Raw genomic sequence first — 57087 nt, 5'->3', positions numbered from 1 at the left:
AGCACGGCGTCCGGGTGCGCCTGTTCCACGGCCGGGGCGGTTCCGTAGGGCGCGGCGGCGGGCCCACGTACGACGCCATCATGGCGCAGCCGAACGGTGTCCTCGAGGGAGAAATCAAGTTCACGGAACAGGGCGAGGTCATCTCGGACAAGTACTCCCTGCCGGAGCTTGCACGGGAAAACCTGGAACTGTCCCTCGCCGCCGTGCTGCAGGGGTCTGCGCTGCACCGCACGCCCCGCACCTCGGACGACCAGCGCGAGCGGTTCGGCCATGTCATGGAGACCATCTCCGACGCCGCCTTCGCCCGTTACCGCAGCCTCATCGACCACCCGGACCTGCCCGCGTACTTCCTGGCCTCGACGCCGGTGGAGCAGCTCGGCTCGCTGAACATCGGCTCCAGGCCGTCCAAGCGCCCGGACTCCGGCGCGGGCCTCGGCGGCCTGCGTGCCATCCCGTGGGTGTTCGGCTGGACCCAGTCACGGCAGATCGTGCCGGGCTGGTTCGGCGTGGGCTCCGGGCTGAAGGCGGCACGCGAAGCCGGCAACTCCGCCCAGCTCGTGGAGATGATGCACGGCTGGCACTTCTTCCGCTCGGTGCTGTCCAACGTGGAGATGACCCTCGCCAAGACGGACATGGAGATCGCGGGCTACTATGTGGACACGCTGGTCCCGGACGAGCTGCACCACCTGTTCCGCGCCATCCGCGACGAATACGAGCTCACCGTCTCCGAGATCCAGAACCTGACCGGCGAGAACGTGCTCCTGGACGCCCAGCCGACGCTCAAGCGCTCACTCGAAATCCGCGACCAGTACCTCGACCCGATCAGCTACCTGCAGGTGGAACTGCTCCGCCGCGTGCGCTCCGAGGCCGACAGCATTTCCAAGGGCGAGATCGACGAGCGCCTGCAGCGGGCCATGCTCATCACCGTCAACGGCGTGGCGGCCGGCCTCCGCAACACCGGGTAACCCGCCCGCGTCCTCAGGTTCGGTCGGGTCGATACAGACCCGTCCGCACTCAAAGGTCCTGCCCCACGGCGGGCTGCAATATCGGGGCTTCCGGTACCGGCGAGAGTGACTGGACCGGCTGGTCCGCAGCCGTTATCAGAGGAATGGCCTGGACGGGAGTCATCTCTGCCGGTGTAATCTCGTCCGGACCGGGCGGCGGAACGGCTGGCAATGGCACGGATTCGCTCGGAACGGCCACGGACAACACCCCGTGGCGGACCAGCAACGGAAGCAGGTCCAGGTGCAGGTTCCTGTCGTCCAGGCAGATCCCGCCGCGGTGCAGATCGAAGTGGCCGCGGCAGGTGGGGCAGCAGAGGACGGCTATGCCAGCCGGTCCGGCGGAATTCCGCTGCAGGGTAGCCCCCATCATGGCGCCTGTACAGCGTGGGCAATAGTCGCGGCACGCGAAGATGTCCTGGGCCAGTCGGCAGGCCACCACGGGGTATCCGCGGACCAGGAAACCCGCTACCTCGCCGGATTCGAGCCCCGCGATTTCAGGCACGGGTTCCCAGGTGCCGCCCGGCATGTCATGCCAGGACGGTACGGGTGTACCGGCCGGCGGAGTGTTCTCCCGGATCACCAGCGAGTCCACCGGGATGAGCCCGGAATGTCCGCCCGGTTTTTCTCCTTCGACAATGTCGATCGCTGTGACCTCGGGCGCCGCTTCGCCGATGGCCTCGTGCACGGCGGACCTGAATGGGGCAGCCGATGCGCCCTCGTGGTTGGCGAGCAGCTGCAGTCGCACCACGCCGTCCGGGCTGATGCCCTCCAGTTCCACGTCGAGACCGTGTGAGCCCAGGTAGGGGCGGATTTTTTCCAACGCCCCGGCCACGCGGGCTGCCAGGGAATGGGGATGGGCCCCGTGAAGCAGCAGGAGCCCCGAGACCAGGTCATCGGCTGTCAGGGCGTTTACAGTGGCGGGGTCGAGTTTCCCCTGGTTCTGCAGAATTTGCATGATCCGCCTAAGCGCAGCGCCATAGCGCTCCTCCACTTGCCGGACCGGGTCCTCCTCTCCCTTGTCTCCCGCCCTGTTGGCAGTTTGAGCAGGCATCGTTGCCTCTTTCGTGGCCCATATGGAGCCTGATGTGCTTCTGTCAGTGATCCGGCGGTCCTGCCGGAACAGTCGTGCTGGGTACCCTCAAGGTCTGAATGCGGCCGCCGGCTTCGTTGGCGCGGCCGCACGGTGAAAGCGTCCTTCTATGGCGCCTCCAGGGGTATCAGCCCGGTTCCGCGCCGGTGGAAGGCTTCGCCGTTGCCGCTGGAGGAAAGGGCCGCCCGGCGGGAAAGAGCCGCCCGGTGAGAAAGAGGCAGGGCACAACGCTGGGCAATGTCGGCCGTCGGTTCGCCTGTACGGTTGAGAACGGCGTCCATAAGGCCCTGCGTGCTGGAGAGTTCGTGCATGATCGCACCCCTTCCTGCCAAGATAGGCTCGCCCCAAACAAAACGCAACCATCCGGTTTCCGGCCCGCCGTCCCCGCGCGAACGCACAGTTAAGGCCCCTGTGGAGCCGCGTTTCGGGGCCACAAGTGTACGTTCGCGCCGGGTCCTCGGCGCCCGGCGATAGGCTGGGTGGATGCCGTCCTTCCAGACCAGACTCAAGATCACCGGGCTCAGGCCCGGCAACCCTCCGGAGGCCGTGATGGACACTGCCGTCGAGGCCCTGGGGTCGCGGCACCATGTGGAGGCGCACCAGCTGGAACTGGCCGGCGGCGTGCCGCAGCTGAACCTGCGCTTCCTCGTGGAGCCCACCGAATACAACGGTGAGAACAGCGCCGCCCGGGAATCGGCAGCCGTGATGCGCGACGCCGTCGAACGCGTTGCGCTGACAGGCTCGCTTTCCGTGCTCCGCCGCAGCCGCGGCCGCTGGGCGCCCGTTTAGGGCCTAGGCAGCTGTCCCGGAAGGGCCGTCCGGCTCATCCACGGGGGAGCGGTCGCCGCGCCGGCGCGTGACGATCAGACCCACGACGGCGCCGATCACCAGGCCGACCGCCACACCTATCAGCGAACTCGCCCAGAAGGGCAGCCGCGTGGCGGAGCCCGTGAAGTAGCCGAGGCCAACGAGCCAGGTCGCCCACAGCACGGCCCCCAGCCCGGCACACAGGCTGAAGCCCTGGGTGGAGACGTCTGCGATGCCGGCGGCCGCGGATGTGGCCAGCCGGCCGCCGGGGATGAACCGGGCGCCGATGATGGTGCCGTAGGTCGAGGACCGCCCCGCCTTGGCGATCGCCTCGTGGATGCCGTGGTGGACCTTTCGGCCCCATCTCCAGCGGTCCAGGATATGGCTCAGCCGGCGCTTGAACAGCTGGAACACGACCACGTCGCCGAGCCACGACGCAGTGGCTGACAGGACGCCCACCAGGAAGAGGTTGGCCCGTCCTTCGGCAGACAGCGCACCGCCGGTGATCAGGACCATCTCGGACGGGATGGGCGGAAAAATGGCATCGCCGAGCACGGCCGGAATGATCCAGAAGTAGATCGCGGTGCTCCAGGTGTCCGGGTTGCCGAAGTCCATCTGCACAAAGTACCGCACACGGAACGGGGACGCGCCGGGAAATCGCGGCGGTTCGGCGGCCCCCTACGTTCGGCCCGGTGGCAGTGCCAGACTGGCTGCATGCGGATAGAGATCGTTGAGGGCGACATCACCGGCAGGCCGGTGGACGCTGTGGTGAATGCGGCCAACTCCTCGCTGCTGGGCGGCGGCGGTGTGGACGGCGCGATCCACCGGGCGGCGGGGCCGGAACTGCTGGCGGCCTGCCGCGAGCTCAGGGCAACAACGCTTCAGGACGGGTTGCCGGTGGGTGCGGCCGTGGCCACGCCCGGGTTCGGGCTCCGGGCGCGCTGGGTCATCCACACCGTCGGACCCAACCGGCACGCCGGGCAGACCAATCCTGCGCTGCTGGCGTCATGCTTCAGCGAGAGCCTGCGGATTGCCGAGGAGCTGGGTGTCCGCTCGCTGGCTTTCCCCGCGGTGAGCGCCGGGGTCTATGGCTGGGACGCGCGGCAGGTGGCGCAGATAGCACTCGACACCGTCCGGTCCTACGCCGCACGCCCCGCCGAACACGGCGTGGAGCTGGTGGAGTTCGTGCTCTTCAGTCCGGAAGCCGCGGCGGTGTTCCGGAGCGTCCTTGCGGAAATCTCCTAGCGGACTTCGCCCAGCTGGAGACGGCTGCGGTACTCCACGGGCTTCTTCGTAATCGGGTCCACGAACCGGATGCCGCGTGCCAGCAGCTGGAGCGGCCTGGCGTAGTCGTCCGGCGCCTTGTCCAGCAGCTCCGGGTAGAACGGGTCGTGCAGGATACCCAGGCCCAGCGACGCCATGTGCACGCGGAGCTGGTGGGTTTTCCCGGAATGCGGTTCGAGCCGGTAGTGCCCAAGGCGCCGGGCGCCGCCAAGGCGGGTGCCGCCGTCGAACGTCCGCAGCAGGTCGATGCGCGTCTCCGCGTTCGGTTCGCCGTCGACGACCTCCGCCAGAAGATAGCTGCGGGACTTCGTCATGCGGTTGCGGACCACCACCGGGAATTCGACGGCGGGATGCCCGGCAGCGGGCTCCGCGGCGGACACACACTCGTATTCCTTCTGGACCTGGCGCTTCTCGAAGAGCACCTGGTACTTGCCGCGGGTCTGGGGATTCGTGGAGAGCAGGAGGATGCCCGCCGTCATCCGGTCCAGCCGGTGCATGGGGATCAGGTCCGGGAGGTCCAGCTGGTTCCGCAGCCGGACCAGGGCCGATTCCTGGATGTACGTGCCGCCGGGAGTCGTGGGCAGGAAGTGCGGCTTGTCCACGACGAGGATGTGCTCATCCTGGTGCAGGATGTTCAGCTCCACGGGCAGCCGGGTCTCCGGCGGCAGCGTGCGGTAGTACCAGATGAAGGTGTGGTCCTCGAGCCTGGTGCCGCGGTGCAGGGGAAGGCCGCCCTCGCCCACGATCTCGCCGGCGTCGAACCTGTCCTCAATGCCCTGGGGGTCGATGTGCCCCCAGCGGTGCATCATGTAGTCCATCGCGGTGTCCCAGGGCCCCTCGTCCGGAAGCCGCAGGCGGGTCGCGTTCACGCCGTCGCGCACGGGAAGGGGGGATTGCATCACGGGTCCATTCTATCGGGGCGTCCTCCTGCGCCATTTCGATGGTTCCCTGCTGGCTAGACGTTGCCCGACGTCGAGCCGGCAGGGAACCGTCTGGATGGCCACCGACGGGAAAAAAGTTCTTGACAATAAAATTTGTCGGGGACGATACTTGAAGCATGTTGGACATCGAAGTGATCGAGGATCCGGCCGCCGCCGAGGCGTCGCTGGATCCCATCCGGAGCCGCATCCTCCAGGAGCTGGTGGAGCCCGGCTCGGCCACGCAGCTCGCCGCGAAGGTGGGCCTGCCGCGGCAGAAGGTGAATTACCACCTGAAGGCCCTGGAGCGGCATGGCCTGGTGGAGCTGGTGGAGGAGCGCCGCAAGGGCAACGTCACCGAACGGGTGCTGCGTGCCACGGCGGCGTCGTACCTCATTTCCCCGGCGGCGCTGCAGTCGGTGGCGCCGGATCCGCGCCGTTTCGCGGACCGCTTCTCGGCGTTCTGGCTGCTGGCGCTCGCCGGCCGCCTGGTCCAGGAAATGGGGAAGCTCATCACCGGCGCTGCGGCCGCCCGGCAAAAACTCGCCACGTTCGCGATCGACGGCGAGATCACCTTCCGCACCGCCGCGGACCGGGCTGCCTTCGCCGAAGACCTCGGCGTTGCGGTCACCCGGCTCGTGGACAAGTACCACCACGGCGGTGCCGGCGGACGAAAGCACCGGCTCGTCGTCGCACTCCACCCCGCACTCAAGCCGCAAAACACAGACCCAACCAATGCCATCCCAGCTAAGGAGCAGGACAATGACTGATGACCGGAACTTCGAGATAGTTTTTGATACCGAGCTGCCCGGCACGCCGGAGCGGGTCTGGGAAGCCGTCACCAAGGGCACCGCGGGCTGGATGTTCCCCACTGACCAGTGGCCGGACGTTAAGACGGTGGAGGAGTATCCGCGCCACCTGGTCTCGCGCATGGATGGCCCGGACGGCTGGTTCAACCAGTTGGAGCATGTCCTGGAACCGGTCGACGGCGGCCGGGCCAGGCTGCACTACGTCCACAGCGGCATCTTCGCCGACGACTGGGACCAGCAGTACGACGGCGCCAGCAAGCACACGGAGTTCTACCTGCACACCCTGGGCCAGTACCTGAAGCACTTCGACGGCCTGCCCGTGGTCTTCGACGATATCCAGGGACCCGCCGAATCGCAGACGCCAGACGGCTTTGTGCAGCTCAGGAAGGCGCTGGGCGTGGACAGTGCGTCGCAGGGGGACAGCTTTGATGTGGAGGTCGACGGCGTCGGGCGGCTCACGGGGCAGGTGGACTTCTCGAACGCGAACTTCCTGGGCCTGCGCACCGCGGACACCCTCTACCGCTTCTTCGGCCGGAACGCCTTCGGTGCGCCCGTGGGCATGACCGTCCACGACTTCAGCGGCAGCGGTGATTCGGCAGCGACCGCCGCCGCCTGGGGTGGATTCCTCGGAAGGGTCTACGGGTAGGCCCGACGGATAGCTGCGACGCGCCATTTGACGGATGACGCGCAAATTACCCGGCGCTGCCTGCATTCCCGCGTCGTCAGAAAATCTGCGCGTCGCTAAGCAAGAACCGCGTCGCGGGAGCGAACGCGCGTCAGGCGATGGCGGCGGCGGGGGAGTCCCTGAGGGTGCGGCGCAGCTGCGGGGCGGCGTCCAGCCTGTCCTGCGCAGCCCGCAGTGCCAGGACGGCCGTCTCGAGCTGGTCCGGCGGCAGGGTGAACGGAATGCGGAGAAAGTTCTCAAAAACCCCGCCCACCCCAAACCGCGGCCCTGCGGCGAGGCGGATGCCGAATTCGGGGGCGATGACGGTCAACGCCGTGCTGCTGGGTGACGGCAGCCGGCACCAGACGGCCAGCCCGCCGTCGGGCCTGCCAGCCTCCCACTGCGGCAGGTGGGCGCTGAGCAGATCCAGCAGCGCGGAACGGTTCTCCCGGAGCGCGGCCAGCCGGGCCGGGAGGGGGTCGGCGAGATTCCGCACCAGGTGGGCCGCCGCAAGCTGCTCCACCACGGGACCACCCAGGTCCATCGTGGTCCGGACGGCCGCGAACCGCTGAATCAGGCTTTCCGACGCGCGGATCCAGCCCGTGCGCATCCCCGCCCAGTGGGACTTGCTCAGGGACCCGATGGACACCACGGCCGGGCTGAACGAAGCCAGCGGAGCGGTTGTGCCGCCGTCGAGGTTCAGTGCGCGGAGTGTCTCGTCCACCACCAGGACGGTCCCTGACGCCGCAGCGGCGCGGACCAGCCGGCGTCGCTGTGCATCCGGCATCAGCCGCCCGGTGGGGTTGTGGAAGTCCGGGACCGTGTAGGCCAGCCGGGGCCGCTGCTGCTTCAGGGCGGATTCTGTCGCGTCCAGGTCCCAGCCATTTTCCGGCGCGGGCGGCATGGGCACCGGGACCGTGCGGCAGCCCGTGGCGCGGATGGCGTCCAGGGCGTTCGGATAGGTGGGCTGCTCCACGAGGACCTTGTCCTGCTTTCCCACCAGCGCCCGGAGCACGACGTTGAGCGCATGCTGGGCGCCGGATGTCACCATGATCTGCCCGGCGGTGGTGGGCACGCCGGCATCGGCGTAGTGGGCGGCAATCGCTTCCCGGAGTGCCGGCACGCCCAGGGCGTCGTAGCCGAATCCGGGCAGCAGCGCGGGCAGTTCCGTGAGTGCGGCCGCGAAGGCCTGGTGCACCGCCTCGCCGCTGGCGGGCAGCGATGCGTACGCGAGGTCGATGACGCCGTCGGGAACGGCCAGGCCCGGTGCCCCGGACAGGGCCGCCCGCGAGTCCCGCTCCTGTCCGGCCGTGTAGGCGGTCCGCGGCAGGCACGTGCGGCCGCGGGTGCCCTGGCCGCTGCTCAGGAATCCCTGGTCGCGCAGGCTTGCGTACGCCGCCGTCACCGTGGTGCGGCTGACGGCGAGCGTGGCGGACAGGGTCCGTTCGCTGGGCAGGGCGGTGCCCAGCGGGATGCGCCCGTCCAGGACCAAAAGACGGACGACGTCGGCCAGTTCGCGGTAGGCGGGGGCGTTGCCCCGGTGCCACTGGCCCAGGAGGCGGGCGAGGGCGGTGGGCGTCAGTGATCCGGACATGAGGCCAGTATTTCAAACTGGCCATGGAAAACAAGGCCAGTTCTGCCGGAGGATGGTGCAATGATGATCCGCAGACTTGTACAGCTCTTCACCGGCCTCGCCATGTACGGCATTTCGCTGGCCCTGTTTATCCGGGCCGGACTGGGCCTGGACCCCTGGGACGTGTTCCACCAGGGTGTCGCCGGCAGGACGGGCCTGAGCATCGGCGTGGTGGTCATCATCGTCAGCTTCCTGGTGCTGCTGCTGTGGATTCCGCTCCGCCAGCGGCCGGGCTTCGGCACCCTCTGCAATGCGATCCTCGTGGGCGTCTTCGCCGACGTCGGGCTCGCCCTGATCCCCGCGTTCTCCCACCTCGGTGCCCAGATCGCGCTGCTGGGCGGCGCCGTGGTGCTCAACGGCATCGCCTCGGCCTGCTACATCGGTGCGCGCTTCGGCCCCGGCGCCCGTGACGGGCTCATGACGGGCCTGGCCCGGCGCACCGGCTGGTCCGTACGGTTGTCCCGGACACTGATCGAAGTGGTGGTGCTCGCCGCCGGCTGGCTCCTCGGCGGTTCGGTCGGCGTGGGAACGGTGGTCTATGCGCTGGCGATTGGCCCGCTGGTCCAGCTGCTGCTGCCGTGGTTCATGGTGCCGGCCCGGATTCCGGCCACCGGCGGAGGAGCCGGGGCGGCCGATTCGACGTCCGGGCAGCGCCAGGGCGAGTCCGGCGACCGCGAGTCCGGCGACCACCAGGAGTCCGGCGACCCCCAGGAGTCCGGTGACCCCCAGGAGTCCGGTGACCGCGAGGGCGAGTCCGGGGCGCCGGTGGCTGCCTCCTGACGTTCATCCTTCCCCGCAGCCCGGGCTGTCAGGCTTCGGCGGCGCCCAGCAGTGGCTGGCACTTCGGACAGAAGTAGATGTCGCGTTCTTCCGTGACCCCTGCCGAGCCGCCCCGGTGGCCGCCACTGCCAGGCGCACTCTTGCCCAGCACGCCGTGGCGGATGGGGGTCCGGCAGCGCAGGCACGGCTGGTGCTCGCGCCGGTACACCCAGTACCCCGGCCGGCCGGCCGCCCGGCCCACCGGTGTTCCGCGGGCATTGAGCAGGGTGGTCCGGCGGCCCGGGCCGAGGTTAGCCTCGAGCAGCTGCCTGGCATCGGCAAACATGGCGGGCCAGTCCTTCACCGCGGCAACAGGCGACGCCGGGTGGATGCCGGCAAGGAAGCACACCTCGCAGCGGTAGATGTTGCCGATGCCGGCGAGGTTGCTCTGGTCCAGCAGCGCCACCCCGACCGGCACGTCGGGCTTCGCAGCCACGCGGCGTTCGGCCTCTGCCGGGTCCCAGTCGGGGCCGAGCAGGTCGGGGCCGAGGAAACCCACCGCCCTCTCCTCCTCGCTGGTCTTGATCACCTCGAGCAGGCCCAGGGAAAATCCGACGGCGTCGGCTGCGGCGGTGCGGAGCACGCACCGGGCCGTGAACCCCGGCTTCCGCCACCGGCCGCCCGGCGGGTAGACCTGCCAGCTGCCCTCCATCTTCAGGTGCGAGTGGATGGTCAGCCGTTCCTGGCCCGGGCCCACCAGCCGCATGAGCAGGTGCTTGCCGCGGGGGAGCACCTCCTCCATGGTCCAGCCGGCCAGGTTCAGGGTGGCGAAGCGGGGCACGCGGAAGTCCGACGCGAGAAGCTTCTGGCCGGCGAGGGCAGCATGCAGCTGGTTGGCGGCGCGCCAGACGGAGTCGCCTTCAGGCACGGATCCTCAGCCCCTTCGGCGTGGAATAGGCGCCAGCGGCCGTCAGCGCCGATGCGGTGGGAGTGCCGAGGATGTCGTGGCCATTGACCTTTTCCATGACGAGCTTGTCCATGGCGCCGCGTTTCACGACATCCACGAGGGCAGCAGCCGCGGCGGCAAGGACGGATTCGTCCTCCGTGAACACCAGCAGCGTCTTGCCGCCGCGCTCCACGTACAGCGCCAGAGCGCCATCGACCAAGACCACCAGGGCTCCGGCTTTCCGCCCGGGGCGGTGGCCTGTGCCGGCGTCGGCGTCGGTGGCGGGCCACGGGAGGGCGGCGCCGTAGGGGTTTGCGGGATCCGTTGCCGCCAGGGCCAGCGCCACGGGTTCCGGCTTGGCCAGCTGGGCGTCCTCGGTGTATGAGCGCAGCCGGTCAACGGTTGCGGGCACCGCAAACTGGGCGGCACCGAGATGTTCGATGAAGTAGCCGCGCCGGCAGCGCCCGGCCTCCTCCAGCCGGGCCAGGACCTTGTACACGAGGCCGAATCCGCCCAGGATGTTCTCGGCCATGACCGATCCCCGGGTGACCACGCCGTACCTGTCCAGCAGCAGCTCCGCGGTGGCGCGGGCGTGGACGGTGGGATCGAGTTCGGGCGTCGGAAGCGCTGACCAGCGGCCCGCCGCAAGGGGCGGGGTGGGCGCCGCCCCGCCGGCCGACCCGTACCGACCGCCGGACAGCCCCGGCGAGCCGAGCAGGCCCGTGCCGTGGGACCGTCCGAGCCGGCTGAGGCGGGGCGCCCGGGCCCGCGGCGCGCGGGCCACCTGCCGGTGGGCTGTGTGGCCGCCGGCGATCAGGGCCCGGACCGGCGCAAAAGTGTCCCCTGTGACCCGGCCGGCCCACGCCAGGTCCCAGATAGCGGACACGACGTCCTGGTCGCCAAGGACCGCGTCCATGCCGCCGGCAATATCGGTCAGCTGCCGGAAAAAGTAGCCGCCGCCGTTGGCCTGCAGGTGGTCCAGCAGCCGCTGCTGGGCGTCACCCGGTTCAAAGTCAGGGGCGGGGTTCAGCGTCAGTTCCACCGAGTCCGCCAGGTGCAGGCTGATCCAGCCGTCGTTGCCCGGCAGCGCCCCGGCCCCCGACCACAGGACCTCCCCGGCGGCCATGAGCTCGTCCAGCATGGCCGGCTGATAGTTGGACACGCGGCTGGCGAGCACCAGCGGTTCCCAGGCCGAGGCCGGTATGGGCACGCCGGAAAGCTGGTCCACGGCGGTCACGATGCCGTCCAAGCCGCGCAGCGCCGAATGTCCCCGTCTGCCGCCGGGAGTGCGGACATTTTGCCAGGCCGGAAGGAACCTGCCGTAGGCGGTGATGTCCACGGGTTCCACCTCGGCACGCAGGGCGGCGAGGGAACGGCGGCGGAGCTTGCGGAGGACTTCGGCGTCGCACCATTCACTGCCAGCCAGCGCCACTGCGGCGGATGCGACGGCCGAGGCAGCCGCCGCTTCCGTGACCGGATCAAGGCCTGAGCCGGACTCTGCGCCGGACAGGCCGGCCTCGCCCTCAGCGGCTGCAGGCTCAGCTACGGGGGATTCGGCGTGGGGGCGGAACTCGCCCTCAACCACGCGGCCGTCGGCCGCCAGCCGCTTCAGGGCAGTTCCGACGACGGCGGCACCAAGTCCCAGCCTGGCGGCGGCTTCGGTGGCGGTAAACGGGCCATGGGTGCGGGCATACCGCGACACGAGGTCGCCCAGCGGGTCGGCCACCGGCTCGATGAAGGCAAGGGGGACGCCCATGGGCAGCGGCACGCCGATGGCGTCGCGCAGCCGGGCCGCGTCTTCCACCGCGGCAAAGCGTTCGACGCCGGCAATGGCCACCTTGATGGCCCGGTTAGCCCGCTGGAGCGCGGCGAGATGCCCGGCGGCCTCGGCCAGTGTCGCCTGCGACGGCGGGGCTTCGGCAGGCGTGGTTTCGGCCCGCTCAACCTGAGGCTCGGCCCCGAGAGTCTCGCTTTCGGCGGGCTCAACCAGCAGTTCGGTTTCAACAGTCTGGATTTCGGCAGGCTGAACCGGCGGAGCAAGCCTGGCGGCGACCTCCCCGGCATCCAGCGGGCCGAGCAGGCGGAGGAGATCGGCCACCCCCTCGACGCCGCGGACCTTCCGATCGGGGGCCAGGCGCTGCAGCTCGCGTTCGGTGGCGTCGATGACCCGCGCGTCCAGGAGTTCACGCAGTTCCACCCGGCCCAGGAGTTCATTCAGCAGCGTGGAGTCGAGCGCCAGCGCAGCCGCCCGGCGTTCGGCGAGCGGGGAATCGCCCTCATAGAGGAACTGCGCCACGTAGCCGAACAGCAGGGATTTGGCGAAGGGGGACGGCTGCTGCGTGGTGGTCTGGACAATCCGTAGTTCACGCCGTTCAACCGAGGCGGCGATGTCCTTCAGGGCCGGCAGATCGTACACATCCTGCAGGCATTCCCGGACCGTTTCCAGCACGATCGGGAACGACGGGTATTTCCGGGCGACGTCCAGCAGCTGGGCGGACCGCTGGCGCTGCTGCCACAGCGGCTGCCGCTTGCCGGGTGTCTGCCGCGGCAGCAACAAGGCACGCGCCGCGCACTCGCGGAAGCGGGACGCGAACAGGGCGCTGCCGCCCACCTCGGCGGTGACAATCTGCTCCAGCTCCTCCGGGTCGAACAGGAATAGCTCGGCCCCGGGAGGCTCGTCCTCCATCATGGGCACCCGGAGCACGATGCCGTCGTCTGCGGCCATGGCGGAACCGTCCAGACCGTACCTCTGGTGCAGCCGCTGGCCCACGGCAAGGGCCCAGGGCGCGTGGACCGGCATGCCGAAGGGACTGTGCAGAATGACCCGCCAGTCGCCGAGTTCGTCATGGAAGCGTTCCACCACCAGCGTGGTGTCGCTCGGGACCACCTCGGTGGCCTGCTTCTGCTCGGACAGGTACTGCAGGAGGTTGTTGGCGGCGAAGTCGTCAAGGCCGCTGGCCTTGCAGCGTTCGGTGGCGGGGCCGACGTCGGACCCTGACAGTTCGCGGACGAACGCGCCAAGGGCGCGGCCCAGGTCCACAGGGCGGCCCAGGGAATCGCCCTTCCAGAAGGGCAGTTTGCCGGGCTGGCCGAAGGCCGGCGAGACAAGGACGCGGTCGTGCGTGATGTCTTCGATCTTCCAGCTGGTGGCGCCCAGGGCGAAGATGTCTCCAACGCGGGATTCGTAGACCATCTCCTCGTCGAGCTCGCCGACCCGGCGGCCGCCCTTGGCCGGGGCCGTTCCGGAGCCCTTGCCGTCGCCGGCCCCCGCAGGTGAGGCGGACCCCTCCATCTCCGTGCCGATGATGTAGACACCGAACAGCCCCCGGTCCGGGATGGTGCCGCCGGAGGTAACGGCCAGCCGCTGGGAGCCGGGTCTGCCCTCGATGGTTCCGGCGTTCCGGTCCCAGACGATCCGGGGACGGAGCTCGGCGAACTCATCCGAGGGGTAACGCCCGGCCAGCAGGTCCAGTGTGGCCTCGAAGGCGGACCGGGGAAGCGTGGCGAAGGGGGCGGAACGGCGGACGGTGGAGAACCATTCCTCGACGTCGATGCTCCCGAGCGCCGTGGCGGCAACGGTCTGCTGGGCCAGGATGTCCAGCGGGTTGGCCGGCACGCTCAGGCGTTCGATTTTGCCATCCAGCATGCGTTCAACCGTGATGGCGGTGTGCACGAGGTCGGCGCGGTGCTTGGGGAAAAGGTAACCCTGGGAAATCTCGCCCACCTGGTGCCCGGCCCGGCCCACCCGCTGCAGCCCGCTGGCCACCGAGGGCGGGGACTCGACCTGCACCACGAGGTCCACGGCACCCATGTCGATGCCGAGTTCCAGCGAGGACGTGGCCACAACGCAGCGGAGCCGGCCCGACTTGAGGTCGTCCTCGATCAGGGCACGCTGGTCCTTGGAGACGGAACCGTGGTGGGCCCGGGCCAGCAGCGGTTCGGCCCCCGCGGTGCTGCCGGCCTGCGCCATCATGTGTGCAGGCGTGCCGGTGGACGCCGGGACGCCGGCAGGAACGGATGGTACAGGATCATCCCAGCCCCCGCCCACCGTCAGGAGCTGGCGTTCGGCATGGATCTCGTTGAGCCGTGCCGTGAGGCGTTCCGCCAGCCGCCGCGAGTTGGCAAACACGATGGTGGACTGGTTGGCGAGCACCAGGTCCACGATTTTTTCCTCCACGTGTGGCCAGATCGATGCCTGCGGCTGCAGGCCGGACGCCGGACCGGAATCGAAGGCGCCGGCAGCGCCCTGCAGATCGGACATGTCCTCCACAGGGACGGAAACCGTCAGATCCCAGTTCTTCCGTGCCGGAGGCGCCACGATCTCCACAGGTGCCGAGCCGGCGAGGAACTGTGCCACCAGCTCCCGCGGCTCAACCGTGGCCGAGAGCCCGATCCGTTGCGCGGGCGTCGGCAGCAAGGCGTCCAGCCGCTCGAGCGAGACGGCGAGGTGTGCGCCGCGCTTGGTGCCTGCCACGGCGTGGACCTCGTCCACGATGATGGTGTCCACCTCGCTGAGCGTTTCCCGCGCCCTGGAGGTGAGCATCAGGAAGAGGGACTCGGGGGTGGTAATCAGAATGTCCGGCGGATTGCTGAGCAGCGCACGGCGGTCCGAGGCGGGGGTATCGCCGGAGCGGACTCCGACGGTGATCAGCGGTGCCGGCAGGTCCAGCCGTTTGGCCGTCTGTGTGATGCCGATGAGGGGCGAGCGGAGGTTGCGTTCGACGTCGACGCCAAGCGCCTTGAGCGGGGATATATAGAGTACGCGGGTTTTCCGTTTGGGCTTCCGTGCCCTGGCCGGCTTGGCCCTGGCCTCGTCCTGGGGCTGTTCCAGGCCCGGCAGCACCCCGGCCCCGGGCATGGCAGGCGCCGTTGCTGAGGCCCCGGACACCAGCAGCCGGTCCAGCGCCCACAGGAACGCCGCGAGTGTCTTGCCTGAGCCCGTGGGGGCCACCACGAGTGCATGGGAGCCGGAAGAAATCGCGTTCCACGCCCCCTGCTGCGCGGGGGTGGGCTCGGAGAAGGCACCGAGGAACCACTCCCGGGTGGGCCGGCTGAACTGGCCCATCGGGTCCCCTGGTGAAGTGCGGGCGGGCTCCTGCGACTGCATGCCTCCATCATGCCTCACGGCACTGACAGCCAGAGGAGCATGAGGCGCGCACGCCCTATTCGGCTGCGGGCAGGTCCCGCGTGGCCGGCCCCTCCAGGACCTGCCCGGTGTTGCTGAACCGGGAGCCGTGCAGCGGACAGTCCCACGACTTTTCGTTGTCGTTCCAGTGCAGGATTCCGCCCAGGTGCGTGCAGACCGCAGACAGGCTGCACGTCGTTCCGTCAACGGTGGAGGTGGCAACGGGCTTGCGTTCGCGCATCGTCACGGTGCCCGTGCCTTCTGCCGGGGCGGTTGCCGGGGCGGCCCCGCCGGCGGTGACGCCGCCAGCCGACGTGGGCGGCTTTTGCAGCCTGCCCCAGTCCTTGGCCAGTGTGGCCGCCACGCCGGCGTTGAGGGATATGGCTGAGGCGGCACCCGGAGGCGACGTGACCCTCCGGTGGATGGTGTCGGCCCATGGCAGCTGGCCGCCCAGGATATCCGCGGCGATACCCAGGGATGCCGCCACGGCGTTGGTCATTCCCCACTTGTTGTAGCCGGTGCCGAAGAAGATCCGCCCGCGGCCGCGGGGCAGCTTGCCGAAGAACGGCATGAGGTTGGTTGCCTGGTAGTCCTGCGCCGACCAGGTGTGGGTGACGGTGGCGCCGGGGAAGTGTTCCCGGGCCCAGGACAGCACGTTGTCCAGGTGTGCCTGTTCCGAGCGTGCCTTGCCCACCGGGTGCCCGTTGCCGCCCACCAGGAGGAGATTCCGGCCGTCGGCCGGGTAGTCCCGGATGGACCGCACGGGCTGCTCCACGGAAATGTACATGCCCTCGGGCGGGGCGGCGTTCCCGGCGAGTTCGAGGGCTGCGGCGTAGGAGCGGTTTGGCTTAAGTTTGGCGAAGTAGAGGCCCCGGTTCAGGATGGGGGTGCCGGTGGCCAGCACGACGGAGTCGGCCTGGACCGACCCCTGGTCGGCATGGACCGTCGACGGCCCCGCGCCGGTGACGTTCCGGACCCTGACCCCGGTGACAATCCGGCCGCCGTGGCTCCGGACGTCCTCTGCCAGCGCATTGAGCACATCCATGGGGTTGATCTGGGCCTGCCCGCGAAGGCGCACGGCGCCACGGATGGGAAACGGCAGTCCAGCGTCGCGGACGTAGTCCACCTCCAAATCGGCGGCGAGGGCTGCGGTGAGCTCCGCACGGACCGCTTCGGTGCCCTCCTGCGTGGCGGCATAGGTGAAGGCGTCGCGCAGCTGAAAGGGCACACCGCGCTGCTCCAGGTACCGCAGCAGCCAGGCCTGCCCCTCCCGGTTGCCGGCCACATACGCGTCCACCACCTTCTGGGGGTATTGCTGCCGGAGGGATGAGAGTACGGTGCCCTGCAGCAAAGTGACCTTGGCCGTTGTGTTGCCGGTGGCCACGGCGCCCAGGCCGCGTGCTTCCAGGACCAGCACGTTCTGTCCCGAACGGGCCAGAAGCAGCGCCGTGACCAGGCCGGTCAGGCCCGCCCCCACCACGACCGTGTCGAAGGACTCGCCGGGGGTGAACGGATCGCCGGTAAAAGTGTCGGTGCGGTCCAACCAGAGTGACGTCACTGCCTCAACCCGCCTTTGGCCTGCGTCTTTGCCGCGGGGCGTTCCCGCGGCGGGCTCCCGCACTACCAGCGGGGACCCCGACGTAACCGTAAGTGTACTTACGAACTTAGGGTCGGAACAGGGCTGCGGCACGGCAGGTTGCCTGAAGCAAGTTGTGGCCTAACGGGCCTGGAAAGCGCCGATGGTCAGGAGGTCGATGGAAGCATTGCTGCAGGCATCCGACGGCCGGGCCACGAACAGGGACGCCGTGTCCTCCGGCGGATAGATCCGGAAACCGGCAGCCGCGGTCTTGTTGCAGTCCGGGTAGTTCCCCGCCTGCGTGTAGCGGAGCACTGCGCTGCCCGACTTCCCTGGCGCCAGCAGGACATCCTGGACCGCCACGGAGGTGTCGCGCTGAGCGGGGGCACCGATCGGCTGGCCGTTGGGTCCGGTGGTCAGGGACACGCCCGCAAACCCCTTCAAATGGCAGGAGGCCTTGCCGCTGTTGGTGAGGATCAGCTCCATGTAGACGCTGCCCGCGGCACCGCCGCCTGTCGCGTCAGTGGTGGCTTTCAGTTCCGAAGCCTTGCACAGCTGGGTGCCGGCGGCCGTGGACTGGGGTGCCGCCGAGGTGGGGGCCGGGGAGGCCGGCTCAGTTTCCGAGGGCGGGACAGAGGTCGACGGCGGGGTGGAAGTTTCGGGGGCTGCCTGCGTGCTCGGGGTGGTTGAGCCGGTTGCCGGTTCAGTTGTCCCCTGGGTGGCGGGCTGGTTTGGTCCGCAGGCGGTGAGCAGCAGCGCCAGTGCGGCAGCCGCCGTCGTGCTAAACAGTCCGTTGTTGATTCGCTGAGACCTCATGGCACTAACATTGCTGGCCTTCCTGCAGGAGTCAACGAAGGCGCGGCGGAGACCCTCATTTGACGCCCTGATTGTGACATCGGGACCACGGAGCCTTTTCGTTCGGCTCCAAGAGCTTCCCGCCGACGTTGATGCAACGATAAACCAGTTTTGTAGCGCAGAATTAGCGAATTTACGCGGAAAAGTTGCGTTGATCTGCAGTTTTCGGTGTGCCAAAATGATCTTGGTCTTACTTGTCCACACCCCTTGTAGGAACCGAAAACCGGCAAGGAATCCGTCAAGAAAACAAAGCTCGCAGTCTGGCCGCGATCCATCATCACTCCCGTGGCCGGAAGTGTCCCCCGGCAAGGGGGATGCGCAGGGTTGAGGGGAGACAGCTCGGCACTCGTCCGCGGCAACGCCGCCGCGGACGTTCCTGAAGAGGCGCATCAGTCATTGGTTTCCGGCAACGCCGCCGAAGCCAATAACGATGGGGGCTGAGGATATGACCGGTTGGCTTGTCCGCTGGAGTCTTAAGTTTCGATTGATTGTTTTAGCCGCTGCTGCCGGCATTCTGGGGTACGGATTAACCGCCCTGCCGTCAATGCCAGTGGATAATCTTCCAGAATTCTCTCCGCCGCACGTGGAGATCCAAACCGAGGCACTGGGCCTGTCCGCCGTGGAGGTCGAACAGCTCATTACCTCGCCCATGGAGGCCGACCTGCTGAACGGGGTTGCCTGGCTCGACGAAATACGGTCGAAGTCAGTCCCGGGCCTCTCCTCAATTGAGATGGTTTTTGAGCCGGGCACCGACATTCTCCGCGCCCGGCAGCTCGTGGCAGAGCGCCTGACGCAGGCTTTCGCGCTGCCCAACGTGTCGTCCCCGCCCGTGCTGATGCAGCCGCTCTCCTCGACGAGCCGCGTCATGATGGTGCAGATGACGTCCCAGGACGTCTCGCCGATCGACATGTCCGTCCTGGCCCGCTGGGACGTCAAACCGGCCCTGATGGGTGTCCCGGGCGTGGCAAACGTCTCCATCTACGGCCAGCGTGAACAGCAGCTGCAGGTGCAGGTGGACCCGAAGCAGCTCCGCGCGAAGAACGTCACCCTTAACCAGGTGGTCGAGACGGCCGGAAACGCGGTGTGGGTGTCCCCGCTGAGCTTCCTCGAAGCCTCAACCCCGGGCACGGGCGGCTTCCTCGAGTCAGCCAACCAGCGCATCGGCATCCAGCACGTGCTTCCGATCCGCACGCCGGAAGACCTCGGCAAAGTCAGCGTTGAAGGCGCAACCGACAAGTCCCTGACCCTGTCCGACGTCACCACCCTCAGCGAGGACCACCAGCCACTGATTGGCGATGCCGTCACCGGCAAGACGCCCGGCCTGCTGCTGGTCATCGAGAAATTCCCGGACACGAGTGTCGCGGAAGTGACTGACGGCGTTGAGGCGGTCCTGGACGGGCTGCGCCCAGGCCTTTCCGGCATCACCGTGGACTCCACCGTGTTCCGGCCGGCTTCGTTTGTTGAGTCGGCTGTCGGCAGCCTGGGCCTCGCCCTGCTGGTCAGCCTCCTGGTGGTCACCGCCCTGATCGGCCTTGCGTTCCGCTCCTGGCGCTACGCCCTGCTGGCCCTGGTCTCCATTTCGGTGGCGGCCATGGCTGCTGCATTGGTGCTGCAGTTCCAGGGAGCGGTCCTGAACGTCATGGCGTTCGCCGGCCTGGTCCTGGCCCTGCTGGTTGTGATCGGCGATGTCATCACGGACCTGCACAGCTTCCGGCGGGAATCGGCCGATGACCGGGTGTCGCGCGAAGCGCTGCTGGCCCACGGGCTGCAGCGGTCCCGCGTCCCTGTCCTGTTCGCGGGACTCGCGGCGCTGCTGGCCCTGGCACCGTCACTGTTTGTTCCCGGCGTCGAAGGGGCGTTCCTGAAGCCCCTGGTGCTGTCCTACCTGCTGGCCACCGCTGTGGCCATGCTCGTTGCCCTGACAGTCACGCCCGCGCTCGCGAGCCTGCTGCTGCGGGGTCACCGGCGGCCGCGGCGCAGCCTTTCGATCCTCCGCAAGGCGCGGCTCGGCTACGAGCGTGCGGCTCGGGCCTTCACCGGAGCCATAGCCACCGTCGTCGCCCTTGCGGCGGCTGCCCTGGCCATTGCAGCACTGGCAATCGTCCCTTCAGCCACGAAGGAACTTCCTGTTGTGGCCGCTGTTCCTGACCGGACCCTCCTCGTGGAGTGGGCCGGAGCCGCAAGCACCGGGGCCGATGTGATGAGCCGGGTGATGACCAACGCCAGCGAAGAGCTCAGCGGAATCGACGGAGTCGCCTCGGTGGGTGGCCATGTGGGTCGCGCCATTACCTCTGATACATCCGCTGACGTCAACGCCGGCGAGCTTTGGGTGACCATGAAGGACGGTGCGGACATCAGCAGCGTGCGCTCTGACGTTCGGGAGATCGTTGAGGGGTACCCGGGCCTGACAGCCACGGTCACCACCTACCCGGAGCAGCAGGTTGCCGCCGCCAGCGCGATCGATAACCGCCAGTTCCGCGTGCGCGTGTACGGCGTGGATCTGGACATCCTCCGGCAGAAGGCAGGCGAAATCCGCGACATCCTGGCACGTACGCAGGGTGTGGTTGAGCCGCAGGTCGATGCAACGGCAGACCAGCCTGTTGCGGAAATCGAGGTCGATCTGGCTGCGGCGCAGAAGCAGGGCATCAAGCCCGGCGATGTCAGGCGGGCGGCTGCCACCGTCCTGCAGGGCATCGAGGTCGGGTACCTGTTCGAGCAGCAGAAGGTCTTCCAGGTGATCGTCAAGGGCACGGAAGCCACCCGCAGCAGCCTGACAAGCGTCACGGACATGATGGTCGACAAGCCAGAGGGCGGGCAGGTCCGGCTGGGTGACGTGGCCAAGGTCACGCTGCGCCCGAACCAGACGGTGATCCATCACGACGACACATCCCGGCGCATCGACGTCGTGGCCAACATCCAGGGCCGCGACCTTGGTGACGTCACCCGGGACGTCCAGGCCGCCATCAAGGGAATGCAGTTCCCGGTGGAGTACCACGCCGAGATTCCTCCGCAGTACTCCGAGAAGGAGGCCGCCGGCTCATTTGTCTGGTGGCTGGCCCTCGCGGCAGCGGCTGGAATCCTGGTCCTGCTGCTGACGGTTCTTGGCAACTGGCGGCTCGCGGGGCTGGTCTTCGTGCTGCTTCCGGTGGCGCTGTCCGGCGGCATCGCCGCCGTCGCACTGACCGGCGGATTCGGCTCTGTCTATGTGCTGGTGGCGCTGGCGGCGGTGCTCGCCCTGGCGATCCGGGACGTGGTCATGCTGATGGGAACATACCAGTCCCTTCAGGCCCGCACCCCGTCGGATTCGCCGGCGCATCTCATGCGGCAGGCAGCCGGGGAGCGGCTGTTGCCCACTGTTCTGACCACCGTAATCACCGGGCTGGCATTGGTGCCGCTGGTGCTGCTCGGCGGCCCGGTCGGCGGCGGCATGATCCTTCCGCTGGCGCTGGTTGTGTGGGGCGGTCTCATCACTTCTGCCCTGCTGACCCTCTTTATTCTGCCGATCCTCTTCCTCCGCATTGGTCCGCGCTCCAACACGGACTGGGGGAGCTCATTGGTGATCAACAACGGACCGGTTCTGGCAGAGAGGTCGGAATTGTCATGAAAAGCAATAGTGGTTTTGGGGTCTGGCGTCCTGTTCTCGTAGTGGCCTGTGCAGCATCGATGGGGCTCTCCGGGTGTGCCGCGGTGAAACCCGCCGCCACCGCCACGTCGGCGGCGGCCAGCATGGAGAAGGCCGGCGCTGATCTGAACAAGCTGACACTGACAGACAAAGCAGTGGAACGGCTGGGAGTTACAACGGTCAAGGTGGCCAAGGGTGAAGGCAGCCCGCTGCAGGTGCCGTACGGCGCCCTCGTCTACGACGCCAACGGCAAGACCTGGGTATATACGAATCCCGAGCCGCGAACCTACATCCGGGCCGCGGTGACCGTGGACAAGATCGCCGACAACAAGGTGCAGCTCCGGTCAGGCCCGGCTGTCGGAACCGAAGTTGTCACCATTGGTGCCGCGGAACTGTTCGGCGCCGAATTCGGCACAAAGGGTCACTGACATGCGCCGGATTGTCGGGTTCAGCCTGAAATTCCGCGCCTTGGTGGTGGCCATCGCGGTGGCAATGATGGCGTTCGGCGGCGTCCAGCTCAGCACGGCCTCGGTGGACGTCTTCCCCGAATTCGCGCCCCCGAAGGTGGAAATCCAGACCATCGCCATTGGCCTGACAGCCGCCGAGGTGGAGCAGCTGGTGACCGTTCCGCTCGAAGACGCCCTCAACGGCGTCGAAGGCCTGGATGAGATCCGCTCCAAATCGGTTGAGCAGCTGTCCTCCATCGTGCTGCTTTTCGCTCCGGGGGCGGACCTGCTCAAGGCACGCCAGCTGGTTTCGGAGCGCATCGCCAACGTCACGCCGTCGCTGCCCACCTGGGCCGCCCCTCCGGTGATGCTGCAACCGCTGTCATCCACCAGCCGCGTCATGAAGATCGGCCTGACCTCGGACCAGCGGTCACTCATGGAGATGTCCATGATCACGTACTGGAAGATCCGCGCACACCTGCTGCGGGTCCCGGGCGTGGCCAATGTGGCCATCTGGGGCGAGCGCCTGCAGATGCTGCAGGTGCAGGCCATTCCGGAGAAGCTGAAGGCCAACGACGTCAGCCTGAACCAGGTCATGGAAGTCACTGCCAACGCCCTTGACGCGGGCCTGCTGCAGTATTCGCCGGGTTCCGTCATTGGCACCGGCGGCCACATTGAGACGCCCAACCAGCGGATCAGCATCCAGCACGTGCTGCCGATCACCACACCCAAGGATCTCGCGGAGATCACCATCGAGGAGAAGAACGGGAAGCCGCTCCGCCTCGGTGACGTGGCCAATGTGGTCGAGGACCACCAGCCGCTCATTGGCGACGCCGTGATCAACCAGGGCGAGGGGCTGATGCTCATCGTTGAGAAACTTCCCTGGGGCAACACCCTGGAAGTGACGAAGGGCGTGGAAGCGGCGCTGGAGCAGATGAAGCCGGGACTCAGCGGCATCAGCATTGACACGGAAATCTTCCGTCCGGCGACATTCATCGAGGAGTCCCTGAACAACCTCAGCCGGGCGCTGATGCTGGGCTGCATCCTCGTGGTGCTGGTGCTGGGGGCGTTCCTCTTCCAGTGGCGCACGGCGCTGATCAGCCTCATCGCCATCCCGCTGTCGCTGGTGACGGCGGCGTCCGTGCTTTACCTCACGGGAGCGTCGGTGAACACGATGGTCCTTGCGGGGCTGGTGATTGCCGTCGGGGTGGTGGTGGATGATGCGATCATCGACATCGAGAACATCATCCGAAGACTCCGGCAGCACCGCGCTGAGGGCGGAACAAGATCCACGGCGTCGGTGGTCCTGGAAGCCTCCCTGGAGGTCCGCGGGCCTATCATCTACGCCACGCTGATCATCATCGCCGCGGCGGTGCCGATCTTCTTCCTGCAGGGTCTGACCGGGGCCTTCTTCAGGCCGCTGGCCATCTCCTACACCCTGGCGGTGCTGGCCTCGATGCTCGTGGCGCTGACCGTCACACCCGCGCTGGCACTGATCTTCATGCGGAAAGTCCCGCTGAAGGAGCAGGAACCGCCGCTGGTGAGGGTACTGAAACGCGGCTACCGCAGGGTCCTGAGCAAGATGGTGAGGCGGCCGGTGGCGGGATACGCGACCTTCGGCGCCATGGCGGCCATCGGTGCCATCACGGCACCGCTGCTCGGGCAGTCACTGCTCCCTGATTTCAAGGAGCGCGATTTCCTGATGCACTGGCTGACCCAGCCGGGCACCTCGGTGACCGAGGAGTACCGCGTCAGCCAGAAGGCCTGCGAGGAACTGCTGACGATCCCGGGGGTCCGGAACTGCGGCTCACACATCGGGCAGGCCTTCAACGCTGACGAAGTGGTGGGTGTGTACTTCGGCGAGAACTGGATCAGCATCGACCCCGCGGTCGATTATGACAAGACGCTGAAATCCATCCACGAGGTGGTCGACGGCTATCCCGGCATTGTGCGGGACGTCCAGACCTACCTGAAAGAGAGGATCCGTGAGGTTCTCACCGGTGCCAGCGACGCCGTCGTCGTCCGGCTTTACGGGGATGACTTGGCGCTCCTGCGGTCAAAGGCGGCGGAAATTCAGTCAATCTTTGAGCAGACGGAAGGCACAGTTGCCCCACACACGGCACTGCAGAAGGATATTCCGCAGCTCAATATCGAGGTTGATCTGGAAAAGGCCCAGAGCTACGGTCTGAAGCCGGGCGATGTCCGGAGGGCAGCGGCGTGGCTGGTTGCCGGCGAGGAAGTCGGTGACGTGTACCGGGGCGGCAAGGCTTATGACGTCCAGGTCTGGAGTCCGCCGGAGGTCCGTTCCGACATCACCAGCATCAGGAACCTCCCGATCGATACCCCGAGCGGGCAGAAGATCCTGCTGTCCGATGTGGCCAGTGTCCAGGTGAAGCCGACCCCGAACGTGATCCAGCGCGATGCGCACTCGCGGCGGATCGATATCGAGGCCAACGTGAAGGAAGGCCAGCTGGGCCACGTGGTTGCGGCCATGGAGGAAGGGCTCAAGAAAGTTGAGCTGCCCCAAGGCTTCCGCACGCAGATCCTGGGTGAGTTCCAGGAGCGCCAGGCGGCCACAAGCACACTCCTGACACTCGCCATTGGCGCCTTGGCCGTGATCTACCTGCTCCTGCAGGTGGCTTTCGGCAGCTGGCGGCTGGCGACGTTGGTGATCCTTACCCTTCCGATTGCGCTGGTGGGCGGCGTGTTCGCTGCCTTCCTGGGCGGCGGTGTCCTGTCACTGGGCTCCATTGTGGGCTTCCTGACGGTCATGGGCATCGCGGCCAGGAACGGCATCCTGCTCATCAACCACTGCCAGCACCTGGAGAAATATGAGGGCGAAAAGTTCGGTCCGGAACTGGTCCTGCGGGGCGCCGGCGAACGCCTCTCGCCGATCCTCATGACCACACTGGCCACCGGGCTTGCCCTGGTGCCGCTGGTGGTCCTGGGGAACATCCCCGGCCACGAGATTGAACATCCCATGGCCCTGGTGATCCTTGGCGGGCTGGTGACGTCCACGCTGCTCAACCTGTTCGTGGTCCCGTCGCTGTACCTGAGGTTTGCCAAGCCGAAGGCCAGCCGGAACGAGGCACCGCCGGAGCCGGTACTGGCTAACGCCTAGCCACGTACCTGCCGGTCCATCCGCCGCCCACGTCCCGCCACCCGCGGGAACGTGGGCGGCGGTGGTGCGGGGACAGTGTGCGGGCCGCTTCCCGCCCGCCGGCGCCGAAGCTCCAGGGCCAGGCTTTCCTGCCCGCGGGCCATCGCCCAGCGGTGGTTGGCCGAGAACGCCGGTTTCAGCAGCCAGCTGAGCCGCCGCAGCAGCGGCTTGGTTGCGCTGACCCGCCAGTCGTAGGTGATCACGACCTCCGGCCCGTCCTGCTCGAACGTCCAGCGTCCGGTGCCGTCCAGGTCACCGGTTGCGCGGATCGCGAAGCCTTTGCTGGTGATGGGCTCCGTGACGGTCAGGGTCCAGAGCAGCGTGTAGGGCAGCCAGCCCTTGGTGTGGAGCCTGGCCATCCGTCCGACGCCGTTGTCCTCGCCCGGATGGATTTGTTCCACCCGGAGGTATACGGATGGCCACCACCGGGCGAGTCCTTCGGGGTCGCCCAGGAGTTCTGCGACGTCCGCCGCGGTCCCGGCCACGCGCCAGACCGTGACGAAGGCGTAGTCCGTGCTCCTGCTGACCTTGGCGTTCATGTCTGCCTCCTGCCCGCGAAAAGATCTGCAACCATTCAAGCGCGAGCCGCCCGTCCGCCATAGACTGCTGGCGTAAGTCACCACCCCCAAAATTGAGGAGTAGCGATGAACTACAGCGGAAGCCAGTACGAGAAGGCCGTGACGGCGGGGGATCTTGACCGCAGCCACGTCGGCCAGACAGTGAGCTTTCAGCCAAACGATTTCACCGTGGTGTTCGGCCGGATCGCCGGAATCGCCCGCACCGACGCCCAGGTGTACCTGACCCTGGACGGTGTCGGCGGCGGCACTCACCTGAAGGATGAGTACGACCTGCCCGTGGGGCATGAAGTGTACGTGCAGCTGGATCCCCTGAGCACCGCCGGGAAGACCATCTCGGATGCGGAGCGGGTCATCAAGGAGAAGCTGGACGAGATCAAGAAGAACCTTCTCGACCGCGACCAGAAGTCCGGTGGAGACCAGAAATCCGGCGCTGACCAGAATCCCGGCACCGAGTAGCCGCCGGGGATACCCGCCAAGCGAAGAACCCCGCTGCACATGTGCAGCGGGGTTCTTCTAGGCAACCGCTCCGCATATGGGGGAACACGGAGCGACCCATCAAAACTAATGGACAGCTTGCTTAGGTTCCAAATCGGCGCCACTTTTTCCCAAGCCCCCGGCGGTACTATCGCGCTACCGTCGCTGTAACGGGTCTCCATGATCTACGGCTTCGGTAGGCGGCCTGCTCTGCTAACCGGGGAATGGGCGGGCCGCCGCCCCCAAACGCCACTGTTCCGGCGAGGGTTTCCAGCGCGGGACAAAGCAAAAGGCCCCGGTTCCCTTCAGTAAGGAAACCGGGGCCCTTCTATGTGGCGGTGACGGTGGGATTTGAACCCACGTTGGCTGTTACACCAAACAACATTTCGAGTGTTGCACCTTCGGCCGCTCGGACACGTCACCAACCTGAATAGGGTACCGGAGCAAGGCCCGCATCCCCAAAACGGCATGCTTTTTCCCGGCAATGAAGCAGGAGCCAGGCGCGGAGCGCACCTCCGATGCAGGCGCGCCGGGACACATCTTCCCGGAAAACGGGCCCGGGCACTAGATTCATAAGCAAGATGACTAACCAGCAGCAGAACCAAGCAAGCGCATATTGGACCGTCGGACCCGGCCAGGGTGAACTGCGCAGCGAGACACTGCCAGTCCCCGGCCCCGGGGAGGCGCTGGTGCGCTCGCTGTATTCGGGCATCAGCAAAGGCACCGAACTTGTGGTCCACCAGGCCGCCGTTCCGCCCTGCATCGCCGAGGAGATGCGCGCCCCGCACCAGGAAGGCTCCTTCCCATCGCCCGTGAAGTTCGGCTACCTGTCGGTCGGCGTGGTGGAGCAGGGCCCCGCGGACTGGGCGGGGCAGACCGTTTTCTGCCTCCATCCGCACCAGGACCGTTACGTGGTCCCGGTAACCTCGCTCACCCGCGTTCCCGACGGCGTCCCTCCCCGCCGCGCGGTCCTCACCGGCACCGTGGAAACAGCTGTGAATGCCCTTTGGGAGGCGGGCCCCAGGCTGGGCGACCGCGTCGCCGTGATCGGCGCCGGGCTCGTGGGCGGCATGGTGGCCACCCTTCTGCGGACGTTCCCCCTGACACGGCTCCAGCTTGTCGACCTCGATCCCGTCCGCAAGGAGCTAGCCGACACACTGGGCGTGGACTTCGCCCATCCCGACGACGCCCTGCCGGACTGCGACATCGTGTTCCACTGCTCCGCGTCGGAGGGCGGGCTGGAGCGCAGCCTGAAACTGGTGGGCGACGAAGGCGAAATCATCGAAATGTCCTGGTACGCCGACCGGAAAATCACCATCCCGCTCGGTGAAGACTTCCATGCCCGCAGGCTCTCCATCCGTGCCAGCCAGGTGGGCGCCGTGGCACGGGCCCGCCGGCACCGCCGGACCAACGCCGACCGGCTGGACCTCGCCGTGTCCCTGCTGAAAGATCCGGTGTTCGAGGCCTTCCTCACGGGCGCCTCCGCGTTCGCCGACCTGCCCGGCGTGGTCCAGGACCTGGCCGACGGGCGGCTGGACGCGCTCTGCCACGTGATTGAGTACCCCGCCGCCACCGATCCCGCGATTAATGACCAGATCACAACGACCGAAACCGTGAGGTAACCCTTGTTCAGCCTGACCGTACGACGCCACTTCATGATCGCCCACAGCCTTCCGCGGGAGGTGTTCGGGCCCGCCCAGGGCCTGCACGGGGCAACCTTCGTGGCGGAGGTGACGTTCCGCCGTCGCGCCCTCAACGATGACGCCATTGTGCTGGACATCGGCGCGGCGGGCGGCATCATTGAGGAAGTGCTGGCCGGACTCAACTACCGCAACCTGGACGAGCACCCGGACTTCGCCGGAAAGCTGAGCACCACGGAGGCGCTGGCGCAGTACATCGCCCACGCCGTCGCGGAGCGCCTGCGGGAGGACACGGACGGCCGGGAACTCGCCGGCGTAGACGTCACCCTGCGCGAAAACCCCGACGCCTGGGCCACCTACTCCCTTGAGTTCGGCGCCAGCTGAGGCCCTGATGGTGCCCGCGCCGCCAGCCATCCGGCTCCTGGTTCCCGCGAACATCCGCCACAACTCCGGCGGCAACGTTTACAACGCCGCGCTGGCGCAGGGGCTGGAGCAGCTGGGCGCCGACGTGACCATCATGCCGGTCAACGGTGACTGGCCGGTGGCCAGCAAGGAAGAACGACGGCGGCTGGCCAAGTTGCTCATGTCGGGAACCAAGTCTTTGGGCACGGCGGGGGCCGCGTCAGGCAGCCGGCCGGGGGTGCCGGCGGGCACTGTGACGATCGTTGACGGCCTGGTCGCTTCCGGGGCGCCCGAAGCGCTGGAGGCTGCGGCCGCCAGCGGCCAGGCGCCCTGGGTTCTGATGCACATGCCCCTTGACGAGCACCCGGACCTGGAAGCCCGCTCGCTTCGGGCGGCAGCGGGCGTGATCTGCACCAGCGGTTCAGCGGCGGGCGAGATCACCCGGCGGCACGGCCTGGCGGGTGTCCGCGCCGCGCTGCCCGGAACTGAACGCGCCAGGCTGGCGCACGGATCGGAGCCGCCGCACCTGCTGTCTGTGGCGGCTCTGCTGCCCAACAAGGACCAGCTGACTCTCCTCAGTGCGTTGGCCCGGCTGCAGGACCTGGACTGGACCGCTGCCTTGGTCGGCTCGGCCACGGCGGACCCCGACTATGCCCGCCAGGTCGCAGCGGCCGTGGACCGGCACGGGCTGGACGGCCGGGTGCAGCTCCCCGGCGAACTGACCGGCGACGCCCTCGAGCGGCAGTGGCTCGCCGCCGACCTGAGCCTGCTGGTTTCCAAGGTGGAAGCCTTCGGCATGGCGGTCACCGAGTCCTTAGCACGCGGGGTGCCCGTCGTCGTGCGGGCCGGGACCGGGGCGGTGGAGGCGCTGGGGCTGGGGGCGGAACCGGCGCCGGGCCGTGGAGCCGATGCGGGGGCAGAGCCCGCCCTGCCTGCCGCCGCCCTGCCAGGTGCCGCCGTCGAACTGGGCGCAGGCGTTGAACTGGGTGCCGCCCCGGAAAGCACCGGCACGGCAGGCGATGACGCGGCAGGAGCCGAGGGGGACCCCGCGCCGCTGGCCGCCCTGCTGCGCGGCTGGCTCACGGACCCCGGCCTGCGTGCCGAATGGCGCCGCCGCGCCCTCGTGGGCAGGCACCTCCTGCCAGGCTGGGACGCCACCGCGCGGCAGGTGCTCGGCTACGTGGCGCCGGAAGCGTGGCCGGCCGGGCATTCCTCGCACCGGCCTGCTGATGGAGAATGAGGCCATGGCTACCCACGCTGTGCCCGCCCGCCCGCTGGAAACCGCGGCACCCCTTACCCCGGAACTGCTCCGCGCCTGGGCCTGGCACCGGCAGGGGCTGGACGGATCACTCGAAGGCCGCAGCTCGCAGGAGGTGCTCGCCACCGCCGGCTGGGCCAGGTCAGTGGGCGGTGCCAACCCGTATCTGACCCTCTTCGCCCGCGCCGGGATCCGCCGTGCGCAGGTCGACGAGGACGTCCGCGAACTCAGGATCCACGAACTGCCCACCGCCCGCGGCTGCACCTACGTGCTGGGCCGGGAGGACTTCGACTGGGCGCTGAGCCTGGGCAAGAACGCCGAGGACGCCTTCCGGGTGCTGGCCAGGCTCGGCGTGGACCGCGGTGAGATCACGCTCCTGAAGGAGCAGATCCTGCACGTCCTCGGCGAGGCGGACACCCCGTTGGACCCCCGGCAGCTCAAGGAGGAGCTGGGGGAATCGGTGCGGAACCTGGGCGAGGAGGGCAGGAAGAAGGGGGCCGCCACCACGCTGCCCACGGCGCTGGGGCTGCTGCAGGCCGACGGCCGGATCCGCCGCGTTCCGGTCAACGGGCGGCTGGACCGGCAGCGTTACGCCTACCTGCCCTGGGGCCTGCCGCCCAGCCGGCTTGGTCCCGAAGGGGCGCGCGAGGAACTGATGCGCCGCTACCTCAGCTGGACGGGCGGGGCCACCGTCAAGCAGTCCCAGTGGTTCACCGGGTTCACCCTCACGGACAGCAAGGCGGCGCTCGCCGCCGTCGGGGCTGTGGAGGTTCCCACCGCTGCGGGCGACGTGCTTTGGATGCTGCCGGCCGACGTCGAACGCCTCATGGACTTCAGCCCGCCGGAGGAGGAACAGATCCACCTGCTGGCCGGCACCGATTCGCTCGTGCTGCACCGGCGGAACGCGGCGGACCTGTTTGCGGAGGAGGACAGGGACAGGAAGTTGCTGAACGCCACCCTGGCGCTGCAGGCTGACCTGCCTGACCATCCCGTCTTTGACCGCGGCAGGATCATCGGTCTCTGGCAGTACGATCCGGGCAGGGAACGGATCGCGGCCTGGCTCTTCGCAGGCCGGACGCCCGCAGCCGAACAGCGCATCGCGGAGGTTGAGGCGTGGATCCGGGAGGATCTGGGCGACTTCCGCTCCTTCAGCCTGGATTCGCCCACGTCCCGGCAGGAGCGTATCGACGCGCTGGACGCCGCAGGTAGCTGACCGGCTGGGCCGCCCAGCCAGTGGCGCGGCACCTAGCCGACAGCTGAACTGCCGGTGCGGTGCGTCGCGAAGAACTCCCGCAGCAGCCCGCCGCATTCCTCCTCCTGCACGCCGGCATAAACCTCCACCCAGTGGTTCAGGCGCCGCTCGCGCAGGATGTCGAAGACAGAGCCCGCCGCCCCTGCCTTTTCATCCCAGGCCCCGAACACCACTCGGTGGATCCGGGCGAGGACGATCGCCCCGGCGCACATGGCGCACGGTTCCAGGGTCACCACCAGCGTGCAGTCCTCCAGGCGCCAGCCGTCGCCGCTGCCGCCGTCACGGGCTGCACGCTCCCGCAGCCGCGCGGCCGCCTCGCGGATCGCCACCACCTCGGCGTGCGCTGTGGGGTCGCCGAGGGCTTCCCTCTCGTTGCGTCCGGTACCCAGGACGGCGCCGTCCGGACCAATGACGACGGCGCCGATCGGGACGTCCTCGGTTGCCAGGGCGCGCCGGGCTTCTTCGAGGGCAAGGCCCATCCATTCCAGGTGTTGCGGATCTGCCGGGGCCATGGGTCAATGATAGTTTCGAAGGATACTTAGCATCGGACAACGCGAACGCCGGGAGTAACGATGAAGTCCCTCACTGACCGGTACGGCAGATGGCTGGGGCCCTACGCGGCCCTGTGGATCACCCTGATTGTCGGCGGCTTCCTGGTGGTCACCTTCACGCTGCTCAGTGCCGAGGTTTACAACAGCGTGGTGGACCAGGACGGCGTCTCGGGGCTGGACAAGCCCGCACTCCAGCTGGCCAAGGAGTTCCGGAACCCCGGACTTGATTCCGCCGTCACGGCCTTCACGAACATCGGTGGCGGCGTCGGCATGCCCATCCTGGCGAGCATCCTCGTGGCCTGGCTGATCTATGTCAGCCGCAGCTGGCGCCCGCTTATCCTGGTGGGCGGCGCAGCGGCCGTCTCCGTCACCGCCACCAGTGTGGGCAAAACGCTGCTGGGCCGCACCCGTCCGGACCATGTCGACGCCGTTCCGCCGTTCGAATTCTCCCCGTCCTTCCCCAGCGGGCACACACTGAACACCACGGTGGTGATAGGCATCGTGGTGTACCTGGTGTGCCTGCAGTTCCGGAAGACCTCCGCACGGGCATGGGTGATCGTTGCCGGATCGGTGTTCATCATCGCCATGGGACTGAGCCGTGTGTTCCTCGGCCACCACTGGCTGACGGACGTCATGGCCGCCTGGCTGATCGGCTCGGCCTGGACGGGCGTCGTGATCCTGGCCCACCGGCTGTTCCATCATTTCCGCCGCCGGGAGCATGCCGGCCCCGCGCCCACGTTCGAACACCCCGCCCACATCAAGGGCAGCAAAGCCGATCGGACAGAGCACGCGCAGGGGACCGCCGATGCCGGGGGAGAAGCCGGAACCAGGGGCAGGGAGCCAAGCCCCGGATGATAGTTTTGACCCATGCGCACACTCGTCGTGGACCATCCGCTGGTCGCCCACAAGCTCACCGTCCTGCGGGATAAGAACACCCCCTCGCCGGTCTTCCGCCAGCTCACCGAGGAACTGGTCACGCTCCTGGCCTACGAGGCCACCCGCGACGTCCGCACCCAGCCGGTCACCATCGAAACCCCCGTCGCTACCACCACCGGCACCGCGTTCACCAAGCCCACCCCGCTGGTGGTCCCCATCCTGCGTGCGGGGCTGGGCATGCTTGAGGGCATGACCAAGCTGGTCCCGACGGCGGAGGTGGGCTTCCTGGGCATGGCCCGCGACGAGGAAACCCTGGACATCATCACCTACGCGGAGCGCCTGCCGGACGACCTTTCGGGCCGGCAGATCTTCGTCCTTGACCCCATGCTCGCCACCGGCGGCACGCTCCGTGAGGCCATCAAGTTCCTGTTCAAGCGCGGTGCCGCCGACGTTACCTGCATCTGCCTGCTGGCCGCCCCGGAGGGCCTGGCCAAGCTGGAGGAGGAACTCAAGGGCGCCAACGTCACGATCGTCCTGGCCTCCATCGACGAGAAGCTGAACGAGAAGGCCTACATCGTGCCGGGCCTGGGCGACGCCGGCGACCGGCTCTACGGCGTCGCGGGCTAGTTCCCCGGACCCGGAGTTAAGACCTCCGCGCGGCCCTTCCGAAGCGCATGCCGCCCCGGCTAGCCTGTGCAGCATGGACTGGAAACTTGAACTCGTCTTCGTCCCGGTGTCCGATGTGGACCGTGCCAAGGACTTCTACGTCAACAAGGTCGGATTCAATGCCGACTACGACGAGCGGCCCATGGACGGCATCCGCTTCGTCCAGCTGACCCCGCCCGGTTCGGGCTGCTCAATCGCCATCGGGGAGGGACTCAACGATGCTCCTCCCGGCACCGCGCCGAGCCTCCAGCTGGTGGTCAGCGACATCAATGCCGCCCACAGCCAGCTCAAGGCGAACGGCGTGGACGTCAGTGACGTGGACATCCAGGACTGGGGCCACTTCGTCTACTTTGCCGACCCCGACGGCAACAAGTGGGCGGTGCAGTACATCCCCAATCGGCCGAACGGCTGAGTAACGAAAGGCGTCCGGGACCCGGATGAGGCAGGATGGAAGCCATGAGCCTTCCCGCCGAGTCCGCCACCGTCACGCTGACAGCCCGTGCCGTCCTGTTCGACATGGACGGCACCCTCGTGGATTCCACGGCCATCGTGGAGCGGGTGTGGGCAGAGTTCGCCGGGCGCTACGGCCTTGACCTCCCGGAAATCCTCCGCACCTCACACGGCGTGCGGGCCCTGGATACCGTCCGCCGCTTCGCTCCCGAGGGCGCTGACATCAATGCCCTGGTTGCCGAGCTCGGCCACATGGAACTGACCGAGACCGACGGCATCGTGGCCGTGCCCGGGGCGCTGCAGCTGCTCGGGTCGCTGCCGCCCGACGCCGTGGCTCTGGTGACTTCGGCGTCGCCCGACCTCGCCGCCGTCCGCATGGCCGCGGCAGGAGTGGACATGCCGGCCGCCGTGGTCACGTCCGAGGACGTGTCCCGCGGCAAGCCGCATCCGGAGGGCTACCTGCGCGGGGCATCCTTGCTGGGAGTCGCGCCGTCGGAGGCAGTGGTGTTCGAGGACGCCCCGGCCGGCATCGCCGCCGGAGTCGCCGCCGGCATCCGGACCGTCGCTGTGGGGCCGAACACTGGCGTCCTTCCTGACGGCGTGCCGCATATCCCGGACTACACGGCCGTCACCGCCTTGGTGGAAGCAGACGGGGACGGCCGCCGGGTCATCTCGCTGCGTCTCTAACCGCGGCGGGTCCAGCCCGCTGCCCGGACGGGCTGCCGTCAGGACAGGTCGTAGACCGCGGCGCCGCCGATGCTTTCGGGCTGGAAGTTGGCCGCCACCCAGTCCGATATCCGCGCCGCGGCGTCGGACCCCGTTTCACCCTGCATCATGCTTCCGCCGATAAAGTAATGGATCCTGCCGTCGGCCACGAGCTGCTGGAATTTCTCCAGCGTGGGGGCGGGATCCGTACCGTTGAAGCCCCCGACGGCCATGACCGGCAGTTCGGCGGCCAGCTGGTAGCCGGCCGCATTGTTCGAACCCACGACGGCGGCCGCCCAGGTGTAGCTTGCCGCGTCGGTTTGGAGCGCTGTCACCAGCCCGTCCGACGGCGTGCTGGCGCCGAGCAGCCCGCCCATCCCGCCGCCGCCCCGCCCGGCGAATCCGCCCGGTGCCCTGCCCGCCGAATTGGCAGCGCCGGGATTGGCAGCACCAGGATTGGCAGCACCGGGATTGGCGAGGGCGCCAGGCCCGGCGATGCTGCCCTGCCGGCCAAAGTTGCCCAGCCCGCGGAGGTTGCCGCGCACTCCCGTTGTTGACGGCCCCGCGCTGACAATCGCACCCGAATGTGCAGTTGCCGCGGTGGTGAGGGAGTAGGCCAGCGGTCCGGCCAGGACCGCCGCGACTGCGGCAGCCGCCGTCGTACGCTGCAGTGCCCTGCCCAACAAGCCGGCGGGTGCCAGCGGAACCAGCAGCACGACCGCAGCCAGCAGCGCCGCGATCAGCACCGCCCAACGGAGCCACGGGACATAGGCGGGGGAGCGGCCCAGCAGCTGGAAGGCCATGGCGCCCGCGGCGGCCACCGCGGCAGCGAGCGGCACCACGGCGGGCGGCATCGAACGGCGCTGCCAGAGGAGAACGCCCCCCAGTCCGGCCAGGCCGGCGATTCCCGGTGCCAGCGCCACCATGTAATACGGATGGATGATGCCGGCCATGAAGCTGAACGTCAGCCCGGTGACCAGCACCCAGAGGCCCCAGATCACAACGGACGCCCGCACGGCGTCCGTCCTCGGTGCCCGCCTGCCGAGCCACACCAGCGCTGCGGCGAGGATCAGCACGGACGGCAACAGCCAGGCGATCTGCCCGCCGAACTCGCTGTTGAACAGGCGCAGCAGCCCGGGCGTTCCCCAGCCATTTCCGCCCCCGACGCTGCCCGTTTCATTGCCGTTGAGCCGGCCCAGGCCGTTGTACCCGAGTGTGAGTTCGAGGATGGAGTTCGTTTGCGAGCCGCCGATGTAGGGGCGGCTTTCCGCCGGAATGAGCTCGACGGCGGCCAGCCACCACCCGGCGGACACCAGCAGGGCGCCTGCCGCGCCCGCCAGGTGCAGCAGGCGCTTCCCGGGGCGGACCGGGGCGGCGAGCAGGTAGGCCGCCGCCAGGCCCGGCACCACCAGCAGGACCTGCAGCTGCTTGGTCAGGAAGCCTAAGCCCAGGAGAACCCCTGCGAACAGGAGCCAGCGGAAACGCGCGTCCTGGATGGAGCGCAGCACCGAGTAGGCGGCCGCGGTCATGAGCAGCACCAGCAGGGCGTCGGGGTTGTTGAAGCGGAACATCAGGGTTGCCACCGGCGTCAGTGCCATGACGGCGCCGGCCAGCAGGCCGCCCAGGTGGGCCAGCCGGTCGTTGCCGGCGGCCGGCCCGGCGGCGCGGCGCACGGCCAGGTAAACCAGCCATGCTGTGGCCACGCCCATCAGCGCCTGCGGCACCAGGATGCTCCACGGGTTGAGGCCGAACAAACGGACCGACAGGCCGGTGATCCACAGGGCGGCCGGGGGTTTGTCCACGGTGATGGCGTTGGCGGAGTCGGACGAGCCGAAGAACCATGCAGTCCAGTCGCGGGACCCGGCCTGGGCCGCGGCCGAGTAGAAGGCGTTGGCCCAGCCGGAGGCGCCCAGGTTCCACAGGTACAGGACGGTTGTGCCGAGCAGGAGCGCCGCCAGTTCCAGCCGGGAGCGGAGCGGGGGCCGCGACTGCCGCAGGTTCGGTGGCTTCCCGGCCGGTGATTGCTGCCTGCGGTTCCGGGTTTCCTTGGCGGGGGAGCGTGGAATGGTGTTGGTCATGAGTGCCTACCGGGTCAGCTTGTAGACAGTGGAATTCCCGACGGTCTGGGCCTCGAAGTTGGCGGCAACCCAGGTGGCCACCTCGGAGTTCCCGCCGCGTCCGCCCATGCCGCCGCCCATGCCGCCGCCGGCGATGAAGTAGCCGATCTCGCCGTTGGCCACCATGTCCTGGAACTGCGCGAGCGTGGGGTACGGGTCCCCGCCGTTCCAGCCGCCCAGGGCAATCACGTTGGTGCCGGTGGCGAGTTCCAGGCTGGCGGCCTGGCTGGCGCCGGAAACAATGCCGGACCACTTGGCGGTGCTGGACTTCAGCAGCGTGGTGAGATCGGAGTTCACGGTGCCGCCGCCGTCGGGACCCATGCCGCCGCCGGGACCCATGCCGCCATCGCCGGGTGGGGTGCCGCCAAAGGGGGTGCCGCCGTCGGTTGAGCCGTTTGGAACCAGCCCCGAACTGTCCGGAAGCCCCGAACTGTCCGGAAGCCCCGAACTGTCCGGCAGACCCGAACCGTCCGGGAGTGCGGAGCCCGAGGTGTCCCGTCCAAATCCCGCGCGTCCGCCCTGGCCTGGTCCGCCCATCGCGGATGCAGTCGGTCCCGACGTCGGGATCGATCCGGAGTGCGGCTGGGCCGCCGTGGCGAAGGTCCACGCCGCGCTGCCCAGTCCACCCGCCAGCAGGGAGAGTGCCAGGACCGTGGCTGTCGCCGCCCCGCGCAGCCGGGCCGGAACGGAGTGGAGCGAGTCGGGCCGGAGCAGCAACGCGGCGGCGGCCAGCACGCCGAGGATCACCACGGCCACCCGGATCCAAGGCAGCCACGTGGCGTCGCGTCCCAGAAGTACGGCGGACCACGCCGAAGCGGCCAGGACCGAGGCCGCCAGCGTGATCCTGGCGGGCAGGTGGGCCCGGCCGCGCCACAGTTCAACGGACCCGATGCCAACCAGTGCGGTAATCGCCGGGGCCAGGGCAACGGCGTAGTACGGGTGGACGGTGCCGCTCATGAAGCTCAGGATGCCAGCGGTGACCAGCAGCCAGCCGCCCCAAAGGACCAGCGCCGCGCGGGTACGGGAGGTCCGTGCCTCGCGGCGGGTGAACCACAGCCCGGCGCCGAGCAGGATCAGTGCGGACGGCAGCAGCCAGGACACCTCACCGCCGAAGCTGGCCCCGAACATGCGGGTGATTCCCGCAGCACCGCCGAAGCCGACATTCCCGCCCATGCCGCCCCCGCCGCCCGGCATGCCGCCGCCCATGCCGCCTTCTGAGCCGGTAATGCGGCCCAGGCCGTTGTAGCCGAAGGTCAGCTCAAGGAAGCTGTTGGTCTCGGACCCCGCCATGTAAGGCCGGGCCGAGGCCGGCGTGAGCTGGAACAGGGCAATGTAGCTGCCTGCCACAATCACAATGCCGCCAGCCGCGGCGAGCAGATGCAGGAACCGCCTGCCGAGGCCGGTGGGGGCCGCCCAGAGGTAGGCCAGGGCAAGGCCGGGAACAATCAGGAAGCCCTGCAGCATCTTGGTCAGGAACGCCAGGCCGATCACTGCGCCGGCGGCGGCCAGCCATTTCCAGCCTGCCTTTTCAATGGCGCGGGTGGTCAGGTAGGCGGCCAGCACCAGGCACAGGGTCAGCAGCGCGTCCGGGTTGTTGAACCGGAACATCAGGGCCGCCACCGGGGTGAGCGCCAGCGCCCCGCCGGCCAGAAGTCCGGCCGCGGGGCCGGAGATCCGTTTGACGGTGAGGTAAAGGAGTCCGACGGCGGCCACTCCCATAAGTGCCTGCGGCACCAGCATGCTCAAGGGCGAGAATCCGAAGACCCGGCCAACGAGGGCGGGAATCCACAGTGCCGCGGGCGGTTTGTCCACGGTGATGGCATTGCCGGCGTCGAGGGAACCGAACAGCAGCGCGGTCCAGTCCTTCGTGCCTGCCTGGATGGCTGCGGCGTAGAAGGAGTTGGCGTACCCCGTGGCCTCGAGGTTCCACAGGTATAGCACGGCGGTGAACGCCAGCAGCGCTGCCGCCGAGGGGCGGATCCAGCGGGGCTGGCTGCCCAGCAGGAGCCGTGATGCCTTGCCTGTCCGGCGGGCTTCTTCCGGGGCGGCAGGGTGGGCAGCCCCGGCCTCGGCCGGGCTCTGTATCGCCGTCCGGTGTGGGGGAGTGGCGGTGGTGCTCATGACTGTGTCATTTCTGTGGTCGGGAGGGATGAGTGCGGAAGGGATGCCTCGGAGGCGGCAGGATCTGAGGGAGCGTTGGCGGCGGAGGCGGCAGGATCTGGGGGAGCGTTGGCGGGGGAGGCGGGATCTAAGGGTGCGTTGGCGGGGGCTGGCCGCCGCCGGAAGACCCACAGCCGGAACAGCAGGAACTTCACGGCCGTGGCCGCAAGGTTCGCGGCGGTGACGGTTGCCAGCTCAAGCCAGCGGTCCGGCGTCGTGCCTCCCGGCAGTGCGCCGCTGTGGACGAGCGCCAGTGCGCCGGAGGTGAGGGCAAGCCCGATCCCGAAAACCAGCAGACCTTCAAAGTGGTGGCGGGCAACGTCGCTGTTGCCGGCGATGCCGAACGTGAAGCGCCGGTTGGCGGCCGTGTTGGCCACCGCGGTGGTGAGCAGCGCCAGCAGGTTGGCGAGCTGGGAGTCCATCAGGTTGCGGCAGAGGTAGAAGAGGACCAGGTAGGCGAGGGTGGAGGCGACGCCGATGGCGCCGAACCGGACCAGTTGGCCGAACAGGCTGCCGCCCGGGCTCTGTTCCTGGCTGCGGGAGGCTGCCGGGAGCGGGCCGCGGGCCAGGGCTGCGCGGAGTTCGGCGACGGGGATGCGGCCGGTCACCATGTCCTTGCTGAGCCGGGCCATGCCGCGGACGTCGGCGAGGGCCGTCTGGACGATGTCCACGCTGGAGTTGGGGTCGTCGGTCCAGTCCACCGGAACTTCGTGTACCCGCAGGCCGCACCGTTCGGCCAGGACCAGGAGTTCCGTGTCGAAGAACCAGGCGGTGTCCACGGTGTGCGGGAGAATCTGCTGGGCGATGTCGGCGCGGATGGCCTTGAAACCGCACTGTGCATCACTGAAGTGGGTGCCCATCAGCGACTGCAGCAGGAAGTTGTAGCTGCGGGAGATGAATTCGCGTTTGGGTCCGCGCACCACCCGGGAGTTGCGGGTCAGCCGGGTGCCGATGGCGAGGTCCGAGTGGCCGGAGATCAGCGGTGCCAGCAGCGGACCCAGCGCCGCCAGGTCCGTGGAGAGGTCCACGTCCATGTAGGCGAGGACCGGCGACGGCGAGGCCAGCCAGACTTTCCGCAGGGCGTTGCCGCGGCCCTTCTCCTCCAGGTGAACCACGGTGACCTCACGGAGTTCCCGGGCCACGCGTTCGGCAGCCTTGAGCGTTCCGTCGGTGCTCGCGTTGTCCGCAACGGTGATGCGGAACGGGTGCGGGAACGTGCCGTGGAGGTACGCATGGAGGCGGCGCAGGCACTCCTCCAGGTCGCGCTCTTCGTTGTAGACCGGGATGGTCACGTCCAGGACCGGAACCGCAGCGGAGGTGTCAATGGGCGACCGCCGCGTGCGCCCGATGAGGCTGTGCGCCTGGGTTTGCCCCGCCGCGCCGGCCCCGTGGAGCGCATGCGTCCGGGTGTGCAGCGGTGGGTGAGGCGGGGTTCCGGAGGCCCGGTCAGTGATGGTCATGCATCAACAGTGGCGGCCGCTGTTATGAGGGTTTTAGGCCAAAGCTGTGCAGGGGCTGTGGAAGTGCTTCTTGGACGGGTTTCCTGACGGAAGGCGGCAGCATTTCTGCACCTCTTTGCCGGCCGCGTGAGGGCGCGGGCAGCAGAAAGGGCCCCGGATCCTCGCGGATCCGGGGCCCTCGGCACTCTAACCGGGCACCCTAAAGCGGTGCAGAAACGTTGGACGCCAGCCGATTCGGCCGCGGCACCCGGTCAGTACCAGTTGTGGGAGAGGTGCCAGTTCAGCGCACCGCACGGGGAGCCGTAGCGCTCCTTGATGTAGCCCAGGCCCCAGTCGATCTGGGTCCGGTAGTTGGTGCGGTAGTCCGCGCCGGCGCTCGCCATCTTCTCGGCGGGCAGCGACTGCACGATGCCGTAGGCGCCGCTGCTGGCATTGGTGGCCGTGGTGCGCCACTCCGATTCCTTGGTCCAGAGCCGCTTCAGGCACTGCATCTGGTCTGCGGACCAGCCGAAGGAACCGAGCTTGCTGGCCGCGTAGGCCTGCGCGCCGGCAGGATCGTTCACGGCAACCGGGGCGGCCTTCGCCTTGGCAGCGGCGGCAGCCTTGGCAGCAGCGGCTTTGGCAGCGGCAGCCTTCGCCGCAGCAGCCTGTGCGGCTGCGGCCTTGGCCACCGCGGCGGCGTTGGCGTCGGCCGTGGCCTTAGCAGCGGCGGCTTTTGCCGCGGCCTTGGCGGCGGCGGCCTTAGCGGCAGCGGCCTTCTTGGCGGCGGCAGCCTTGGCCGCAGCCTCCTTGGCGGTTGCCGTGCTGACGGACTGCGGGGCGACGGACGCTGCGGACGGGGCCGGCAGGGCGGAGATCAGCGTCTTGTCGAAGCTCAGCGTCTGCCCCGCGTCAGCGGTGGCCGCCGACGATTGGGCGGCCGAAGGCGCGGCCTGGTCGGCCGCCTGGCCTGCGGCGCCGACCCCCACGAGCACCGCCGCGGCGGTGGTCAGGACAGCCGCGCGGCGGCCAAAGGACGGCAGGCCTGCAGCGAAACGGCCGAAGGCAGTAGTGGGGCGGGCCGGTTCGGCGCGGTGCCGGGAATTACCGGGGCGGGAAGTCGTGCGGCCAGACTTGTTCGAGGCGCGTTCAGGGCGCGCCTGAGTCTTAAATTCAGACATGGTGGATTGCCTCTCAACACCTGCGGAGTTAGCTGTCGGGTTCGGATGAGGTCATCCGGCCGCACGGAATAATCACGTGTCGGCTTCACCCCAAGGGCTGATGCGGAAAGCCCGGGACTCTGGTTCCCCCGCCTCTGCCTGAACTAGCGGAATCCGGGAAGCGGCAGAGCTGGGCGTCAATCCGGACATGCGGCTCCCGTGGCGGCCGCACCCTATCGACGGTACAGGAGGCTTTTGATTAAGTCACATTTAGGTAACGGACATCACGGCGACGGCGCGGCGCCTTGCATGGGCAGCCGGACGGCGAATTCCGTGCGGCCGGGCCGCGACGTGACCTCCACGGTCCCGCCGTGCGCCTCGATGATTGACTGCACGATGGACAGTCCCAGGCCGCTGGTTCCCTCGGCCGCAGCCACGCTCGCGTCCGCCGGCGAAATCCCCGGTATTGCCTGCGATGCGGGGGCGCCAAGGGCGGCCGGAGCGCCTTCGCCGCCCCCGGCAGAACCCTGTGCCGCGGCGGCTGCCCGGGCCATGGCCGGCTGCGCCGGCGTTGCCCGTGACGCGTCTGCGCGGGCAAAGCGCGCGAAGACCTTGTCCACGAATTCGGGCGGGATGCCGGCGCCGTCGTCCGTGACCGTTATCACAGCGCTGCCGTCCGCCGAACGCATGACGCCGGTGGTCACCGTGGTGCCGGGCGGGGTGTGCTTGCGTGCGTTCGAGAGCAGGTTGACCAGCACCTGGTGCAGCTGTGACGCATCACCCCGGACTGACACGGGTTCCTCGGGAAGGTCCAGGTGCCAGGCCCGGTCCGGTGCCATGACTTTCTCGTCGCTGACGGTCTCGATCACAAGCTGCGTGAGGTCCACGTCGCTGAGCTTGAGCGGCTGGCCCTCGTCGAGCCGGGCGAGCAGCAGAAGGTCCTCCACCAGCGCGGTCATGCGTTCCGACTGGCTCTGCACGCGGGCAAGCGAGCGCTGGCCGTCCGGGGTGAACTTTTCGGTCATCCGCATCAGCTCCGTGTAGCCGCGGATGGCCGTGAGCGGCGTGCGGAGCTCGTGGGAGGCATCGGCGACGAACTGCCGCACCTTCATCTCGCTTTCCTGCCGCGCTTCCAGCGCATTGGAAACGTTATCCAGCATCTGGTTCAGGGCGTACCCCACGCTGCCCACTTCGGTCCCGGGATGGGCGTTCGACGGCGGGACACGGACGGCGAGTGCCACCTCGCCGGCGTCCAGCGGCAGGCGGGACACCTGGGTGGCCACCTCGGAGAGCTGCTCCAGCGGCTTCATGGTGCGGCGGATAAGCACCGTCCCGGCCAGGCCGATCAGCACCAGGCCGCCCAGGGACACGATGGTGATGGTCCAGACCAGCGACGTCAGCGTCTTCTGCTTGTCTGTCAGCGGGAGACCGGTCACGATTACGTCGCCGTAGGGTGTCTGGGTGGCCACCAGCCGGTAGGCCCCGACGGACAGGGCACGGTCTACGGGGACATCGTCCTGGCGGAGCTCCAGAAGGGTCTGGTTGTCGGCGGCCGAAAGTGTCCGGCGGCTGGCGTCGGAGGCGAGGAATCCTGCGCTGACCTGCCCGGACTGGATCCTGGCCACCAGGGTGCCCACCCGCTGGCCCTTGGCATCGAGGGGATCCGGCCTGTTGCCGGGGGCGCCGAGCGGCGGCCGGCCAAAGTCCCGGGCCCTGTTGGCAGCACCGATGAGCTGTTCGTCAAGCTGGCGGGTCAGGAACGAATCCATGGAAGCGTAGCTGAAGAGGCCGACGGCAGCGCAGATGGCCACGAGGAGAGCCATGGCCACCAGGACCAGCCGCGTGCGCAAATGCCAGGTGCCCGGCTTCAGCCAGCTCCGGCGCTGGGTGGGGGCGGCCCCGGAAAGGTTTGCCACGGCCTACTCTGCCGGCTTGATGACGTAGCCCGCGCCGCGGACCGTGTGGATCATCGGCGGGTGCACTGCATCCACCTTTTTGCGCAGGTAGGAGATGTACAGCTCCACGATGTTGGCCTGGCCGCCGAAGTCGTAGTTCCACACGCGGTCCAGGATCTGGGCCTTGCTAACCACGCGCTTGGGGTTCTCCATGAGGTAGCGCAGCAGCTCGAACTGAGTGGCGGTCAGCTGCAGCTCGTCGCCGGCGCGGGTCACTTCGCGAGTGTCGAGGTTCAGGACAAGGTCGCCCACCACGAGCTCAGCCGAATCCATCGCGGCCACGCCGGAGCGCTGGACCAGACGGTGCAGGCGCAGCAGGACTTCCTCCATGCTGAAGGGCTTGGTGACATAGTCGTCACCGCCGGCGGCGAGGCCGACAATCCGGTCCTGTACCGCGTCCTTGGCGGTTAGGAACAGCGCCGGGACCTCCGGCGCGAAGGCGCGGATCCTGCCGAGAAGCTCGACGCCGTCGAACCCCGGAAGCATCACGTCCAGCACCAGCACGTCCGGGCGGAACTCCTTGGCGAGTTTCACCGCCTCGGGTCCGTCGGCAGCGACGGCGACCGACCAGCCGGCCATGCGCAGGCCCATGCTCATGAGCTCGGAAAGGCTTGGCTCGTCGTCGACCACCAGGGCGCGGATGGGGGAGCCGTCCGGGTGGGTCAGTTGGGGAAGGTTGTTGGTCATGGAGTGCGAAGTGGCCATGTGACAACTCTCCGTTCTGGTCTTTAGCCGCCGCTTTGGCGATCCTGTGCGCCGGCTGTGAATCCCAGCCTAGCGAGCTGACAGGTGCGCTGTACCCAATTTCAGGTCACAGCCATGGCTCTTGCGCCGCACAGCCCAAACACAGGAAGGCTTCCCAGTCTGGAACGGACACTTCCGCACCCTAAAGGAGATCGCAATGAGCGGACAGCAGCACGCACCTGTTCCGGAAACCACACCTCTGGCTCCCGCGCCGCAGGCGGACGGGCACACGTACGAGCCGGGGCATACTGACGGGCCAGCCCAGGAACAGGCGCCGGGTCTCCGGCCTGCCGCCGCGCCGGCCGAAACGAACCGCCTGCCCGCGGCGGGTCCGGTGCCGCAAACCGCGCCGGGCCCGGGCAATGGTTGGGGAGCACCGACGACGGCCTCCGCCGACACGTCCCGGGCGTCCGGCTGGGCTGGAAACTGGACCCATGCTCCCACAGATGGGCGTGCCAGCGAAGGCTGGAATGGCGACCGGGCCCAGCCCCCCGGCGCCGGCTGGGGTGCGGGATGGGGAGTGGCGCCGACTGGAAAAGCGGGCGGTTCGGCGGCCAGCGGCAAACCATGGTCCATGAAGCGCGGGCTGGTGGTGGCGGGGGCGGCGACGATCGTGGCTGCTGGGGCCGGAGCTGCCGTGTACGGCCTGGGCAGCAACGCTGCCGCTGCCAACGGAACAGCCGCCGGAACGCAGGGCGGACTGGGCCAGGGCGGACTTGGCCAAGGGGGAGCCCAGGGCGGAGCGCCACAGGATGGCGGTTCCACGGGTGGCCCGGGCGGCATGCAGGCGCCGGGTGGCGGAACCGTGCCCGGCCAGGGGGGAGACTTCGCGCCCAACGGCTTGGGCGGAATGGGCAGCGGAGTCTCCGCCGCGGTCCACTCGGAATACGTCGTGCAAGAGAACGGGGAGTACGTCACCAAGGTGGCACAGCTCGGCACTGTGTCCGGGGTTTCATCGGGTTCGGTCACGGTAAAGAGCGCCGACGGCTTCACGCGCACGTACACGCTCAGCAGTGAGACGGCGGTGGGCAGCATGCTGCAGCGGCGGCAGCAGTCGGTCACCGGTGACCTGACCGTGGCGGACATCGTTACCGGGGCCACTGTCAGGATTGTGGCCGCCAAGGATGGTTCGGCATTTGCCGCCGAGAGCGTACAGGTGAGCGGGACTGCCACAAACCAGTCAGAAGGAGGTGCCGGCTCAAGCGGAAGCACAGGCTCGGGCCAGTCCAGCTGATGCGGAGGGGGCGCGGCGCCCACGGCAACCGGGCGCCATAGCCGCTGTCCGTTCCGGATTTGACCACGGCCCCAAGCTGCACACGCCAAAAATTTCGCGACCATGCCGCGTCACAGCTGGACAACCGGTGAATCAGGGCTGCCGGATTTCGGCAATCCGAGTGTCATTGAAGATTCAATGTTTATTCTCCAGATATTCGAACAATATTTTGCAGGGGATGCTTTCCGACCGTTTGTTCAGGAAAATCAGCCAAAAAACCAGCCGCGAACAAAACTGTGATTTACCACACAAACCCGCACTTTGTCTCAGTATGCGGACGGTTCCGTCCATTGTTACTTGCAAGTTTTCATTGTTACGTTGCACACTTTCAAATGTGAACAAGAACTCAACAGCACCTGCAGTCGCAGAATATTGGCCCAGCACACCCGCTGCTGCCGACATGCGCTGTTGTCGAATGCACGCCTGACTTTCACCACCCGACGAAGTTTTTAGGCATTCGCCCCCAGCCCAGCGTAGGGCGCCCCTCCCCAGACATTGCGGGGACCCAAGCATTCGAGCCGCGATGACGGCCATTCACATTGAGGTAAGCAAACATGTCAGTTGCATCCGGATACGTCCACATCTCAGTCCGTAACGCCAACAAGGCAGGCCAGGCCCCTGGCCTGCGCCAGGGATTCGGCGCCCGGCCCGCCTTCGGCCCGGGAGGCCAGGCAAACAGCATTCCCGCCGCCCCCGGTTACGCACCCCAGGGCTACAACCCCAACTCGTACGGCCAGCTCCGCGCCGTGCAGGCCGAGGACGCCGCGCCGCTGACTGCGCCCACACCTCTTGTGGCCCCCGTCGCCGCCGCGCCGGTCCGCCCCGTTCCCAACGAAAACGTCGCCCGCGGGTTCGTCCTGTACATGGGCATCGACGAGGAAACCGCCGCCGCCGCCGGTACCTCGATCGCCAAGCTTGCCCAGGAGATCCGGGCCTACGCCCAGTCCCTGGTTACTGGAGCAGAGAGCTACGCCGCCGTTGCCGTGGCCCCGGCCAGCGCACCCGGTTCCGCGCTCGACGTTGTCCGTTCCACCTTCGGCGACCCGACCGTCAACGCCCGGCAGCGCACCGAGACGGCCCGCGTGCAGCCTGCCCAGGATCCCCGCCCTTCCGGTGTCCTGATCGACCTCGCCCGCCGCGAAGTCCACCTCGACGGAGAGTCCCTGAACCTGACGTTCAAGGAATTCGAACTGCTCAACTACCTCGTGGAGAACGGCACCCGCACCGTAGGCCGCGATGAACTGCTCGAGGGCCTGTGGCGGAACGCCGAAGAAGTGCCGAACGAGCGCACCATCGACGTCCATATCCGCCGCCTCCGCTCCAAGCTCGGCCGCCTTGCCAACACCGTGCGTACGGTCCGCGGCCAGGGCTACCGCTTCTACGAGCACCCCGAGGTCGTTGTCTGGGCTGCTCCGGAGTACTCGATCTAGTCCCTCAGGGGCCATCCGGTCCCGGCCTCCGTGGCTGGGGATAGGCTAGGGCCATGAGTGCGCACCATAAGAAGCGGCTGGTCCTCATGCGCCACGCCAAGGCCGACTGGCCGGGCGGCGTGGCGGACCACGAGCGGCCCCTGGAGGAGCGCGGCCACCGCGAGGCGCCACTCGCGGGCAAGTGGCTGCTCAAGCACAACATCGTTCCGGACTTCATCCTTTGTTCCAGCGCGCTGCGGACCCGGCAGACCTGCACCTGGGTGTGCAGCGAACTTGGCGAGAAGGCCCCGACGCCGAAACTCGAGGACGGGCTCTACGGCGCCTCCGCGCTCCGCATGCTCGCGGTCATCAACCATGTGCCGGACACCGTGACCACGCTGATGGTGATCTCCCACATGCCCGGCGTGCAGGACCTGGCCATGCACCTGGCATCCCGGGATTCCAACCATGATGCCTACATGGATGCCGCCACGCGCTTTCCCACCAGCGGACTGACTGTGCTGGAAACAGAGAAGCCCTGGGCTGAACTGGACGGGCAGGACGCCAGGCTTACGCACTTCAAGGTTCCGCGCGCGCACTAGCCGCAGCCGCTCACTCCGGCCCCGGCCGTGCTGGATCCGGCCGCGCGCTTACCGGTGCAGGCGGGTAGGCTTGTCCCCAGCGTCGTCTAATTTGGGGAAGGGCCGCCATGCTGACATCTGTACCCGCCCGGTGGCGGGCAGCGGCCCGGCGGTTCGCTGCCGCCGTCGTCGTTCTCACCATGCTTTCCGCTGGGGCCCAGCAGGCCTCGGCGGCGCCCTCCGGTGACCTCCTCTCCACTCAAGTGGTTTCGAACCCCAGCGATGCGTGGGTCCTGGTGAACAAGTCGCGCCCGCTGAACCCCCGGCAGTTCGCGCCCTCGGACCTCGTCAGCTGGAACGGCAGCGGACACCTGCTGCGGCGCCAGGTGGCAGGTGCCTTGGGCCAGCTGTTCGCCGGTGCCCGCGGTGCCGGATACTCCCTCGAGGTGATCAGCGGCTACCGGTCCTACGCGTCCCAGAGTGCCCTGTACAACTCGTACGTCCAGATGTACGGGCAGGCGTACGCGGACACTATTTCCGCGCGGCCCGGCTACAGCGAGCACCAGACCGGGCTGGCGGCGGACATCGGCAACGCAGGCGGCGGCTGCGGCCTCACAGCATGCTTCGGAGCCACTCCCGGCGGGCGCTGGGTGGCTGCGAACGCGCACCGCTACGGCTTCATCGTCCGCTATCCGCAGGGCTACTCCGGCATCACCGGCTACACGTATGAGCCCTGGCACCTGAGGTTCGTCGGTGTTCCGCTCGCCACCGACATGAAGAGCCGCGGCATCCCCACCATGGAACAGTACTTCGCCGCCCGCCCCACCGTCCGGAGCGGGGCGGACATACTCGCGGCGGATTCCAGCGGTGTGCTGTGGTCATATCCCGCTGACCGCCGCGGCGGGTTTGGCACGCGGGTCCGGATTGGGGCCGGCTGGTCAGGCCTGAAGGCCGGCCTCGTTGCCGACTGGAATGCCGACGGCGTGTACGACATCGTGGCCCAGTGGAAGACGGGCACCCTCTCTGTATACCGCGGCAAGCTGTCCGGCGGCTTCCTCAGCCCCGTCCAGGTGGGCAGCTCGGGATGGCAGTCCATGAACGTGACAGTGGGCAAGTGGCACAACGGCCACCGGTACCCGGGCGTCGTGGGAACGGCGGTAGACGGAAGCCTGTACTACTACCCGAACGCCACAGGCGGCGCGCTCAGCGCCGGGCTGAAGATCGGGCAGGGGTTCCAGGGCATGAAGCTGGCCATGGCGGACTTCGACAACGACCGCCGGCAGGACCTGCTGGTCACCGGCGCATCCGGCGAACTCCTGCTGTTCAGGTCCGACGGCGCGGGAAAGTTCGCCGCGGAGCCGCGCCGAAAGGTGGGGGCGGGCTGGAACGGGGTGGCCCAGTCCCACGCTGCCTTCGGGTTCGAAGGCAGCGGAACGCGCGGGCTCTCCGCGAAGACGAACGACGGGCGCCTCGTGTATTACGGCCTGGGCAACGGCCAGTTCACGGGGACCCACGTTATCGGGTCGGGCTGGCAGCCGTTTAGCATCTTCCGTTAGGCGGGCTGGCACCGCGCGTGGGTCAGCGGCGGCGCGGCGACCTTGCATCAGGCCGCGGCGCCGTTGTCCGCTGGGCCGGCTGCCTGGTGTTTGGGGCCGGTTTCTGTTGGACCGGCTGGCGCCGAACCGTGCTCTGGGCCGGCTGCCTTGTGCCCTGGGCCGGCTGCCTGGCACCCGCCGGAAGCTTCGCTGCGGGCCGGGCCGGCGGCTGGGCGGCCCGGACCGGCGCGGCGGCGGGCCTCCTGGCGGCGCGTGCCGGGCTCGTGCTTCTCGACATGGCCGTGCCAGCGGGTCTGGCGGCACCGGCGGCGCCTGTGTGCCGCGTCCGACGGCGGGACGGCCAGACTGCGGAGCAGAACAGCACCAGCAGGGTCAGCATTCCCGAAGCCCCCGCCAGATAGAAGTAGATATCCGAATCCCGGGATGTCACGGCCTGGCCCAGTGCGGCTGCGTCCTGGTTGAAGGCCAGTCCCCACATGCGCAGGAACGCTATGCTGCAGCCGATAAAGAGGCTGGTGCCGGCGCCTCCGGCCAGCAGGGCCAGGTAGCGCCGCCGGGCGAAGGATTCGGCCACAGACGCCACGTATCCCACCGCCACGGCGCCAAGACAGCCAGCCAACGCGGCCTCCTCCAGCGTGGTGGCGGTCAGCACCAGCAGGCCTGCCGCTGCCGTGAAGGCGCCGATCGCCGTCTTTCCGCTGTTACCCATGTGGCCCATGGGACTAATCATCCCTGAGGATCGGGCCCCTTCAGCACGTAGCCGCGCATGATTGTCATGATGGCTGCAACGCTTTGGTCACGGCTCCGTTCCGGGTTGTACGTCTGGCGGTCCAGGCCCACCACGAAGCAGGCACCGAAGACGGCCGCCTCCAGGCTTCCCCGGGAGACGGACGCATCCACCGGATACCGCGCGGCCACGCTTTCAATTGCCGTGCCGATCACCCGCAGCAGCCGGCCCCGGAGTTCCACGAAGGTGTCCTGCCACTCACTCGGTGTGCGCCACTGCTCGCCCACCCACAGCCGGGCAAAAGACGGATACTCGGCCATGAAATCCATGGCCTGGCCGATCATTGCCTCCATCCCGGCCAGCGGGTCCGTCGCCCCGCCCCGCACACTGAGCAGCCGGGCCTCGAGGATGTCCACGCCGTGCCGCAGCAGCTGGGCGATCAGGTCGGACTTGCTGCCGAAGTTGTAGTACACGGTCCCCTTGGAGACACCGGCCGAGGCGGCGATCTCATCCACCGTCACCCCTGATGCGCCGCGTTCGCCGATCAGGTCCATGGATGCCTCGAACAGCTTCTGCTTGGTGGCGTTGGTCCTGCCGGGGCGAAGCTTCCTGGGTGCAACGGGGTCCTGATCCGCCTCCAGCGTGCTCATACGGCGATCTCCGGTTTCAGGGTCTTGAGGGTCCAGAACTTGTTCTTGCGGACGGCCAGCGTAGACAGGGCTATCCCCAGCAAAGTGTAGCCAAGCAGCCCCGTAAAGGTGGCCGGAATGAGGGACAGATCCGCACCGTAGACCAGGTGCCGCATGCCATCTACCACGTATCCCATCGGCAGGACCCGGTGGACGGCATGCAGCGGTTCGGGCGTGGTCTGCCACGGGAAGGTGCCCCCGGAGGAAACAAGCTGCAGCACCAGCAGGATGAGCACCACCAGCTTCCCCGGCGAGCCGAGCAGCGCCACCACGCCCTGGATGATGGCGCTGAACGCCATGGCTGCAGCCAGCAGGAGCAGCCACATCAGCCACGGATGGGCAGGATGCAGCCCTAGCCCCAGATTGACGACAACGGTGAGCAGGCTCGCCTGTGCCGCGGCCACCACCAGGAACGGCAGCCAGCCCCCGGCGGCGATCTTCCAGGCCGGCGCGTTGGAGGCGAGCGCACGCTGGGTGACAGGGCGCATGGCCTGGACCAGCATGAAGACGCCGATCCACAGCGCCAGGGTCATGAAGAACGGGGCCAGCCCGGCGCCGTAGGAGCCGGCCTTGGCCTGCGAGACGTTGCTGACCGCAACCGGATCTGACATCACGGATGAGAGGCTGCTCTTCTGCGAGTCGCTGGGGTGGGGAACCTTTCCCGCGCCCTGCGCGAGCCCGGAAGCAAGTTTTCCTGCTCCGGCCGCGGCGGTGCCCGCACCATCTTCAAGCTGCGACGCACCGTCGTCGAGCTTTTGGGCGCCAGCCGAGACGGCGGCGGCACCGTCCACGGCTGTCTGCTCACCGGAAGCCAGGGCGGCGGCGCCCGCTGCCAGCCGGTCGGCCCCGGCAGCCGCCGTCGAGATTCCCTCCGTCAGCGCAGGAGCCGCGGTGGCCAGCCGGGCTGCACCGGCACTGACGGCAGCTGATCCGTCGGCAAGCTGCTGGATCTGCGCGGCGTCCGTCTGGATCTTCGCTTTCGCATCACCGACCGGGCCGGACGCGGCCGCCCCATCGGCCTCCGCGAGCACCCTGTCTGCCTGTTCTTTGGTGAGGACGCCGGCGGCCACCAGCTTGCCGGTGGACTCCTGCAGCCGGCGGCGGAGGCTGTTTTCCGCTGCCTCGAGCTGCCCGACGGCGTCCTGGACCTTGCTGCTGAGCGCCGCATTTCCGGCCGCGACCTGCGCGGCCCCGTCTGCGAGGCGCTGCGAATCCGCCGGAAGTCCGGCTGTCCTGTCCCGCAGCCGGGCCAGCCCTCCGCTGAGCTGCCCGGCGCCTGCCGAGAGCTCGTTGGCCCCGTCGCGCAGCCTGACCTGGCCGTTGTACAGGTCGGCGGCGCCGGTTTCCAGCTTCGCGGTTCCGGCGTGCAGGGTGGCTGTGCCTTCGTGCAGGCGGGTGACGCCGTCGGCCAGCTGGGCAGCGCCGTCGGCGGCCTTCACCATCTGCGTGTGGATGGTGCCGAATCCGGTGAGCAGCTGGTTGGCTGTCTCCGCGCCCACCTCCTTGGCCACCGAGGCGTGCACGGCCGTGGTCAGCTTCTCCACGATGGTGCTCAGCAGGTAGTTGTTGGCGTCGTTGGTGGTGACATTGAGCATGGCCTGGGTTGCCGAGTCGAAGCTGCCGGGCGAAGCCAGGTTGGCGGAAAAATCCTTGGGAATCCTGAGGGCGAACGCATACTTTCCGTCGCTGACGCCCTGGTCCGCCTCTGCTGCAGATGGAACTGCCTGCCAGTTGAACACGTGCCCGCCGATGAGGCTGTCCGCCACTTTCCGCCCCGCCTTCAGCCGCGTTCCGTCGCTGCTGGTTGCTCCGGCGTCTTCCACCACGAGCGCGGCGTCGATCCGGTCCAGGTTTCCGTACGGATTCCAGTTGGCGTAGAGGTACACAGCACCGTAGAGCAGCGGCACCATGGTGAGGGCCAGGATGGTCAGCTTCGGCAGCAGCCCGCCAGTCATGCGCTTGAGTTCGGAGCGCGCCAGCCGCAGGACGGTCACTTGCGTGCCTCCGCCGTCACGATGGAGCCGTCCACGCTGGAGTTTTTGTCCAGATAATCGGACTTCGGGGGCGTTTTGGGGCCATTATCTGGACAAAAACTCTCCCCGGGCGGAGCGGATGGGGCCGGAACCGCGTTGCCGATCGCGGCGGACGGCCCGGTCCAGCTGTCCGGGAGGGCACTGACGGTGGCGACGACGGCAAGGGGCCGGCCGCCGTCGTCCGCCACTTCCGTCAGCCGCGGCAGCCAGCCGGCGGGGCCGGCGCCGTGCCGGTCGGGGGAGTCCACCACGAGGAGGTCGGTGTCGGGGTTGGCCAGGGCCAGCGCCGTGAGGAGTTCAATGCGGCGGGCCTGGGGGAGCTGCTCTGTCCACATGCCGGCCACGTCCTCGAAGCGGTTGACCTTCAGCCACGGCTTGCTGAGCAGGGCACCCCGGTAACGCCGGGGGATCAGGGCCAGGTCCTCGGTCACCAGATCCGCGACGCTCAGGTGCTGTTCGGGCTCGTTGACCCCGGGGGAGTCCACCAGGGTGCTGGCGCGCCGCAGCGGCCGCACCCCGGCTGTGCCGTCCCAGGAGAGCGTGCCGCCGTCGGCTTTCATTCGGCCGCTGAGGACGAGAGCGAGGGCTGTCCGCTGGTCCTGGCGGTCGCCCGTCACCAGCAGCAGTTGGCCGCGGGCCACTTGTAGGGAAGTCGGCGGGAGGAGGTCGGACCGCCGGCCTTTCACGCTGAGCTGTTGTGCGCAGAGCAAAGGGAGCCTTTCGCAGAAGTTGTCTGCATCAAGGTTAACTAAACTGACCAGTCAGTTCAAATAAGCGCTAGAGTCCGTATTTTTCCAGCAGCCGGAGCCACACTTCGCTGATCGTGGGGTAGGAGGGTACCGCGTGCCAGAGCCGGTCCAGCGGAACCTCCCCGACGACGGCGATCGTGGCGGCATGCAGGAGTTCGGCCACATCAGGTCCGGCGAAGGTGGCGCCCAGGAGCACCTTGCGGTCCTCATCCACCACCAGCTGCGCCCAGCCTTTGTAGTTCGCGGCGTGCAGGGAAGAACCCGCCACCTCGATGGGCAGCTCCACTGACGATGCGTTGTAGCCGTCCTTGCGCGCCTGCTCCAGCGACCTGCCGACGTTGGCCAGCTCGGGATCAGTGAACACGACGTTGGGGACGGCGTGGTCGTCGGCTGTCTGCGTATGCCGGCTCCACGGCTCGGCCTCCCCGCGAAGCTCACCCTTGGCGCGGGCTGCGATGGCGGCGCCGGTGGCACGGGCCTCGTACTTGCCTTGGTGGGTCAGCAGGACCCTGCCCGCAGCGTCACCCACGGCGTACAGCCACGGGTCATCGCCGTTGCCGGAGGCTTCCGCCACCACGCCGGTGCTGTCCGTGCGGATGGTCAGGGGCTTGCCGTCGTCGGCGGACAGGCCCACGCTTTCGAGCCCGAGCCCGTCCAGGGCGGGCCGCCGGCCCGTGGAGACCAGAAGCCTGTCCACCGTGACGGTGTCGCCGCCGTCGGTACCGCCGTCGCCCGTACCATCGCCGCCCGTACCGCCGCCGCCCGTACCGCCGTCGAGCGTGAGCGTCAGGGAGCCGTCGGAATTCCTGTGGACGCTGCGGGTCCTGGTGTCGAGCCGGAGTTCCACTCCGTCCGCCCGAAGTCCGGCGGCCACCAGCTCGGCAGCCTCGGCGGGAAAGTTGCGCAGCAGGCCGCTGCGGGCCACCAGCGTGACCGCGGATCCGAGCCGGGCGAAGGCCTGGGCAAGCTCCGTGCCGGCAACGCCGCCGCCCAGCACGCCAAGGCGTGCCGGAACTTCCTTAGCCGAGGTCGCCTCGCGCGTTCCCCAGTACTCCACCTCGGACAGGCCCTCGACCGGGGGCCGGTTCGGAGTAGAGCCGCTGGCAAGTACGACGGCGTGACGCGCCGTGAGTGCGTAATCGTCACCGTCCAGCCCGGCTACGCTTACTGTCCGTTCGCCCGTGAGCCGTGCCCGGCCTCGGATCAGCTCGATCCCGGCGCCCTCCACCCACTCCACCTGGCCGGCGTCCTGCCAGTGGGACGTGAAAGAGTCCCGCTGCCTGAGGACCGCCGCTGCGTTGAGCGTTCCGGTCACGGCCTCGCTGGCTCCGGGAACGGCCTGGGCCCCGTGCAGCGCGGTCCCCGGGCGCAGCAGCGCCTTGGAAGGCATGCAGGCCCAGTACGAACACTCGCCGCCCACCAGTTCGGCTTCCACGAGGACCGCGGTCAGGCCGCCCTGCACCACGCGGTCGGCGGCATTTTCGCCCACGGCGCCGGCGCCGATCACAATGACATCGAATTCCCGTTCAACAAGACGTGGCATGGCATCAGACTACGCCCGCCGTTGCCGCGCACTTTGACAGCGGGCGCTGTAACAATGGATCCTCCCGTTCTGGGGACGTGGGACATCCGCTACGGTGGGGAAAAGTACGGCCAGTGCAAAGGAGCCCTCCATGCAGCCCTCCCGCGTGGTTCCGCCCGCCCGGTACAGTGCCCAGGCCCGCCTGCGTGCCCTGCAGTCGGACATCATGGAGCTGATCCTGGACCGCGAGCTGGAGCCCGGCGACGCCCTTCCCACTGAAAATGAGCTGTGCCTTGCCCTCGGGGTGGGCCGGAACACGCTCCGGGAGTCGCTGAAGGTCCTGCAGGCGCTCGGAGTCATCGAAATCCGCCACGGCTTCGGAATGTTCGTTGCGCCCAGCAATTTCGAGTCCCTGGCGGAGGGCCTGATTTTCCGGGGACGCCTTTCGCTGCGGCACCACGGCCAGGAAGCTCGGCAGCTTGTGGACGTCCGGCATGCACTCGAGGCAGGGCTCATCGGCAGCGCCATGGATGAAATGACGGCGGACCACCTGGCCGCCATCGAGGAGTGCGTGATCCGCATGGAGCATAACGCAGCCGCAGGGGAGGCGTTTGTGGAAGCCGATGCCGAATTCCACCGCAGGCTCTTTGAACCCCTTAACAATGAACTTCTGCTGAACCTCCTGGGCGTGTTCTGGAAGGTGTACCGCAAGATCTACACGGAAGTCGGCCCCGGGGTGGAAGACCTGCCGGCGCTCGCTGCCCTGCACCGCAGCATCTTTTCGGCTGTTGCCGCGGGGGACAAGGCCCGGGCGTCCCGGGAGCTCACTCGCCACTTCGAGGGTTTCCGCCAGCGGATCCGTGGCGCCGTCGGCGAGTAGGAGGCTGCGGGGCGGGCGAACAGGCAGCTCATGCCCTCAAATCCTGGCTTTGAGGGCATGAGCTGCACGTTCGCGTATTACGGCCGGCGCTTAACGCAGAAGACCCGCACCGGTTTCCCGGTGCGGGTCTTCTCTCTGTGCGCCCAAAGGGATTCGAACCCCTGACCTTCTGTTCCGTAGACAGACGCTCTATCCAGCTGAGCTATGGGCGCATCTTCCGGTTCTCAGTGAGCTTTTCTCGCTCACCCCCGAACCTCGAATAACTTTACGGGAGATCGGCCGGAGTTCCAAATCGAGAGCCATGTAATTTACACAACTAGACCGGTCTATGTGACCTTCGTCACTAATTTCGAATCTTCTAAATCGAAATTCCGCGAGTTTCCGCGGAAGTTGTTTCAAAAACGGCAGGAGGTCCGATGTCTGACAGCGAATTGGTCCAGATCATCAGAAATAGCATTTAGCACACACCACCGAACCCGAGGAAGGGAACCGCAATGGCCCACTTGGCGCGACTGCCGCTGCTTGAGAAAGCACCCACCACCCATGCTGGCCTGCTGGCGTGGGTTGAAGAGGTCGCTGGGCTGACCCAGCCGGACCGCATTCACTGGGTTGACGGCTCTGAGGAAGAAAACACCCGCCTCACCGACGAACTCGTCGCCGCCGGCACGCTGAAGCGGCTGAACCAGGACCTGTTCCCCAACTCCTTCGCGGCCTTCTCGGACCCCGCTGACGTTGCCCGCGTTGAAGAGCAGACCTTCATCTGCTCCGAAAACAAGCACGACGCCGGCTTCACCAACAACTGGATGGCTCCGGCGGAGATGAAGGAGAAACTGCGCGGACTGTTCGCCGGCTCCATGCGCGGCCGCACCATGTACGTCATCCCGTTCGTTATGGGCCACCTTGACGCAGAGGACCCCAAGTTCGGCGTCGAGATCACCGACTCCGCCTACGTAGTTGCCTCGATGCGCATCATGGCCCGCATCGGTACCGACGTCCTGAACAAGATCACCGAAACCAACGCCTTCTTCGTTCCGGCACTGCACTCCCTGGGCGCCCCGCTGGAGCCCGGCCAGGCGGACGTCCCGTGGCCCTGCAACCCGGACAAGTGGATCGTGCACTTCCCCGAAGAGCGCTCCATCTGGTCCTTCGGCTCCGGCTACGGCGGAAACGCACTGCTCGGCAAGAAGTGCTACGCCCTGCGCATCGCCTCGGTCATGGCCCATGACGAGGGCTGGCTTGCCGAGCACATGCTCATCCTCAAGCTCACCTCGCCGGAAAACAAGATCTACTACGTCTCGGCAGCCTTCCCGTCTGCTTGCGGCAAGACCAACCTGGCCCTCCTCGATCCGACCATCAAGGGCTGGAAGGTTGAGACCCTGGGTGACGACATCACCTGGATGCGGTTCGGCAAGGAGGGTGAGCTCCGCGCCGTCAACCCAGAGGCCGGCCTCTTCGGCGTGGCACCCGGCACCGGCTGGGGCACCAACCCCAACGCCATGCGCGCCATCGCCAAGGGCAACAGCATCTTCACCAACGTTGCGCTGACCGACGACGGCGGCGTCTGGTGGGAGGGCATGACGGAGGAAACCCCGGCCCACCTCACCGACTGGCAGGGCAACTCCTGGACGCCCGAGTCCGGCAAGCCCGCAGCGCACCCGAACTCCCGCTTCTGCACCCCGATCGACCAGATTGACATGCTGGCCGAGGAGTACCACAGCCCGAACGGTGTCGAGCTGTCCGCCATCCTGTTCGGCGGCCGCCGCAAGACCACCATCCCGCTGGTCACGGAGGCCCGCGACTGGACCAATGGCATTTTCATGGGCTCCACCCTTTCCTCGGAAACCACCGCTGCCGCGGCCGGTGCCGTCGGCGTGGTCCGCCGCGACCCCATGGCCATGCTCCCGTTCATCGGCTACGACGCCGGCGACTACCTGAACCACTGGGTCAACCTCTCGGCCAAGGCCAACCCTGAGCGGCTGCCCAAGATCTTCCTGGTCAACTGGTTCCGCCGCACGGCTGAGGGCGGCTTCGCCTGGCCGGGCTTCGGCGACAACGCCCGCGTCCTGAAGTGGGCCATCGAGCGGCTCGAAGGAAAGGCCGACGCCGTCGAGACTCCCATCGGCTTCGTCCCGACCGGCGACTCCATCGACCTCACCGGGCTGGACATGACCCCCGCGCAGGTTGAGGAAGCAGTCCACGTTGATCCGGACGAGTGGAAGACCGAGCTCGCCTCGATCGAGGACTGGTTCGCCAACTTCGGCGATTCGCTGCCCGCAGCGCTCCAGCAGGAGCTGGAAGGCCTGAAGGCCCGCCTGGCCTAGTCCCCGCTGCCTCCCCAATCTCGCAAGCTCGATTGGGGCCCCTCGGCAGCGTGGGCCCACCCCTGCCGCCCTAATCTCGCAAGCTCGATTGGGGCCCCTCGGCAGCGTGGGCCCACCCCTGCCGCCCTAATCTCGCAAGCTCGATTGGGGCCCCTCGGCAGCGTGGGCCCACCCCTGCCGCCCTAATCTCGCAAGCTCGATTGGGGCCCCTCGGCAGCGTGGG

The 57087-nt window shown here is 68.1% G+C and carries 44 protein-coding genes, 2 tRNA genes, 1 pseudogene and 1 riboswitch (1 of these 48 only partly in view); of the genes and pseudogenes, 24 read left to right on the top strand and 23 right to left on the bottom strand.

The annotated features are described in order from the left end of the window. Positions 1 to 965, top strand: partial view of a phosphoenolpyruvate carboxylase gene (ppc, locus tag ACFUTU_RS08260; RefSeq protein WP_377963037.1) — the 3' portion only. The gene continues 1846 nt to the left of window position 1, outside the view; 965 of the gene's 2811 nt are visible here — the last part of the coding sequence; its start codon lies off the left edge, out of view; the stop codon is at positions 963 to 965. Positions 966 to 1014: 49 nt separating this feature from the next. Here the strand turns inward: ppc and ACFUTU_RS08255 are convergent, their stop codons facing one another. After that, positions 1015 to 2055: a NifU family protein gene (locus ACFUTU_RS08255; RefSeq protein ID WP_377963035.1), complete on the bottom strand. Its 1041-nt coding sequence runs from the start codon at positions 2053 to 2055 to the stop codon at positions 1015 to 1017. 522 nt (positions 2056 to 2577) lie between these two features. On the opposite strand from ACFUTU_RS08255, the gene ACFUTU_RS08250 reads away from it, so the two are divergent. Next, positions 2578 to 2883 (top strand): hypothetical protein, encoded by a 306-nt coding sequence (locus tag ACFUTU_RS08250; RefSeq protein ID WP_377963033.1) that lies wholly within the window; start codon positions 2578 to 2580, stop codon positions 2881 to 2883. 3 nt (positions 2884 to 2886) lie between these two features. Here ACFUTU_RS08250 and ACFUTU_RS08245 read toward each other — a convergent pair whose 3' ends face one another. Beyond that, entirely contained in the window at positions 2887 to 3516 is a 630-nt protein-coding gene (locus ACFUTU_RS08245; protein WP_377963115.1) for a DedA family protein, read from the bottom strand. Between the two features lie 99 nt (positions 3517 to 3615). Here ACFUTU_RS08245 and ACFUTU_RS08240 point away from each other — a divergent pair, with 99 nt between their 5' ends. Continuing rightward, the gene (locus ACFUTU_RS08240; protein ID WP_377963031.1) at positions 3616 to 4146 is read left to right on the top strand and encodes an O-acetyl-ADP-ribose deacetylase; all 531 of its coding nucleotides are present in this window, start codon (positions 3616 to 3618) and stop codon (positions 4144 to 4146) included. Here the strand turns inward: ACFUTU_RS08240 and ACFUTU_RS08235 are convergent. Further along, positions 4143 to 5084: an RluA family pseudouridine synthase gene (locus tag ACFUTU_RS08235; RefSeq protein WP_377963113.1), complete on the bottom strand. Its 942-nt coding sequence runs from the start codon at positions 5082 to 5084 to the stop codon at positions 4143 to 4145. The two genes, ACFUTU_RS08240 and ACFUTU_RS08235, sit on opposite strands and share 4 nt — an antisense overlap. Positions 5085 to 5242: 158 nt before the next feature. On the opposite strand from ACFUTU_RS08235, the gene ACFUTU_RS08230 reads away from it, so the two are divergent. Next, a complete protein-coding gene (locus tag ACFUTU_RS08230; RefSeq protein ID WP_377963029.1) occupies positions 5243 to 5872 on the top strand; it encodes a helix-turn-helix domain-containing protein in 630 nt (209 codons plus the stop codon). Then, on the top strand, positions 5865 to 6557 hold the full coding sequence (locus tag ACFUTU_RS08225; RefSeq protein WP_377963027.1) for an SRPBCC domain-containing protein: 693 nt from the start codon (positions 5865 to 5867) through the stop codon (positions 6555 to 6557). The genes ACFUTU_RS08230 and ACFUTU_RS08225 overlap by 8 nt, the downstream gene beginning before the upstream one ends. Before the next feature lie 130 nt (positions 6558 to 6687). Here the strand turns inward: ACFUTU_RS08225 and ACFUTU_RS08220 are convergent, their stop codons facing one another. Next, positions 6688 to 8169 (bottom strand): PLP-dependent aminotransferase family protein, encoded by a 1482-nt coding sequence (locus tag ACFUTU_RS08220; RefSeq protein WP_377963025.1) that lies wholly within the window; start codon positions 8167 to 8169, stop codon positions 6688 to 6690. A gap of 60 nt (positions 8170 to 8229) precedes the next feature. Between ACFUTU_RS08220 and ACFUTU_RS08215 the strand changes: the two are divergent. Beyond that, positions 8230 to 8820, top strand: a pseudogene (locus ACFUTU_RS08215) (YitT family protein); the annotation flags it as partial. A 196-nt stretch (positions 8821 to 9016) separates the two neighbouring features. Here ACFUTU_RS08215 and ACFUTU_RS08210 read toward each other — a convergent pair. The 4 genes from ACFUTU_RS08210 to ACFUTU_RS08195 form a co-directional block, all read right to left on the bottom strand. Next, entirely contained in the window at positions 9017 to 9895 is an 879-nt protein-coding gene (locus ACFUTU_RS08210) for an Fpg/Nei family DNA glycosylase (RefSeq protein ID WP_377963023.1), read from the bottom strand. Further along, a complete protein-coding gene (locus tag ACFUTU_RS08205; RefSeq protein WP_377963021.1) occupies positions 9888 to 15020 on the bottom strand; it encodes a DEAD/DEAH box helicase in 5133 nt (1710 codons plus the stop codon). The genes ACFUTU_RS08210 and ACFUTU_RS08205 overlap by 8 nt, the downstream gene beginning before the upstream one ends. 55 nt (positions 15021 to 15075) lie before the next feature. Beyond that, complete coding sequence (locus ACFUTU_RS08200; protein ID WP_377963019.1) at positions 15076 to 16596, bottom strand: FAD-dependent oxidoreductase; 1521 nt, start codon at positions 16594 to 16596, stop codon at positions 15076 to 15078. 159 nt (positions 16597 to 16755) lie between these two features. Continuing rightward, complete coding sequence (locus ACFUTU_RS08195) at positions 16756 to 17430, bottom strand: DUF4232 domain-containing protein (protein WP_377963017.1); 675 nt, start codon at positions 17428 to 17430, stop codon at positions 16756 to 16758. A 469-nt stretch (positions 17431 to 17899) separates the two neighbouring features. Between ACFUTU_RS08195 and ACFUTU_RS08190 the strand changes: the two genes are divergently transcribed. The 3 genes from ACFUTU_RS08190 to ACFUTU_RS08180 are packed head-to-tail and all read left to right on the top strand — an operon-like array spanning position 17900 to position 24658. Next, positions 17900 to 21073, top strand: coding sequence for an efflux RND transporter permease subunit (locus ACFUTU_RS08190; protein ID WP_377963015.1), 3174 nt, complete (start codon positions 17900 to 17902; stop codon positions 21071 to 21073). After that, complete coding sequence (locus ACFUTU_RS08185) at positions 21070 to 21519, top strand: hypothetical protein (RefSeq protein ID WP_377963013.1); 450 nt, start codon at positions 21070 to 21072, stop codon at positions 21517 to 21519. The genes ACFUTU_RS08190 and ACFUTU_RS08185 overlap by 4 nt, the downstream gene beginning before the upstream one ends. A gap of 1 nt (position 21520) precedes the next feature. Next, positions 21521 to 24658 carry an efflux RND transporter permease subunit gene (locus ACFUTU_RS08180; protein ID WP_377963011.1) on the top strand — a complete coding sequence of 1046 codons (3138 nt, stop codon included), beginning with the start codon at positions 21521 to 21523 and terminating at the stop codon, positions 24656 to 24658. Here ACFUTU_RS08180 and ACFUTU_RS08175 read toward each other — a convergent pair. Then, positions 24655 to 25236, bottom strand: a complete 582-nt coding sequence (locus ACFUTU_RS08175; protein ID WP_377963009.1) for an SRPBCC family protein — start codon at positions 25234 to 25236, stop codon at positions 24655 to 24657. The two genes, ACFUTU_RS08180 and ACFUTU_RS08175, sit on opposite strands and share 4 nt — an antisense overlap. Before the next feature lie 105 nt (positions 25237 to 25341). Between ACFUTU_RS08175 and ACFUTU_RS08170 the strand changes: the two genes are divergently transcribed. Continuing rightward, positions 25342 to 25731 (top strand): hypothetical protein, encoded by a 390-nt coding sequence (locus ACFUTU_RS08170; RefSeq protein ID WP_377963007.1) that lies wholly within the window; start codon positions 25342 to 25344, stop codon positions 25729 to 25731. Positions 25732 to 26082: 351 nt separating this feature from the next. On the opposite strand, the gene ACFUTU_RS08165 is transcribed toward ACFUTU_RS08170, so the two are convergent. Then, a tRNA-Ser gene (locus tag ACFUTU_RS08165) sits at positions 26083 to 26172 on the bottom strand. A gap of 158 nt (positions 26173 to 26330) precedes the next feature. On the opposite strand from ACFUTU_RS08165, the gene ACFUTU_RS08160 reads away from it, so the two are divergent. The 4 genes from ACFUTU_RS08160 to ACFUTU_RS08145 are packed head-to-tail and all read left to right on the top strand — an operon-like array spanning position 26331 to position 30262. Beyond that, positions 26331 to 27371 carry a zinc-binding alcohol dehydrogenase gene (locus ACFUTU_RS08160; RefSeq protein WP_377963005.1) on the top strand — a complete coding sequence of 347 codons (1041 nt, stop codon included), beginning with the start codon at positions 26331 to 26333 and terminating at the stop codon, positions 27369 to 27371. 3 nt (positions 27372 to 27374) lie between these two features. Then, complete coding sequence (locus ACFUTU_RS08155; RefSeq protein ID WP_377963003.1) at positions 27375 to 27773, top strand: 6-pyruvoyl tetrahydropterin synthase family protein; 399 nt, start codon at positions 27375 to 27377, stop codon at positions 27771 to 27773. A gap of 7 nt (positions 27774 to 27780) precedes the next feature. Then, positions 27781 to 29031 (top strand): glycosyltransferase family 4 protein, encoded by a 1251-nt coding sequence (locus ACFUTU_RS08150; RefSeq protein WP_377963111.1) that lies wholly within the window; start codon positions 27781 to 27783, stop codon positions 29029 to 29031. A 4-nt stretch (positions 29032 to 29035) separates the two neighbouring features. Continuing rightward, complete coding sequence (locus ACFUTU_RS08145; protein ID WP_377963001.1) at positions 29036 to 30262, top strand: DNA glycosylase AlkZ-like family protein; 1227 nt, start codon at positions 29036 to 29038, stop codon at positions 30260 to 30262. A gap of 32 nt (positions 30263 to 30294) precedes the next feature. On the opposite strand, the gene ACFUTU_RS08140 is transcribed toward ACFUTU_RS08145, so the two are convergent. Then, complete coding sequence (locus tag ACFUTU_RS08140) at positions 30295 to 30813, bottom strand: nucleoside deaminase (RefSeq protein ID WP_377962999.1); 519 nt, start codon at positions 30811 to 30813, stop codon at positions 30295 to 30297. A gap of 60 nt (positions 30814 to 30873) precedes the next feature. On the opposite strand from ACFUTU_RS08140, the gene ACFUTU_RS08135 reads away from it, so the two are divergent. From ACFUTU_RS08135 to ACFUTU_RS08120, 4 genes are all read left to right on the top strand, one after another. Next, complete coding sequence (locus ACFUTU_RS08135; protein WP_377962997.1) at positions 30874 to 31707, top strand: phosphatase PAP2 family protein; 834 nt, start codon at positions 30874 to 30876, stop codon at positions 31705 to 31707. Positions 31708 to 31719: 12 nt separating this feature from the next. After that, on the top strand, positions 31720 to 32355 hold the full coding sequence (gene upp, locus ACFUTU_RS08130) for a uracil phosphoribosyltransferase (RefSeq protein WP_377962995.1): 636 nt from the start codon (positions 31720 to 31722) through the stop codon (positions 32353 to 32355). Between the two features lie 73 nt (positions 32356 to 32428). Next, complete coding sequence (locus ACFUTU_RS08125) at positions 32429 to 32806, top strand: VOC family protein (protein WP_377962993.1); 378 nt, start codon at positions 32429 to 32431, stop codon at positions 32804 to 32806. A 44-nt stretch (positions 32807 to 32850) separates the two neighbouring features. Then, positions 32851 to 33531: an HAD-IA family hydrolase gene (locus tag ACFUTU_RS08120; protein WP_377962991.1), complete on the top strand. Its 681-nt coding sequence runs from the start codon at positions 32851 to 32853 to the stop codon at positions 33529 to 33531. Positions 33532 to 33569: 38 nt separating this feature from the next. Here the strand turns inward: ACFUTU_RS08120 and ACFUTU_RS08115 are convergent, their stop codons facing one another. From ACFUTU_RS08115 to ACFUTU_RS08090, 6 genes are all read right to left on the bottom strand, one after another. Continuing rightward, on the bottom strand, positions 33570 to 35627 hold the full coding sequence (locus ACFUTU_RS08115; RefSeq protein ID WP_377962989.1) for an ArnT family glycosyltransferase: 2058 nt from the start codon (positions 35625 to 35627) through the stop codon (positions 33570 to 33572). Positions 35628 to 35633: 6 nt separating this feature from the next. Then, the gene (locus ACFUTU_RS08110; RefSeq protein ID WP_377962987.1) at positions 35634 to 37787 is read right to left on the bottom strand and encodes a glycosyltransferase family 39 protein; all 2154 of its coding nucleotides are present in this window, start codon (positions 37785 to 37787) and stop codon (positions 35634 to 35636) included. Further along, positions 37784 to 39286 carry a glycosyltransferase gene (locus tag ACFUTU_RS08105; RefSeq protein WP_377962985.1) on the bottom strand — a complete coding sequence of 501 codons (1503 nt, stop codon included), beginning with the start codon at positions 39284 to 39286 and terminating at the stop codon, positions 37784 to 37786. Before ACFUTU_RS08105 ends, ACFUTU_RS08110 begins: the two co-directional genes overlap by 4 nt. Positions 39287 to 39537: 251 nt before the next feature. Further along, the gene (locus ACFUTU_RS08100; RefSeq protein ID WP_377962983.1) at positions 39538 to 40446 is read right to left on the bottom strand and encodes a hypothetical protein; all 909 of its coding nucleotides are present in this window, start codon (positions 40444 to 40446) and stop codon (positions 39538 to 39540) included. A 5-nt stretch (positions 40447 to 40451) separates the two neighbouring features. Beyond that, positions 40452 to 40605: riboswitch (cyclic di-AMP (ydaO/yuaA leader) on the bottom strand. Between the two features lie 104 nt (positions 40606 to 40709). Then, positions 40710 to 42341 (bottom strand): ATP-binding protein, encoded by a 1632-nt coding sequence (locus ACFUTU_RS08095; RefSeq protein WP_377962981.1) that lies wholly within the window; start codon positions 42339 to 42341, stop codon positions 40710 to 40712. A 3-nt stretch (positions 42342 to 42344) separates the two neighbouring features. Next, on the bottom strand, positions 42345 to 43085 hold the full coding sequence (locus tag ACFUTU_RS08090; RefSeq protein ID WP_003801275.1) for a response regulator transcription factor: 741 nt from the start codon (positions 43083 to 43085) through the stop codon (positions 42345 to 42347). A 196-nt stretch (positions 43086 to 43281) separates the two neighbouring features. Here ACFUTU_RS08090 and ACFUTU_RS08085 point away from each other — a divergent pair, with 196 nt between their 5' ends. The 4 genes from ACFUTU_RS08085 to ACFUTU_RS08070 all read left to right on the top strand — a co-directional run bounded on the left by ACFUTU_RS08085 (position 43282) and on the right by ACFUTU_RS08070 (position 47943). Further along, a complete protein-coding gene (locus tag ACFUTU_RS08085; RefSeq protein WP_377962979.1) occupies positions 43282 to 44358 on the top strand; it encodes a hypothetical protein in 1077 nt (358 codons plus the stop codon). A gap of 593 nt (positions 44359 to 44951) precedes the next feature. Beyond that, on the top strand, positions 44952 to 45827 hold the full coding sequence (locus tag ACFUTU_RS08080) for a winged helix-turn-helix domain-containing protein (protein WP_377962977.1): 876 nt from the start codon (positions 44952 to 44954) through the stop codon (positions 45825 to 45827). Positions 45828 to 45880: 53 nt separating this feature from the next. After that, entirely contained in the window at positions 45881 to 46408 is a 528-nt protein-coding gene (locus tag ACFUTU_RS08075) for a SixA phosphatase family protein (protein ID WP_377962975.1), read from the top strand. Positions 46409 to 46515: 107 nt separating this feature from the next. Beyond that, on the top strand, positions 46516 to 47943 hold the full coding sequence (locus ACFUTU_RS08070) for a D-alanyl-D-alanine carboxypeptidase family protein (RefSeq protein ID WP_377962973.1): 1428 nt from the start codon (positions 46516 to 46518) through the stop codon (positions 47941 to 47943). A gap of 22 nt (positions 47944 to 47965) precedes the next feature. Here ACFUTU_RS08070 and ACFUTU_RS08065 read toward each other — a convergent pair whose 3' ends face one another. From ACFUTU_RS08065 to ACFUTU_RS08045, 5 genes are all read right to left on the bottom strand, one after another. Next, positions 47966 to 48661 (bottom strand): hypothetical protein, encoded by a 696-nt coding sequence (locus ACFUTU_RS08065; RefSeq protein ID WP_377962971.1) that lies wholly within the window; start codon positions 48659 to 48661, stop codon positions 47966 to 47968. A gap of 8 nt (positions 48662 to 48669) precedes the next feature. Further along, positions 48670 to 49320: a TetR/AcrR family transcriptional regulator gene (locus ACFUTU_RS08060; RefSeq protein ID WP_377962969.1), complete on the bottom strand. Its 651-nt coding sequence runs from the start codon at positions 49318 to 49320 to the stop codon at positions 48670 to 48672. Continuing rightward, the gene (locus ACFUTU_RS08055) at positions 49317 to 51353 is read right to left on the bottom strand and encodes a YhgE/Pip family protein (RefSeq protein ID WP_377962967.1); all 2037 of its coding nucleotides are present in this window, start codon (positions 51351 to 51353) and stop codon (positions 49317 to 49319) included. The genes ACFUTU_RS08060 and ACFUTU_RS08055 overlap by 4 nt, the downstream gene beginning before the upstream one ends. Beyond that, positions 51350 to 52102, bottom strand: coding sequence for an ABC transporter ATP-binding protein (locus ACFUTU_RS08050; protein WP_377962965.1), 753 nt, complete (start codon positions 52100 to 52102; stop codon positions 51350 to 51352). The genes ACFUTU_RS08055 and ACFUTU_RS08050 overlap by 4 nt, the downstream gene beginning before the upstream one ends. Positions 52103 to 52169: 67 nt before the next feature. Beyond that, a complete protein-coding gene (locus tag ACFUTU_RS08045) occupies positions 52170 to 53684 on the bottom strand; it encodes a dihydrolipoyl dehydrogenase family protein (RefSeq protein ID WP_377962963.1) in 1515 nt (504 codons plus the stop codon). A gap of 130 nt (positions 53685 to 53814) precedes the next feature. Here ACFUTU_RS08045 and ACFUTU_RS08040 point away from each other — a divergent pair, with 130 nt between their 5' ends. Then, a complete protein-coding gene (locus tag ACFUTU_RS08040) occupies positions 53815 to 54543 on the top strand; it encodes a FadR/GntR family transcriptional regulator (protein WP_377962961.1) in 729 nt (242 codons plus the stop codon). Between the two features lie 138 nt (positions 54544 to 54681). Here the strand turns inward: ACFUTU_RS08040 and ACFUTU_RS08035 are convergent. Further along, positions 54682 to 54755: transfer RNA gene (locus ACFUTU_RS08035), tRNA-Arg, on the bottom strand. 282 nt (positions 54756 to 55037) lie between these two features. Between ACFUTU_RS08035 and ACFUTU_RS08030 the strand changes: the two genes are divergently transcribed. Next, positions 55038 to 56864 (top strand): phosphoenolpyruvate carboxykinase (GTP), encoded by a 1827-nt coding sequence (locus ACFUTU_RS08030; protein ID WP_377962959.1) that lies wholly within the window; start codon positions 55038 to 55040, stop codon positions 56862 to 56864. Positions 56865 to 57087 lie beyond the last annotated feature (223 nt).

It is taken from the genome of Arthrobacter sp. NPDC057388, from assembly GCF_042668165.1.
Taxonomy (GTDB): domain Bacteria; phylum Actinomycetota; class Actinomycetes; order Actinomycetales; family Micrococcaceae; genus Arthrobacter.
The sequence above is the reverse complement of the archived record's forward strand: the minus strand, read 5'-3'. Positions and strand labels throughout refer to the sequence as shown.

Excerpts from the sequence above, each read along its gene's own strand:
- ACFUTU_RS08140 (WP_377962999.1), bottom strand. The coding sequence starts at position 30,813 with ATGGCCCCGGCAGATCCGCAACACCTGGAATGGATGGGCCTTGCCCTC.
- ACFUTU_RS08205 (WP_377963021.1), bottom strand. The coding sequence starts at position 15,020 with ATGCAGTCGCAGGAGCCCGCCCGCACTTCACCAGGGGACCCGATGGGC.
- ACFUTU_RS08235 (WP_377963113.1), bottom strand. The coding sequence starts at position 5,084 with ATGCAATCCCCCCTTCCCGTGCGCGACGGCGTGAACGCGACCCGCCTG.
- ACFUTU_RS08145 (WP_377963001.1), top strand. The coding sequence starts at position 29,036 with ATGGCTACCCACGCTGTGCCCGCCCGCCCGCTGGAAACCGCGGCACCC.
- ACFUTU_RS08195 (WP_377963017.1), bottom strand. The coding sequence starts at position 17,430 with ATGAGGTCTCAGCGAATCAACAACGGACTGTTTAGCACGACGGCGGCT.
- ACFUTU_RS08150 (WP_377963111.1), top strand. The coding sequence starts at position 27,781 with ATGGTGCCCGCGCCGCCAGCCATCCGGCTCCTGGTTCCCGCGAACATC.
- ACFUTU_RS08120 (WP_377962991.1), top strand. The coding sequence starts at position 32,851 with ATGAGCCTTCCCGCCGAGTCCGCCACCGTCACGCTGACAGCCCGTGCC.
- ACFUTU_RS08070 (WP_377962973.1), top strand. The coding sequence starts at position 46,516 with ATGCTGACATCTGTACCCGCCCGGTGGCGGGCAGCGGCCCGGCGGTTC.
- ACFUTU_RS08170 (WP_377963007.1), top strand. The coding sequence starts at position 25,342 with ATGAACTACAGCGGAAGCCAGTACGAGAAGGCCGTGACGGCGGGGGAT.
- ACFUTU_RS08135 (WP_377962997.1), top strand. The coding sequence starts at position 30,874 with ATGAAGTCCCTCACTGACCGGTACGGCAGATGGCTGGGGCCCTACGCG.
- ACFUTU_RS08110 (WP_377962987.1), bottom strand. The coding sequence starts at position 37,787 with ATGAGCACCACCGCCACTCCCCCACACCGGACGGCGATACAGAGCCCG.
- upp (WP_377962995.1), top strand. The coding sequence starts at position 31,720 with ATGCGCACACTCGTCGTGGACCATCCGCTGGTCGCCCACAAGCTCACC.
- ACFUTU_RS08160 (WP_377963005.1), top strand. The coding sequence starts at position 26,331 with ATGACTAACCAGCAGCAGAACCAAGCAAGCGCATATTGGACCGTCGGA.
- ACFUTU_RS08225 (WP_377963027.1), top strand. The coding sequence starts at position 5,865 with ATGACTGATGACCGGAACTTCGAGATAGTTTTTGATACCGAGCTGCCC.
- ACFUTU_RS08230 (WP_377963029.1), top strand. The coding sequence starts at position 5,243 with ATGTTGGACATCGAAGTGATCGAGGATCCGGCCGCCGCCGAGGCGTCG.
- ACFUTU_RS08100 (WP_377962983.1), bottom strand. The coding sequence starts at position 40,446 with ATGTCTGAATTTAAGACTCAGGCGCGCCCTGAACGCGCCTCGAACAAG.
- ACFUTU_RS08075 (WP_377962975.1), top strand. The coding sequence starts at position 45,881 with ATGAGTGCGCACCATAAGAAGCGGCTGGTCCTCATGCGCCACGCCAAG.
- ACFUTU_RS08060 (WP_377962969.1), bottom strand. The coding sequence starts at position 49,320 with ATGAGCACGCTGGAGGCGGATCAGGACCCCGTTGCACCCAGGAAGCTT.
- ACFUTU_RS08175 (WP_377963009.1), bottom strand. The coding sequence starts at position 25,236 with ATGAACGCCAAGGTCAGCAGGAGCACGGACTACGCCTTCGTCACGGTC.
- ACFUTU_RS08115 (WP_377962989.1), bottom strand. The coding sequence starts at position 35,627 with ATGACCAACACCATTCCACGCTCCCCCGCCAAGGAAACCCGGAACCGC.
- ACFUTU_RS08080 (WP_377962977.1), top strand. The coding sequence starts at position 44,952 with ATGTCAGTTGCATCCGGATACGTCCACATCTCAGTCCGTAACGCCAAC.
- ACFUTU_RS08045 (WP_377962963.1), bottom strand. The coding sequence starts at position 53,684 with ATGCCACGTCTTGTTGAACGGGAATTCGATGTCATTGTGATCGGCGCC.
- ACFUTU_RS08255 (WP_377963035.1), bottom strand. The coding sequence starts at position 2,055 with ATGCCTGCTCAAACTGCCAACAGGGCGGGAGACAAGGGAGAGGAGGAC.
- ACFUTU_RS08030 (WP_377962959.1), top strand. The coding sequence starts at position 55,038 with ATGGCCCACTTGGCGCGACTGCCGCTGCTTGAGAAAGCACCCACCACC.
- ACFUTU_RS08040 (WP_377962961.1), top strand. The coding sequence starts at position 53,815 with ATGCAGCCCTCCCGCGTGGTTCCGCCCGCCCGGTACAGTGCCCAGGCC.
- ACFUTU_RS08085 (WP_377962979.1), top strand. The coding sequence starts at position 43,282 with ATGAGCGGACAGCAGCACGCACCTGTTCCGGAAACCACACCTCTGGCT.
- ACFUTU_RS08180 (WP_377963011.1), top strand. The coding sequence starts at position 21,521 with ATGCGCCGGATTGTCGGGTTCAGCCTGAAATTCCGCGCCTTGGTGGTG.
- ACFUTU_RS08185 (WP_377963013.1), top strand. The coding sequence starts at position 21,070 with ATGAAAAGCAATAGTGGTTTTGGGGTCTGGCGTCCTGTTCTCGTAGTG.
- ACFUTU_RS08245 (WP_377963115.1), bottom strand. The coding sequence starts at position 3,516 with ATGGACTTCGGCAACCCGGACACCTGGAGCACCGCGATCTACTTCTGG.
- ACFUTU_RS08250 (WP_377963033.1), top strand. The coding sequence starts at position 2,578 with ATGCCGTCCTTCCAGACCAGACTCAAGATCACCGGGCTCAGGCCCGGC.
- ACFUTU_RS08240 (WP_377963031.1), top strand. The coding sequence starts at position 3,616 with ATGCGGATAGAGATCGTTGAGGGCGACATCACCGGCAGGCCGGTGGAC.
- ACFUTU_RS08125 (WP_377962993.1), top strand. The coding sequence starts at position 32,429 with ATGGACTGGAAACTTGAACTCGTCTTCGTCCCGGTGTCCGATGTGGAC.
- ACFUTU_RS08220 (WP_377963025.1), bottom strand. The coding sequence starts at position 8,169 with ATGTCCGGATCACTGACGCCCACCGCCCTCGCCCGCCTCCTGGGCCAG.
- ACFUTU_RS08105 (WP_377962985.1), bottom strand. The coding sequence starts at position 39,286 with ATGACCATCACTGACCGGGCCTCCGGAACCCCGCCTCACCCACCGCTG.
- ACFUTU_RS08090 (WP_003801275.1), bottom strand. The coding sequence starts at position 43,085 with ATGGCCACTTCGCACTCCATGACCAACAACCTTCCCCAACTGACCCAC.
- ACFUTU_RS08190 (WP_377963015.1), top strand. The coding sequence starts at position 17,900 with ATGGGGGCTGAGGATATGACCGGTTGGCTTGTCCGCTGGAGTCTTAAG.
- ACFUTU_RS08065 (WP_377962971.1), bottom strand. The coding sequence starts at position 48,661 with ATGGGCCACATGGGTAACAGCGGAAAGACGGCGATCGGCGCCTTCACG.